Raw genomic sequence first — 57,671 nt, forward strand, 5'->3', positions numbered from 1 at the left:
ACTCAGCGCGGAGGGCACCCGCCCCAACTCATCAGCCGCTGCGGCAAAACTGCCCCGGCGGTCAATGGCGTCCATCACACGCAATGCTTCAAGCGTCAGCGCTCTCTCTTTAGCCATAACGTTCTCATTCAGGAAATTTGAACATACCGGGCAGAATATCTGGCTAACAATGCAGCGTCCAGCCCCTTAACATAAAAGGAAGTAAAGAGAGGTTAATAACGATGATTACGACCCGAACCGCCAAACAATGTGGACAGGCAGACTATGGATGGCTACAGGCCCGCTATACCTTCTCCTTTGGACACTATTTCGACCCTACACTGCTGGGCTACGCGTCGTTGCGCGTACTGAACCAGGAAGTGCTGGCGCCGGGCGCCTCTTTTCAGCCTCGAACTTACCCAAAGGTGGATATTTTAAACCTGATTCTGGACGGCGAAGCGGAATACCGCGACAGCGACGGCAACCATGTACAGGCTAAAGCGGGCGAAGCGTTACTGCTCGCCGCGCAGCCGGGCATTAGCTACAGCGAACATAATCTCAGCAAAGTTAAGCCGTTAACCCGAATGCAACTGTGGCTTGACGCCTGTCCTGAACGGGAAAACACGCTGGTACAAAAAATCCCACTCCTGGCGGCGCAACAACAGCTTCTTGCCTCGCCCGACGGTGAGCAAAACAGCTTACAACTGCGCCAACAGGTATGGGTACATCATATTACGCTGGAGAAAGGCGAATCGCTTAATTTCCAGCTTCACGGGCCGCGCGCCTATTTGCAGTCGATTCACGGTACGTTCCACGCGCTGACGCACAACGAAGAACGCGAGGCGTTAACCTGCGGAGATGGCGCATTTATTCGTGATGAACCTAACATTACGCTGGTTGCCGATACGCCGCTGCGCGCATTACTGGTAGATTTACCGGTGTAGTCAGCCAGAAAAGGAGTCACAAGATGAGCAAAAAATCGGCGAAGAAACGTCAGCCCGTGGTAAAACCTGCCGTACAGGAGACGATGAGCGCCACTGTGCCGCTGGGCTATGAAGAGATGCTAACCGAACTGGAGGCCATCGTGGCGGACGCCGAAGCCCGGCTGGCAGAAGAAGAGGCCGCAGCCTGAAATCATGCCGGATGGCGGCGCAAGCGCCCGCTCCGGCTGATAACAGGTAGACCCGATAAGCGCAGCGCCATCGGGCAACACGCTGCCCCGACGTCATGCCGGGGCGTTATTATTAATGCGCTTTACTGGCCATAATCTCGATGATCTGCTTGTCTGTCTGCTGCATTGAGCGACACGCCAGCGAACACAAATTCGCAATAGATTGTTCGACATTGTGCGCCACAATCCCTTCGTTTCCGGTCACCGCCGTATCATCCAACGCCATCAGTACGGCTTTCCACGCCGCCGACGCGCTGGTAGAGACTTTCATCGCGCAGCTATTCGACGCGCCATCGCAAATCATCCCGCTGACATCGCCAATCATACTGCTGATAGCCATTGCGATAGTGTCGTAACGACCATCTATCAGCCACGCCATACCCGCTGCCGCGCCCATCGCCGCCGTAGTTGCCGCGCACAGCGCCGACAAACGCGGAAGCTGATGGTGAATATAGATAGCGCTCAAATGCGATAACATTAGCGCGCGCGCCAGGCGTTCGTCATCGGCGCCGACATGTTCAGCAACCACCATGACTGGCACCGTGGCGGTAATCCCCTGGTTGCCGGAGCCGGAGTTGCTCATCGCGGGCAACGTGGCGCCGCCCATTCTGGCGTCTGACGCCGCGCTGGTACGGATCAAAATCGCCGTGGAGAGATCTTTCGCCAGCAGACCGCGATCGCACTGTTTGGCCAGCGTCGAACCGATATGCAGCCCCCAGGAACCACGCAGTCCCTCCTGCGACAACGCGCCGTTTAGCCTGGCCGCATCGAGAATAAAGCGAATAGCGTCAAAGGGCACCGCATTCACAAACGCCAGGATCTCTTCCAGCGAGGTATGAGACAGCACTCCCAGTGGCGAGGTTTTTTCTTCTTCCTGCGCATTATCGGCCTGGGTAAATACCACGCCCTTGTCGGTTTCTATCCGCACAATATTTGTATGATCGCCGACGATCGTGACACATGCCCAGCTATCGCCGCTATACACTTTCGCCCGTGAAAACAGGATATCGTTACATGGCTCCTGCAACATCACTGCAACATGTCCGGCGGCCAGCATCGCTTTTGCATCGGCAACGGCTTTAGCGGAAGCGTCTTTTAACACCTCCAACCCGGCTTTCGCATCACCGCCCAACGCGCCAAGCGCCGCGGCGATCGGTAGCCCTACCATTCCCGTTCCTGGAACGGTAACGCCCATACCATTTTTCATCAGATTAGGCGAAACCCACGCGTCAATGCGTTCAACTGTGCCGTCAAGTTCAGCCGCCGCCGCTGCTGCTGCCAGCGCCAGTGAAATTGGCTCAGTACACCCCAGCGCCGGTTTTACTTCTTCCTGTACGGCCAGGATAAAACTTTGCCACAATGGATTTATTTTAGATTCAAACATAACAACAACCTTAATCTCAGGTATATCAAGAGAATGCCAGGAACGGAGAAACGCATAGCAGCAGACCGGTAATAATAATCAGGTACAACGAAGCGCCTTTATATTTGTGCAATGCGGGAACCTTGTAGACCAACCATGCCGGAATTAAACAGCCCACCATACCGAAGATAGGGCTACAAATAGAGGTGAAGCTCAGTACCGGCGCATTGAGCACAATGGCGCTCCAGGCCAGCAAAATAGCGAAAATCATAATGCCGCGCTGTACCAGATTTTCCTTAATCTTCTCGGCGGGCATTTTGCGGCGCAGGATATTCATCACAATGCCTTGCGTCGCTTCGCGGAATCCTAAATAAACGCCAAAGAAGGCGGTCATGACGGCAAAGATGTTCAGAATTACGCTAACCACTTTGACCCAGCCAGCGCCATCGCCGCTAATAAATTGCGCGGCGATCGCCAGGGCGGAAATATTCTGCTCATAGGCTTTCACCGCTTCGTCATGCCCCATCGCCAGGGTGAAGGAAACCGCATAGAAAAATACGGTAACGAACAGGATGCCAAACGCGATATTCATGGCACGCAGCGCTTTATGGCGTGCGACCTCAATAGATTTTTCGCGTGAACGGTAAGAGATCACCATTGGGCTTAACGTCTGGATAAATAAAATCGAGGTCAGCGTAAATGGCAGGGTAATAATGGCGTTTTTAATCAGCAGGGCCATCGGCGGCAGCGCGCCAATGTTATACAGATGCCACATACCCACCATAGAGACGCCCAGCGCCGCCACTACCAGTAGCTTGGTCAGCACCATGCCGGTGGAGATTTTGAACAGTAATTTTTCACCGCGTGAGGAAATCGCTACCAGGATGCAGATCAGCACCAGACCATAAAACGGACTATCGGAAAGTAATCCTTCCGTTACGCCGAAAGTATGCAGATAAGAGGCGCTGTCGTTAGTAATCGCCGTAGAATAGACGAACATCCAGATGACGAGCATCACAAAGTACAGCGCACCTAATAAAATACCCCAGTTTTTGCCCAGATAGCCGCTGATCACGCTGGGGTAGTCTTTACATTCCGGGGATTCCGCCAGCGTATTAATAAACAGCCGCTGGAACAGGTACATGGCCGGATAACCAATAATAGAAGAGAGTAAAAAGACCCAAAGTCCCATCAGGCCAACCTGGACAGGAAGAAAAACGATCCCTGCGCCGATCGCCATCCCGATACTCATAATGACCCAGCCGGTGTCGGTACTATCAAATTTGATGGCTTCACGCCATTCGCTTTCTGTCATCCCTGCCCGACGCGCCGGGGCTGATGCGTCGAGGATTACGCTGGTATTACTAGCCGATTCCATAAAATTCTCGCTCAATGTGTAGGTAGAGGTTTTTTTATTTTTCGTGCCGCAGCAAGGCGATATGCAGAACGTGAGGTGCAGGTACTTTCTTGTAATAAGAAAATCATACGCGCACGATAAGAGAAAAACTTACCAATAAAACGCCTTCATTTCTTGTGGTTTAAGAATTATTTTCTATTTACTGTTAATCTAATATTGTTATTTTCTCTATTTGACGCGTATCACAACAAAAAAGAGCGCACTTTGGTGCGCCCTTTTCTCAGCTTCTGTCTTCTGCGTTATCCCATAACCTGCTCACACTGCGCCTGTCGGGCCTATCCACAAACGACTTTAATCGCCAGACCGCCGCGCGACGTCTCGCGATATTTGTCGTTCATGTCTTTACCCGTTTCGTACATGGTTTCGATCACTTTATCGAGCGAAACCCGCGGCTCAGAGGTACGGCGTAGCGCCATTCGCGCCGCATTTACCGCTTTAACGGCGTTAATCGCATTACGTTCAATACAAGGGATTTGTACCTGACCCGCCACCGGGTCACAGGTGAGGCCAAGGTTATGCTCCATCGCAATTTCCGCCGCAATACAGACCTGCGCCGGGCTGCCGCCCAGCAGTTCTGTCAGCCCCGCCGCCGCCATCGAACACGCGACGCCAACCTCGCCCTGACACCCCACTTCCGCGCCGGATATCGAGGCGTTCATCTTGTACAGCATGCCAATCGCCCCCGCCGACAACAGATAACGGGCGATAGAGTTGGCATTGACCGGACGACGGAATTTGTCGTAATAGGCCAGCACCGCAGGAATAATGCCGCACGCGCCGTTGGTCGGCGCGGTGACCACTCGCCCGCCCGCCGCGTTCTCTTCGCTCACGGCCAGGGCGAACATGTTAATCCAGTCGATGACGTTCATCGGATCGCGGGAGAGATTATCGCTGGAGACCAGCAGACGCCGTAACGCTACCGCGCGGCGTGGAACGTTCAGCGGCCCCGGCAGCACGCCCTCAGTATTCATGCCACGTTCAATTCCGGTCGCCATCACCTGCCAGATGCGGGCAAAGCCAGCGTCAATCTGCTCTTTGCTCCGCAACGCCAGTTCATTTTGCATCATCAGGCCGGAAACCGAGAGCCCCTGTCTTTCACACAGCGTCAGCAGTTCGCTGGCGGAATGAAAATCATACGGCACCGATTTTTCTACGTCGTGCGACTGACCAAAACGCTCCTCTTCGACAATAAAGCCGCCGCCAATAGAGTAATACGTTTTGTGTAAAAGCGGCGTTTGCCCGTGCCAGGCGGTAATTCGCATACCGTTTTCATGGCGCGCCAGGGTTTCAGCGTGAAAGAGAATACTGTCGGCGACGGGAAAATCCACCACATGCGCGCCACCCGCCACCGATAAACGGCTGCTGCGGGCAACCTCCTGGATAAACACCGGAATGCTATCAATATTGACATCCTGCGGCGTATTGCCCGCAAGACCCATAATGATGGCGGTATCGGTCGCGTGGCCTTTGCCCGTCAGCGATAGCGATCCGTAAAGATCAACCGTGATGCGCGTCGTTCGCGGCAGGTCGCCGCTGTCGATCAGCCGATCGATAAAACATTTTCCTGCATTCATTGGCCCTACGGTATGGGAGCTTGAAGGTCCAATGCCAATCTTAAAAATATCAAATGCGCTAATCATATCTCCCCCTAAGATTACCGTTCAGTGAAGATCCGTCGCGGGGCGATCCACACGATCGCCCCGTTCACATTACATCGCCTGAGTAAAGGTGCGCGAAATAACGTCCTGTTGCTGCTCACGAGTCAGCGCATTGAAGCGCACGGCATAGCCGGAAACGCGGATCGTCAGGTTCGGGTAGTTTTCCGGATGTTCAATCGCATCCAGCAACATTTCACGGTTCATTACATTGACGTTCAGATGCTGCCCGCCTTCTACCTGTGCTTCATGATGGAAATAGCCGTCCAGCAGGCCAACCAGATTGGTTTTCCGCACCGCATCTTCTTTCCCGAGCGCCGCAGGCACAATCGAGAAGGTGTACGAAATACCGTCTTTGGCGTAGGTAAACGGCAGTTTCGCCACCGACGTCAGCGAGGCTACCGCCCCTTTGCGGTCACGACCGTGCATCGGGTTCGCCCCCGGCGCGAACGGCGTTCCGGCGCGGCGTCCATCCGGCGTATTGCCGGTCTTCTGCCCGTACACGACGTTCGAGGTGATGGTCAAAATGGACTGCGTCGGCACCGCATTGCGATACGTCGGCAACACGCTAATTTTTTGCATAAAGCGTTTCACCAGGTCGCAGGCGATGCTGTCCACGCGCTCATCGTTGTTGCCGTACTGCGGATACTCGCCTTCAATAGCAAAGTCGATGGCAAGGCCGTTTTCGTCGCGGATCGGCTTCACCTGAGCGTACCTGATGGCGGACAGGGAATCCGCCGCCACCGACAGTCCGGCGATGCCGCACGCCATCGTCCGATACACATCACGGTCGTGCAGCGCCATCAGCGAAGCTTCATAGCTGTACTTATCGTGCATGTAGTGAATGATGTTCAGCGCGCTGATGTACTGCACCGCCAGCCAGTCCATAAAATGGTCGAGGCTCTCCATTACCGCGTCGTAATCCAGCACCTCATCCGTTAACGGCGCGGTTTTCGGCCCAACCTGGATTTTCAGTTTCTCGTCAACGCCGCCATTGATAGCGTACAGCAACGTTTTGGCAAGGTTGGCGCGCGCGCCGAAGAACTGCATCTGCTTACCGATGACCATCGGGCTGACACAACAAGCGATGGCGTAATCGTCGCTGTTAAAGTCGGTACGCATTAAATCGTCGTTTTCATACTGCAAAGATGAGGTCACGATGGAGACCTGCGCAGCATATTTTTTGAATGCCACCGGCAACGCTTCTGACCACAGTATGGTCAGGTTCGGCTCCGGCGCTGGCCCCATCGTGTGCAGGGTATGCAGATAACGGAAGGAGTTCTTCGTCACCAGCGTGCGGCCATCAAGCCCCATCCCGCCAATAACTTCGGTGGCCCAGATCGGATCGCCGGAAAAGAGCGAATCAAATTCCGGCGTGCGCAGGAAGCGCACCATGCGGATCTTCATGATGAAATGGTCGATCAGCTCCTGCGCCTGCTGCTCTGTCAGAAGGCCCGCGTTGAAATCGCGCTCAATATAGATATCAAGGAACGAGGCGGTTCTTCCCAGCGACATTGCACCGCCATTTTGTGATTTTACCGCCGCCAGATAAGCGAAGTAGAGCCACTGTACCGCTTCCTGCGCGTTTCGCGCCGGGCGGGAGATATCGTAGCCGTATTTCGCCGCCATCTCCTGCATTTGCAGCAGCGCGCGACGGTGCTCCGCCAACTCCTCACGCAGGCGAACCGTCGCCTCAAGATTCTGTCCCCGCTCCAGATTCGACTGCAGGTCGGCGAATTGCAGCTCGCGTTCGCGTACCAGATAACGGATGCCATACAGCGCGACGCGACGATAATCGCCAATAATGCGCCCGCGACCATAACCATCCGGCAAACCGGTTAATACGCCGGATTTACGGCAGCGCAGCATATCCGGCGAGTAAACATCGAATACGCCCTGATTATGGGTTTTCCGCAGGTCGGTAAAGGTATATTCAAAATCGGCGTCCATTTCGCGGCCATAGGCGTGGAATGAACTTTTGATCATGTTAACACCGCCAAACGGATGCAAAGCGCGTTTAAGCGGCTTATCTGTTTGTAAACCGACGATTTTTTCCAGCTCTTTTTCAATATATCCCGCATCGTGCGCGGTAATCGTCGTCGCGATGTTGGTATCGAAATCCACCGGCGCATGGGTCGCGTTCTCGATACGTATTCCCGCCATCACCTTTTCCCACAACGCCGTGGTCGCTGGCGTCGCGTCGGCGAGAAAAGATTCATCCCCCTCATAGGGCGTATAGTTATGCTGAATAAAATCACGGACATTAATTTCTTCTTTCCAGTCCGTACCTTTAAAATCACGCCATGCTTCGGCATACAGCATATCGCTGGTATCGATATTTACCTTCATGAAAAATAATCTCTCTACAGAACAGCCGTTAAGTTATGCAAATTCCACTGGTGCTTTCACGTTGCCTAAACGAATGGCATCAAGGGCAATCATTTTCTCTTCATTCGTGGGAATAACAGCGCAAATAACCTGAGAAGGGTTAGCGGAAATAATGCGCTCGCCGTGAGAATTCGGCTGCTTATTCATTTCAACGTCTAACGTAAGCCCCAGCACGCCCAAATGTTCAATTACCAACTGGCGAATTAATACTGAATTTTCACCAATACCGCCGGTAAAAATAATGCCATCCAACCGATGTAACGATGCCGCGTGTCCGGCAATATGACGGGCGATACGGTGGACAAATGTTTTTATCGCTAACCGGGCGCGCTCATGTCCTTCGTGCCAGGCTTTTTCCAGGACTCTAAGGTCGGATGACAAACCGGAGATGCCGAGCAAACCGGACTCTTTATTCACCACTCGCTCCAGATCGCTCAACGTCTGCCCGGTTTCTTTGGCTATCCACGCCATCGCGCCGAAATCAACGTCGCCGCTGCGAGTGCCCATCATCAGCCCCTCAAGCGGCGTCATCCCCATTGAGGTATCCACGCTCTGACCATTGCGTACCGCGCAGATAGACGCCCCATTGCCCAGATGCGCGACAATCAGACCCGAGTTTTTTTCATCGAGGTCAAGCAGTTCATACGCGCGCTGCGAAACATAGCGATGCGACGTACCGTGAAAGCCGTAGCGACGCACACCCAGACTGGAAAAATACTCCCACGGCAATCCGTACAAATAGGCTTCCGGTGCCAGCGTCTGGTGGAAACTGGTATCAAATACCGCCACCTGACGTACGGCCGGGAAAAGGTGCCGCGCCGCGTCAATGCCGCTTAAATTAGCGTAATTATGCAGCGGCGCTAAAGGCGATACCCGGCGAATATTATCGATAATCTCATCGGTAATAATGACGGACTGCGTAAATAGCTCTCCACCGTGTGCAATACGGTGACCAATTAATGCCACGCTATCCGTTAAATCACGTTTTTCCAGCTCAAAGGCAATGGCTTTTAACGCGTCCTCATAATTAGAGTGCGCGAGGTTTATCGGCTTATCGCCATTAATAGATAAAAAGGCGTTTTCAGTATTCATCCCATCTGCTATTCCCGCCATTAAAACATCACAGGTAGCGACATCCAGTACAGAGAATTTGATAGAAGATGATCCGCAATTAATGACCAGAACGACCGGAAATTCATTCATGTAGTGCCTCCGTCGATGTCAGCCTGCGTCCACGCCCTGGGGCGGAACGCAGGCTAAACGTGAGGATTAGAACAATTTGTAGACAATATTCAGGATGGTCAGCAGACCAATCAGGGTGACGAACACGTTATCCAGACGACCACGGTACTTCGCCAGCGACGGCGCTTTACGAATGGCGTACATCGGCAGCAGGCATAACAGCGAGGCGATAATCGGCGCGCCCATCGCTTCAATCAGGTCCAGAATGTTCGGGTTTGCGTAAGCTACGACCCAGGTAGACCCCATAATGAAGATCATGCTGATGGTGTTAAGCTTGCCCATAGAGACTTTGGTTTTATCGCCTTTATAACCGAATTTCAGCACCAGGCCGTTCAGCCCTTCCAGCGTCCCCAGGTAGTGACCGAAGAAAGATTTGAAAATAGCAACCAGCGCGATGATAGACGCGCCATACTCCAGCACCGTTGCAAAAGTGGATTTTGTCCCCGACAAAGAGGCGAAATGGTTGGCCAGGTAGGAAAGTACCGGAATGTTCTGCGCTTTCGCATCCGCCATGTTCTGTGGAGAGAGCGTAAACAGACAGCTAAAGGCGAAGAACATCACCACGGCGACCATCAGCATACTGGCGCGCGAGATGATCTGTGAACATTTACGCTCGGTAAATTCGCGGCCAAACTCTTTCTCATACTCTTCACGCTTAGAAACCACGAAGGAAGAGACGATGGGTGAAAAGTTAAAGGAGAACACCATGATAGAGATGCCCAGCCACACCGTAACCAGTATGCCATCGTGCCCGGTCAGCGCGATATTACTGAGATCAACCTGATCGATAACCGCCGAGTTCCAGTAAGGAATCAGCGATAATGAGATTAGCACCAGACTGGCGATAAACGGCCATACCAGGTAACTCATCACCTTAACCATCAGATCTTTACCAAACCAGATCACAAAGGCCATCAGCAGCAGCAAGAACAGCGCCACGAAACCGCGATTCAACGCTGGCATCTGCAACTGGTTTTCCCAAAACGTCATGAACGTGTTAGTAATGGTGACGCCATAAATCCACAGCAGCGGACAAATCGCAAAGAAGTAAAGGAACGTGATAACTACCCCGCCCGTTTTACCAAAGTGCTCTTCGACCGTTTCCGTAATATTGCCGGACGGATTAGATCCGGATAAACACAGACGCGCCAGCGCCCGGTGACAATAGAACGCAATGGGGTAAGCTAAAACCAGCATCAGCAGAATGGGGATAAGCCCGCCAAACCCGGCGCGGATAGGGAAAAACAGCACCCCGGCGCCAATGGCGGTACCAAATAAACCCAGCGTCCACGTCGTGTCCGATTTACGCCATGACGACTGTTTTGCCTGGCTGGATACAATGCTATCAGTAGTACTCATATCCTATCCTCACGAAAAGATTAAGCGTCAACTAAACCCGTAATTTGTGATACACGAGAAAGATCGATATTGCCGCCAGAAATAATACTGACCGTTTTTCTGTTCTGAATATGGCTATCTAATTTCCCGCTTAATAGTGCGGCGCAGGCCAGTGCGCCAGCGCCTTCAGTAATAACCTTATTGCGCTGAATTAAAGCGATCATGCTGTTACGAATTTCATCTTCGCTAACCAGAACAATGTCATCGACTAATTCACGAACAATTTCATAGGTTAAATTACCCGGGCGGGAGACATCACAACCATCCGCCAGGGTGCCGGTCGTTCGGTGCGTGGTTATTTCGCCAGCGTAATAAGACGCCGCCATACCGTGAACATTTTCGGCCTGTACGCCGATAACTTTAATGGTCGGGTTAATCGATTTAATCGCAATGGCAATACCTGCAATTAAACCACCGCCGCCAATAGGCACGATGACATTATCGACATCGTACAGATCTTCCATAATTTCCAGACCAATAGTGCCCTGCCCGGCAATGACTTTTGGATCGTCGTAAGGCGGAATAAAAATGCGGCCTTCGGTTTCGACAATTTCACTCACCTTAGCAATGGTGTCATTGAAGTTGTCACCGTGGAGCACCACTTCCGCCGAATAATCACAGGTGGCCGCCACTTTTGACTTTGGCGCGCCCTTCGGCATCACGACTTTGCCGTCAATACCCAGCATTGCGCAAGAAAGAGAAACGCCCTGTGCATGATTACCTGCGGAACAGGCCACGACGCCTTTACGTTTTTCCGCCTCCGTTAACGAGCTAAGTTTGTTAAAAGCGCCACGAATTTTAAATGAACCCGTACGCTGCATATTTTCAAACTTGAGAAATATTTCGCCTTTGCAACGTTCACTAAAATAGTTAGAGCGAGGCATTCCCGTTTTATATATCTTCCCCGCCAGTCTTTTTTTCGCTTCGAGGATATCTTCAATTGCAACCGGGAGATCGTATGTAATGTGCATTATAACCTCTTAACCTGGGTATTAAAAATAAGTTACCGTTGCCCACTGTTCAAAAGAAACAGGTGACGTCAATTTCGCTAAATATGTTTATTCCATATCATTCAATTTCTATTAACTGCCTGCGTCTGCATCCATTATATGATGAATATTGTTTAGCCAATTCTACTAATACTGAAGCGGCTTTTTTGATACGATAATTTTTAGACCATACCGCCGCATAACGTGCAACGGGTAATGTGTCTTTGATTGGTATCGTGATAAATTGATTAGAGCCAAAAGGCGTGGTCATATCGCAGGGAATAACAGTTAAGAAATCAGCATTGAGAACAAGATTATATATTGTGACGACGGAATCTGTTTTAACAATGTTTTCGATGCTGATGCCATTTCGTTGTAGAGTGGTGAGTAATTCGCTGTAGTAGCCCATATTCGTTTGCGGCAACACCCACTGTTCGTCTTTTAACGATTCCAGTGTGATGGTGCCGGTGCATGTTCGGGACTTGCTGGCTACCAGGACAAACTCTGATTCAAACAGCGGCTCGACATGCAGATCCTGTAGCTGCATTTCATTACTGAGCGTACCGATAGCAAAGTCCAGCCGCCCGTCGCGCAGGGCCGGCAGGAATGAAGAGAGCTGGGCTTCGTACATGGATACCTGCGCTTTTGGAAAGACCTCTTTGAACTTATGAATCATATCGGACATGAAGGTAAAGCCAATCAGCGAAGGAAAACCAAACGAGACGTCGACAACGGTATTGCACGTCATACTGTTCATCTCGTTGATCATGTTTTTCATTTCGCGGGTGATAGATTCAGACCAGGAAAGCAGTACCTGTCCCGCTTCGGTCAACGTAACGCCGGTATTTTTACGTACAATTAGCTCAACGCCAAAATAGGCCTCAACATCGCTAATGATTTTACTGACGGCGGGTTGGGTTAACCCTAACGATTTTGCGGCAGAACCGATAGAACCACTTCTAATGACTTCCTGAAAGACCACCAAATGCTGTGTTTTAGGGAGAACAAGAGTATTCATATCTACCGCTCTGAAATAACATTGTGAACGGCAGGAAGTGTAGCAAATTAAATCTTAAAGGTTATGTGCGACCACTCACAAATTAACTTACCGCAATTTTTACATGGTCTTTATTAAATAAATAAAACCTATTAATTCAATAATTTACAAAAATAAAAAAGCAACTTAGTCTGATTTCAATCAAAAAATAGGGTCGGGATAACGATATATTATGGCGATAACCAGTCTATTTTACCTCCTATTTTCGACATCCTATGAAGACGATATTTCAATCAATTACGGGACATTTTATCGACAATTCCAGCGTTAAATTTAAAGCGTAATTTCTCAAATTTAAGTATAAACCGAAGGTAAATGCGCTTAAAAACCGTTACGCGTCACATTTTTTTACCTTATTTGTTTGTAAAGAAACATTTAATAAAATTTTAACCAAAATATTTCATACATTTAATTTTCATTTACAACAAATAATTTACACCGCTTTCTTGCTGTTTTTCAGAATGTAATTTTGTAAAAGAAATCGATTGCTTTTCACTTCAACTAAAAAGAGCGCAATCCATAGCGTTTTGTGTTTCTCATCACAAAAACGAATAATATTATGTCACCACGGCTGTCAATTAATTGCCGGATGGTGACACTGGCGCCTTCTGCAACCTCTATACCCTTCACCGGCCTGATAAGCAAAAACCCGCCAGCTTACACTGACGGGTTTTATGAAGAAGTGAAACTGACCGATAAGCCGCTTTCTTTTGGGTATAGCGTCGTGGACAGTCATTCATCCTGCCGCCCTGTAAAAGCAAAAACCCGCCAGCTTACACTGACGGTTTTTTGCATGAAGAGGTGAAACTGACCGATAAGCCGGGTTCTGTCGTGGACAGTCATTCATCCTGCCGCCCTGTAAAAGCAAAAACCCGCCAGCTTACACTGACGGGTTTTATGAAGAGGTGAAACTGACCGATAAGCCGCTTTCTTTCGGGTATAGCGTCGTGGACAGTCATTCATCCTGCCGCCCTGTAAAAGCAAAAACCCGCCAGCTTACACTGACGGGTTTTATGAAGAGATGATACTGACCGATAAGCCGCTTTCTTTTGGGTATAGCGTCGTGGACAGTCATTCATCCTGTCGCCCGGTAAAAGCAAAAACCCGCCAGCTTACACTGACGGGTTTTATGAAGAGATGATACTGACCGATAAGCCGCTTTCTTTTGGACATAGCGTCGTGGACAGTCATTCATCCTGCCGCCCTGTAAAAGCAAAAACCCGCCGAAGCGGGTTTTATGAAGAGGTGAAACTGACCGATAAGCCGCTTTCTTTTGGATATAGCGTCGTGGACAGTCATTCATCCTGCCGCCCTGTAAAAGCAAAAACCCGCCGAAGCGGGTTTTATGAAGAAGTGAAACTGACCGATAAGCCGGGTTCTGTCGTGGACAGTCATTCATCTAGGCCAGCAATCGCTCACTGGCTCAAGCAGCCTACCCGGGTTCAGTACGGGCCGTACCTTATGAACCCCTATTTGGCCTTGCTCCGGGTGGAGTTTACCGTGCCACGGACTGTTACCAGCCGCGCGGTGCGCTCTTACCGCACCCTTTCACCCTTACCTGATCCCACTTACGTGGGCCATCGGCGGTTTGCTCTCTGTTGCACTGGTCGTGGGCTTCCCCCCCAGGCGTTACCTGGCACCCTGCCCTATGGAGCCCGGACTTTCCTCCCCTCCGCCCGTCTCCCCGAAAGGACGACGACGAAGCGGCGACTGTCTGGTCAGCTTCGGCGCGCAGTATAGAGGGTTCGCGCGACTTTGTCACCCTGCGCTGCGCATTCCTATCGCCAGAGCGGCAGCAACATTTCTGGATGCCCGATAAATATTGTCAAAAGCGCCCCGAAAAGCCTCCTCCAGCGTCACGATGCGCGTGAGTACGCTAAAGACAGCGTCGATGCCATAGTGATGCACTACCCCTACATCGTGCGTCAGGCTGCCGGCAATGCCAATCACTGGCTTATGATATTTTTTCGCCACATTCGCGACGCCAATCGGCACTTTACCGCGAATACTTTGGCTATCAATCCGCCCTTCTCCCGTCACCACCAGCGTACAGTCGTGGATATGCTCCTCCAGGTTCAGTGCCGCCGTGACAATTTCGATCCCGCTGCGTAATTCCGCACCGAGAAAAGCCATTAACGCCGCCCCCATACCGCCTGCCGCGCCTGCGCCGGGCGCCGCCTTTACGTCGACATTCAGCGATTTTTTTATGACGTCGGCATAGTGAGCAAGATTTCTGTCCAGCTCAACAATGTTCTCTTCGGTCGCGCCTTTCTGCGGCCCAAAAATTCGTGATGCGCCGTTGTCGCCGATCAGAGGATTAGAGACATCGCAAGCGACACGAATAGCGCAGAGTTTTAAACGGGGATCGAGCTCTGAAATATCAATGTCGCTTAGACAATGAAGGCTTCCGCCACCGTAACCGATATCCGCGCCGTTTGCATCGCGCAGTTTTGCGCCCAGCGCCTGCATCATCCCTGCGCCGCCGTCATTTGTCGCGCTGCCGCCAATGCCGATAATGATATTGCTTGCGCCGCTTTCCAGCGCCTGCAATATCAGCTCCCCCGTTCCCCGCGAGGTAGTAATCAAAGGGTTGCGTTTTTCTGGCGGAACCAGCGCCAGTCCGCTGGCCGCCGCCATTTCAATAAAGGCGGTGTGGCCGTCGCCGGACATTCCCCAGCAGGCTTTCACTTTTTCACCCAACGGCCCGGTCACCCATGCGGCGCGTTCAACGCCCTGCGTCGCGGCAATCATGGCTTCGACCGTTCCTTCGCCGCCATCGGCAACCGGAACAGACACATATTGCGCATCGGGGAAAATTTCCCGAAATCCTTTTTCTATCGCCTGTGCTACCTCGGCGGCAGAAAGGCTTTCTTTGTAGGAGTCGGGGGCAATTACGATTTTCATAGTGGTAGCCTGTTACTGCACAACGCCGGATGGCGTTTCACTTATCCAGCCTGAAATTCAGGCCCGGATCGCTACACGCCATCCGGGCACAACGTCGTTAGCGAGTGACTTCCACTTTCGCCAGTTTTTCGTAGTAACACGCCAGCGCGCTATGGTCGTCATTACCGTGTCCATCCGCGCGTAACGCCTGCATCATTTCCATAACGGCGGCGGTCAGCGGGAGCTGCGCGCCAACGCCGTGGGAGGTATCCAGCGCGTTCGCCAGATCTTTAATGTGCAGATCGATACGGAAACCTGGTTTAAAGTTTCGGTCCATGACCATCGGCGCTTTCGCATCCAGTACCGTGCTGCCAGCCAGACCGCCGCGAATCGCCTGATAGACCAGATCCGGGTTGACGCCCGCTTTAGTCGCCAGCGTCAGCGCTTCAGACATAGCGGCGATATTCAACGCCACGATCACCTGGTTCGCCAGTTTTGTGACGTTGCCTGCGCCGATATCGCCGGTATGCACCACGGAACCCGCCATCGCTTTCATCAGGTCGTAGTACTTGTCGAAAATGGCTTTATCGCCCCCTACCATCACCGACAGCGTGCCATCAATCGCCTTCGGCTCGCCGCCGCTGACCGGCGCATCCAACATCTCAACGCCCTTCGCCTTCAGCGCATCGCTGATTTCACGGCTTGCCAGCGGTGCGATAGAACTCATATCAATCAATACGGTTCCCGGCTTCGCGCCTTCGATGATACCGTTCTCGCCCAGCGCAACCTCTTTCACATGCGGAGAGTTAGGCAGCATCGTGATGATGACGTCACACTGTTCAGCGATCGCCTTCGCCGTAGAGGCCGTTTCCGCGCCTGCGGCAATGACGTCGGCAATCGCTTCAGGATTACGATCGGACACCACCAGCGAATACCCTGCTTTCAGTAAGTTTTTGCTCATGGGCTTACCCATGATGCCTAAGCCAATAAAGCCAACTTTCATCGTCATAGCGTTCTCTCTTTCCATACCAGGATTATTTTTTAAAGGTGTCGGCAAGCTTCTGCGTGCTGGCGCGGAATGCGCCTAAATCGCTGCCAACGGCGACAAAGGTCGCGCCCCATTCCAGATAACGGCGGGCATCCGCCTCTACCGGCGCCAGAATGCCGCACGGTTTACCGTGCGCTTTAGCGCGGGCGAAAATATGTTGAATCGTCTGCTGCACATCAGGGTGAGAAGCATTGCCGAGATGACCCAGCGCGGCGGCCAGATCGCTTGGGCCGACAAAAATGCCATCAACGCCTTCCGTTGCGGCGATGGCATCAACATTGTCGACACCCAACTGGCTTTCGATTTGAACAATAATGGTGATGTTTTTGTTCGACTGCGCAAAGTAATCAGGCACCGTGCCGAACATATTCGCGCGGTGAGAAACGGAGACGCCGCGAATGCCTTCCGGCGGGTAACGCGTCGAGGCGACGGCGCGAGCTGCTTCCTCTTGCGTTTCAACAAAGGGGATCAGGAAGTTATAAAACCCGATATCCAGCATCCGTTTGATAATGACCGGTTCATTGGTTGGCACACGTACCACAGGCGCGCTGGCGCTGCCTTTCAATGCCATTAACTGCGGAATTAAGGTGGTCACATCGTTCGGCGCATGTTCGCCATCCAGCACCAGCCAGTCAAATCCCGCCAGACCGAGAACTTCGGTGGTTATTGGGCTTGCCAGTGCAGACCAGCAGCCAATCTGCACCTGTTGCGCCGCCAGCGCCGCTTTAAACTTATTCGGGAAAATAGCGTTATTCATCGCTTATACCTTCGCTTATTTCTTTAATTCTCTACATGTGATGCCGCCACCATGACTTATAGCAACGACAATAAAAATGCTTATCTGAGATCAGAATGGGTCTCCGCATTCTATTTCTAATGTGGTACACATCCTGTAGCACAATATACCGTTCTGATATCTTTATCGTCTTTTATTATTATCATGGTATTTTCAAATAACTCGTCAGATACACTGAATTCGCCATTCAGTATAAACAGCCTATGGCGGATAATCATTGTGCAAACGCTCATTAAAAAGGGATTATTTAACGCTTATTTTTGAGCATACGCCCATGATACTGGGCGCTAATGCACACATTTACGCTTTACCCGGCCTGCATAAAAAATTTCATAATTTGCGGTGATCTGGATCACATTCTTATATTTATACTCCTGTCATTCTTATTTCATTATGCATGAACTTTATTTCTTATATTGAGATTTAACGATTTAACCATAACCAAAATAGATAATCCTATTTCTATCATCCAGGCTGGAGAATGTTGAACAATGGCCAATATCGAAATTCGCCAGGAATCGCCATCGGCGTTTTATATAAAAGTACATGAAACCGATAATGTCGCAATTATTGTTAATGACCACGGTCTTAAAGCCGGAACACGTTTTCCGGATGGCCTGGAACTGACTGAACATATTCCGCAAGGCCATAAAGTCGCTCTGACGGACATCCCCGCTCACGGCGAAATCATCCGTTATGGCGAAGTCATCGGTTATGCGGTACGCGACATCCCGCGCGGAAGCTGGATCGACGAGTCGCTGGTTGAACTGCCAAAAGCGCCGCCGCTGAATACGCTACCGCTGGCGACCAAAGTACCGGAACCGCTGCCGCCGCTGGAAGGCTATACGTTTGAGGGCTATCGTAACGCCGATGGCAGCGTCGGCACCAAAAATCTGCTTGGCATTACCACCAGCGTGCACTGTGTGGCGGGCGTGGTCGATTATGTGGTGAAAGTGATTGAGCGCGATCTGCTGCCCAAATACCCGAATGTCGATGGCGTTGTAGGGCTAAACCATCTGTACGGCTGCGGCGTGGCAATCAACGCGCCGGCGGCGGTCGTGCCGATTCGCACGATTCATAATATCGCGCTCAACCCCAATTTTGGCGGCGAAGTGATGGTGATTGGCCTCGGTTGCGAAAAACTGCAGCCGGAACGGCTGCTGGAAGGCACCGAGGATGTTCCCGCCATCGCCGTTGAAAGCGCCAGTATTGTGCGTTTACAGGACGAGCAGCATGTCGGCTTTAAATCAATGGTCGACGATATTTTGCAGGTCGCCGAACGCCATCTGACGAAACTGAACCAGCGCCAGCGCGAAACCTGTCCGGCCTCCGAGCTGGTCGTCGGGATGCAGTGCGGCGGCAGCGATGCGTTTTCCGGCGTCACGGCAAACCCGGCGGTAGGTTACGCTTCCGATCTGCTGGTACGCTGCGGCGCGACCGTCATGTTCTCTGAGGTCACCGAAGTGCGCGATGCCATTCATCTTCTGACACCGCGCGCCATCAACGAAGCCGTGGGTAAACGCCTACTGGATGAGATGGCCTGGTACGATAACTACCTTGATATGGGGAAAACCGATCGCAGCGCTAACCCGTCCCCTGGCAACAAAAAAGGCGGCCTGGCGAATGTGGTGGAAAAAGCGTTGGGCTCTATCGCTAAATCGGGTAAGAGCGCCATTGTCGAAGTATTGTCGCCGGGCCAGCGCCCCACCAAACGCGGCCTGATTTACGCCGCGACGCCCGCCAGTGATTTCGTCTGCGGCACGCAGCAGGTCGCTTCCGGCATTACCGTACAGGTCTTTACCACCGGCCGCGGCACGCCGTACGGGCTGATGGCGGTGCCGGTAATTAAAATGGCGACGCGTACCGAGCTGGCGAACCGTTGGTATGACTTAATGGATATCAATGCAGGCACCATCGCCACGGGTGAAGAGACAATCGAAGATGTGGGCTGGAAGCTGTTTCACTTTATTCTCGATGTCGCCAGCGGCCGGAAGAAGACTTTCTCGGACCAGTGGGGCCTACATAACCAACTGGCGATATTTAACCCGGCCCCAGTGACCTGATCTATTCTGGAAAGCGCCTCGCAAAACATGGCTTAAGGGCCATGTTTTCATATGTTTGATAAACTGCGCCATGTTCATACCGGATATGGCAAAAACACCTATTCCACCATAAAACCATTCAAATTCAATAAATTGAAATTCTCTGCCAGGCGCAGCCTTACGTTTCTCACTAATTTGAGTCGCAGCATATGCAATTTGAGTTATGTCGAATATAACGACAGCCTATTAATCACCTTTACTTAATTCTGCTGCCTCATCAATTCTTTAATTTGTGCCAGCGTGGACGTGCCTTCCATCGGCCCACGCGCAGAGATAGCCAGCGATCCTGCGGCATTAGCATGGGCTAAAGCATCGGGTACGGAATATCCCGCAAGAAACAGGCTAACAAAGGTTGCGCCAAAGCAATCGCCAGCGCCTGTAGGATCAACCACCTTCACCGGATACCCAGCCACATGATGTTGTTCGTCTTTTGAATAGTAACTGGCTCCACGGGCGCCACGTTTAATGATGACGTGGGCAATTCCACGCTTGTGAAGCCTTGCGACAATTTTCTCTTCATCGCGGGATTTACTCAGGCCGAAATAATCCAGTTCGCCATCGCTTGGCAGGAAGAAATCCGTGTAATCAAGAATATATTCAAAGGCCTGCGACATTTCGCGGATCTTTAGCATCTCTTTACGGATATTAGGATCGAAAGAAATTGTGCCACCATTTTCTTTTACAATGCTAATCGCCTTGCGTACGGCATCGATCAAACGAAAGGAAAATAATGACGATCCCATAATATGAAAGTGGCGATATTGCCTGAGTAATGTTTCATCAAGGTGATCGGCACTTAGCAAACCGCACGCACTGTCCGGCATGTTGAAAATAAAATCGCGCTGGGCCTGGCTTCGGTAGCTAACAAAAGCACTGCCTGTTGTGGCGTTCGGCAGTACGGAAATTCCCTGTACATTTACGCCATCGCGCGACAAGCGGGTAATATTCATAACGCCAAAGGCATCGTTGCCAACACAGCTAAACAACAATGAACGAAAACCAAGTTTAGCAACCTGATCGGCAAATATGGCGGGTGCCCCACTGGGATACGGCCCCCAAAATTCCCCCGGTGAGGAAAATCCCTGATTCTCTTTTTTTGCCAGAAACTCGACGAGCAATTCACCCAATGTTGCGATTGTTATGTTCATGCGTTGTCCTTCATCTTGCCTGATGCAGGGCCGGGTTTATCCAGGTCAGACATTCGTTATTGGTATAGCTGTTGGTTAAGCCGTCGGCCAGAAACCGTGAGTGGTACTCAGCGGCGACAATCTGTGGCGTAATAATCGCGCTCAGCGTATTCAGTTTTCCTACCGGATAACGCGCCACATCATGAATCGGACGCTGCGCCACCACGGCAATACTCTGTCCACTAAGGCGCAGGCATTCACTTAGCAAAGCAGCCGCACTTTCGTTTTTCACGTTGAGCGTGCCATCCTCGCTGATATGGTCCACCATCACCAGACAACATGACGGTTGAAATTGTTGCAAAGATTGGATGGCGATTTCGCCCCCCAGCGCCTGGCCACTACGCCCCAGTACACCGCCCAACAACACAATTTCACCATCGATATAATCACGGGCCGGCGCAACATGGCTAAGATCGTTGATGATAAGGCACAGATCCCGATAATCGCCCAGGAAAGGAAGCGCTTTACGCAACACCTCTCCGGCCCCCAGAAACACGGTATCGTCGTCGCAGACCAGACGGGCAACCTGCTTAGCCAGTTCCAGCTCTACGCTATGCTCTAACGCCTGCGACTGCACCACTTCATGGCTTACCGCTGCTCTGACGGGTTGGGCCGTGTAAATCGCTCCGCCAAAGGAGCGTTTCAGATAGCCTTGTTGCTCCAGGTAATTGAGATCATTACGGATCGTTACCCCTGAAACCGATAACATTTCAGCCAAATCGTCTACTTTTATTTCGCCGTTTTTACGGACGATTTCGGCAATGTCCAGACGCCTTTTCAACAGGCTGGTAGATGGTTTTGCCACAACATACCCTTTTTTTCCGCTTCGTCGGGAAGTTATCCCGTGCTTTAACTTTCATTTTTAAACTTCTGACAGGGGATGTCAATTTTGCACCACGCCATCGAATGCTAAATGGAAAACATAACAATAAAATCAATTAATTATAGAATTTTCATATCTCCCATTCACTTACAAAACAAAACTTAAATCCACATTTTTGCTTTCATTTAAGAAAAATTATTCTGCTTTTGTGTCGATGATCACAATCATGTGTGGCAATGATCGTTACATTACTTTCAAAACGAAGGTTATTTTTATTTTAAAGTTTAATTTCGAAAATTATAAACGGAGACCACTATGTTCATTATTTCCAGTAAAAATATGCTCCAGAAGGCCCAGCATGCAGGCTATGCCGTGCCAGCCTTTAACATCCATAACCTGGAAACCTTGCAGGTGGTGGTAGAAACCGCCGCAGAAATGCGCTCACCGCTGATCGTTGCCGGAACACCAGGCACGTTTAGCTATGCCGGAATGGGTAACATTGTGGCGATCGCGGGCGATCTGGCTCGTGAATACAATCTGCCACTGGCCATTCATCTGGATCATCATGAATCGTTAGCCGATATCGAAAGCAAAGTTATGGCAGGGATCCGTTCAGTCATGATCGATGGTTCCCACTTTCCCTTTGAAGAGAATGTGGCGCTGGTGAAAAGCGTGGTCGATTTTTGCCATCGCTACGACACCAGCGTGGAGGCAGAACTGGGCCGCCTTGGTGGGATCGAAGATGATTTAGTGGTAGACAGTAAAGATGCCCTTTACACCAATCCACAGCAAGCACGTGAGTTTGTGGCGCGCACCGGCATTGATTCGCTGGCGGTTGCTATCGGCACGGCACACGGCATGTATGCCGCTGAACCTAAACTTGATTTTGAGCGACTGGCAGAAATACGCGCTCTGGTGGATATCCCTCTGGTATTGCATGGGGCATCTGGTTTGCCGGAAAGCGATATTCGCCAGGCCATCAGCCTTGGGGTATGCAAAGTCAATGTTGCCACCGAACTGAAAATCGCCTTCTCCGACGCCTTAAAAGAGTATTTCCTGCAAAACCCGAAAGCCAATGATCCCCGCCACTATATGCAACCAGCAAAACAGGCGATGAAAGAGGTGGTACGCAAAGTAATTCATGTTTGCGGCTGTGAAGGGCAACTGTGAGGAATCGCCTGTGATCTACACGCTAACACTTAATAGCGCGATTGATATGAATATATTTAGCGATCCTTTACAGCCCAATATTGTCAATCGCACTCACCACACCGAGTTTTGCCCAAATGGTAAAGGGGTAAATGTTGCGCTGGTCCTGGATCACTTTCAAATACCTGCGCATATATTAGGCATTTTTGGAGGTTTCACCGGGAATTATATTGTAGAAAGCCTGCGTACCCGAAAAATGCCAGTCACTCCAGCATGGGTAGAAGAACCCACGCGGATTAATATTTTCATTCATGACGGACAGCAGGAATATAAACTGGTCAACCCTGGCTCATATATTCCAGATGAATGTAAACAACAGATCATCACGATTATTTCGCAACTGCCCGATGCAGAATATCTGGTGATAAGCGGCAGCCTGCCACAAGGTATTGAAAGCCGCTTTTACGCAGAAATTATGCATATTTGTCAGCAAAAAGATATCGGCGTAATTTTAGATATTAGTCATCCGTCATTGCGTCAATTACTGGAGTTCAAACCGTTATTAATTAAACCAAATGATGAAGAGGTTAAAGCAATATTCGGTTTAACTGTCTCTGACGACAATGATGCGAAAAATACTCTTACCACTTTACATGCACTTGGTGCACAAAATGTTCTGCTAACCCTTGGCGCTAAAGGAATGTATTTCTCCAATGGGATTGATTACTGGTTTTGTAACGCGCCAACGGTTGATTTGGTGAGCTCCGCCTGTGCAGGCGATGCTGCACTGGCCGCCTTTCTCAGCCAGTGGTTATCTACAGGAGAAGTGGAATATGCCTTATCTCTTGCCAGTGCAACAGGAGCTGATGTCGCAAGTTCTGCCGGATTAGGCCAACTTGCGGCAATAGAAACCTTACTTTCGCAAATCCACGTCAGAAAGCTGTAGGTTAAATTACAATTTAAGGTCTGCTTATGAAAAAGATCATTGCAGTGACCGGCTGCCCTACCGGTATTGCGCATACATTTATGGCTGAAGAAGCCTTAAAAAATGCCGCGAAAAAATTATCTGTTGAAATAAAAGTTGAAACCAATGGTGCCAGCGGTGTTGAAAATGCTATTCAACCTGCTGATCTGGTAGATATTTCCGGAGTCATTATTGCGGCGGATAAAGATGTCTTACCTGATCGGTTTAATGGTTTACCGGTTATTGAAGTACCGGTAAAAGAAGCAATCCATCATCCTGCGGAGCTGATTAACAAAGTTATTAATGGTGAAGCCCCAATACGTAAAGGCGAATCAATCACCAGCACGGAAATTATCGAAAAAGAATCACTGGGGCGACAAATTTATAAGCACCTGATGAGTGGTGTTTCAAATATGCTGCCTTTTGTAGTTGCCGGAGGCATATTAATTGCGGTGTCGTTTTTATGGGGGATTTATTCCGCTGATCCTAATTCAGCTCAATACAATGCAACCGCCGCTATGCTAATGAAAATCGGTCAGCAAGCCTTTTCGATTATGGTTCCGGTCTTTACCGCTTATATTGCATTCTCTATTTCTGGCAGACCAGGGATGGTGGCTGGGTTTGTCGGCGGCTTACTGGCAAATGCTACCGGCGCAGGATTTCTCGGTGGGATAATTGCCGGATTCGCCGCCGGTTACCTGATGTTATGGGTAAAGAATCGACTCGAAGGCTTACCGCGTCAGTATGAAGGCCTGAAATCGATTTTTATTATGCCGCTCATTGGCGTACTGGTTATTGGCGTGTTGATGTCGCTGCTTGGGCAACCTGTCGCAGCTATCAATAATAGCATGATGAACTGGCTGGCATCTCTACAGGAAGCGAATCCAATATTGCTGGGTATTGTGGTGGGTGCAATGTGCTCCTTTGATTTTGGCGGCCCGGTAAACAAAGCCGCTTATGTCACCGGCACGCTTTTACTGGGCCAGGGCAACTTCTACTTTATGGCTGGTGTGTCTGCCGCATGTATTACTCCACCACTGGTAATTGCTCTGGCGACCACCTTCTTTCCAAAAGGTTTTAGCGAGGAAGAACGTGCCGCAGGCATGGTTAACTATATCCTCGGTTGTACACACATCACTGAAGGCGCGATTCCTTTCGCAGCGAAAGATCCTTTGCGTGTCATCCCGATGATGATGATTGCTTCCAGCATTTCCGCGGTACTTAGCTACAGCTTGCGTATTCAGGTTCCGGCTCCTCATGGCGGCTTCTTAATTTTACCTTTGGTGAGTCAGCCGCTGGCCTGGGTGTTATGTATCCTTGCAGGCTCTGCATGTGGTGCGGTGATGCTTGGCCTATGGAGATTGTGGGCTGTGCGCAAAAATTCAGTCAACACAACTCCTGTAGTAAAGGCTGGAGGTCAGAATGCAGCTCTGTGAACACGATATTTTTATCAGCGATGAGCGCCTCGATAAAGTCACCGCTCTGCACCGTGTGGTGGAAAAGTTATCTGCGGCTGGCAATACCACGCCTGACTATTTACGCGGCATGTTGGATCGCGAAGCACAGATTTCCACTTATCTGGGCAATGGAATCGCGATCCCACACGGTACGCCAGAGTCTCGCGATGCGGTATTACAAACCGGTGTAAAGGTAATCGTTTTTCGCCACGGCGTTGACTGGGGTGACAGCAACACCGCGTATCTGGTCACCGGAATTGCCGCGCGCTCCAATGAACATCTTGAGATTTTGCGCCAACTGACTCGCGTGCTCAGCGATGACGCTATTCTGCAAGCACTGGCTAAAGCCGAATCCCCCAGTCAGGTTTTAGCGCTACTGACTGGATCGACGACCAATACGCCAGCAGCCGTGGAGTTGCAGGAGGGTGAGCAGGCAACGTTTGTCATCCATAATCCGCATGGTTTACATGCCAGACCCAGTGCGGTACTAGTGAAGTTTATCAAACAGTTTCAAAGCCACATTACGGTAGAAAATCTGGATAACGCCTCCGGCCCGGTGGACGGGAAAAACCTGATGCGTGTGGTGTCGCTCGGCGCGAAAAAGGGGCATCGCTTGTTGTTCCGGGCGCAGGGCGAAGATGCACAGCAGGCACTACGTGAAATCGAGGAGCTTATCGCCTCTGGTGCAGGCGAGATGATCACCGTTCCTGTTACCCCACCACCAGAAGCCATGAAGCCAAAGCGCAGTTGGCTATCTCGATTGTTTAATTAGCCTTCGTTTGTTCCTCCGTGCCCGCTCCGGCGGGTACGGTTTTTCATGACAAAGTGAAATTACAGACATTACACATCCTTTCGTAACCTTACATTTTCTTTCGCAACTTTCATTTATCAGATCAAAATCACAAAACAACATTACGAAAGCCTATAAATTCTTTCGAAGATAACAAACGAAAGAATTCGGAGATAAAAATGAAAGGAATAATTGCTCGTCATAAAGCAGGAGAACATCTGGGCATCTGTTCAGTTTGTTCTGCTCATCCCCTGGTTATCGAATCAGCTCTGCTTTTCGATCTCAATACTGACAACAAAGTATTGATTGAAGCGACCTCTAACCAGGTTAATCAGTTTGGCGGTTATACCGGCATGAAACCGGCTGACTTTCGTGATTTTGTCTATGGCATCGCCCAGGAAGTGGGATTTCCACGCGAACGGCTTATTTTAGGCGGCGATCACCTGGGACCTAACTGCTGGCAAAACGAACCGGCAGCGGCGGCAATGGAAAAGTCGGTTGAGTTAATAAAAGCGTATGTCGCCGCTGGTTTTAGCAAAATTCACCTGGACGCGTCGATGTCCTGCGCAGATGACCCGACACCGTTGGATCCGATGGTCGTTGCACGCCGTGCCGCCGTGCTTTGTAAAGCAGCAGAAGAGACCGCAAACGAAGAACAAAAATGCCATCTGACTTATGTCATCGGCACGGAAGTGCCCGTTCCTGGCGGTGAAGCCAGTACCATCGGCAGCGTTCATGTCACCCGCGAAGTCGATGCTGCCCGTACGCTGGAAACTCACCAAATCGCGTTTCGTGAATCAGGTCTGGAAGAAGCACTGTCACGCGTGATCGCCATTGTGGTGCAACCGGGCGTTGAATTTGATCATACCCAGATTATCCACTATCAACCGCAGGCCGCTAAAGCGCTTTCCGACTGGATCAAAGAGACGCCGATGGTCTATGAAGCACATTCGACTGATTACCAAACTCGCCAGGCCTACCGTGCGCTGGTACGCGATCATTACGCCATTCTGAAGGTCGGCCCGGCGCTCACTTTCGCGCTGCGCGAAGCCATTTTTGCACTTGCGCAAATGGAAAACGAGCTGATCTCCCCGGAACAACGTAGCCGCGTGATGGAAGTTATCGATGAAGTGATGCTCAACGAGCCAGGCTACTGGAAAAAATACTACCGCCCCACCTGGAGCCAGGCGATGGTCGACATCCACTTTAGTTTGTCTGACCGTATTCGCTATTACTGGCCGCACCCGCGTATTCGTCAAAGCGTAGAGAAGTTAATCGCCAATCTGAATAACGTCACATTGCCGCTGGGATTAATTAGCCAGTTTATGCCCGTACAGTTTGAACGCCTGTCTGAGGGCGTGCTCACCCCCACGCCGCATAACCTGATTATTGACAAAATTCAGGATGTTCTGCGCGCTTATCGCTTCGGTTGCACGCCGGATGTCGCCTGAATAATGGAGAATTTATGAGCCAACTATTTGTCCGAACCGGAATCACATTCGACTCGAGCCAACAGGCGCTGGCGCACATTGGCAAAGAGATGCTGGCGAAAGGCGTGGTACATGATAGTTATCCGCAGGCGCTGGTGGAACGTGAAGCGTCTTTTCCTACCGGCATTGCGCTGGAGCGTCACGCCGTCGCTATCCCTCATTGCGAGGCGGTTCATGCGAAATCACCCGCTATCTATCTGATTCGTCCAGATAAGCCGGTCATGTTTCAACAGGCGGATGATGACGAAGAGATTGCCGTTTCGTTAATCATCGCCTTAATCGTTGAAAACCCGGCGGCACAGCTAAAACTTCTGCGCCGCCTGTTTAGTGAGCTACAGAACCCAAGCACCCTCGATGCCCTGTTAAGCGCGCCGGATGCCGAACTGGCGATACGCTTTCAGGAAACCATCCTTGAGCCTGAGCAGTGCGTCCAGGTTTGATAATAAATTGATAATAATGAGGAATACCCTATGAAACGTAAAGTAATTGTGGCCTGTGGCGGTGCGGTTGCAACCTCAACGATGGCTGCGGAAGAAATTAAAGAGCTGTGTGATGCCAACCATATTGAGCTCGACTTAGTGCAATGCCGGGTCACCGAAATCGAAACCTATATGGACGGCGCCGATCTTATCTGTACCACTGCCAGGGTCGATCGCGCCTTTGGTGATATTCCCGTCGTTCACGGTATGCCTTTTGTTTCCGGCGTGGGTATTGAAGCATTACAGCAAAAAATTCTGTCCATTCTCATGGGGTAACGTATGTTTAGCGAAATAATGCGTTATATCCTCGACTTAGGCCCAACGGTGATGTTGCCTCTGGTGATCATCGTGTTCTCTAAACTGCTGGGAATGAAGCTTGGGGATTGTTTTAAATCGGGTTTGCATATTGGTATCGGCTTCGTGGGTATTGGTCTGGTCATCGGCCTGATGCTGGATTCTATCGGCCCCGCGGCGAAAGCCATGGCGGAACATTTCCAAATCAATCTCCACGTTATTGACGTCGGCTGGCCGGGTTCATCGCCCATGACCTGGGCGTCACAAATCGCGCTGGTCGCGATCCCTGTCGCCATCGGGGTTAACGTCCTGATGCTGGTGACCCGCATGACCCGCGTGGTGAATGTCGATATCTGGAATATCTGGCACATGACCTTCACGGGCGCCATGCTGCATCTGGCGACCGGTTCATACTGGCTGGGGATTCTGGGCGTTGTGGTTCATGCCGCCTTTGTCTACAAACTGGGGGACTGGTTTGCCAAAGATACCCGCGACTATTTTGGCCTCGAGGGGATTGCTATCCCACACGGTTCATCCGCGTACCTGGGCCCCGTGGCGGTGCTCGTTGATACCATCATCGAGAAAATTCCGGGTCTCAATCGTATTCACTTTAGCGCAGATGATGTCCAGAAACGCTTCGGACCGTTTGGCGAGCCGGTGACTGTCGGCTTCGTGATGGGGCTGGTGATTGGTGTACTGGCAGGCTACGACGCCAAAGCCGTTCTGCAACTGGCGGTCAAAACCGCAGCGGTGATGCTGCTTATGCCACGCGTCATTAAACCTATTATGGATGGCCTAACGCCTATCGCGAAACATGCGCGTAAACGTCTACAGGCCAAATTTGGCGGGCAGGAGTTCCTGATAGGCCTTGATCCAGCGCTACTGCTCGGTCATACCTCTGTTGTCTCCGCGAGCCTGATATTCATTCCGCTGACCATCCTGATTGCCGTCTTAGTACCGGGGAACCAGGTGCTGCCGTTCGGCGATCTCGCCACCATCGGTTTCTTTGTTGCGATGGCGGTCGCGGTACACCAGGGCAACCTGTTCCGCACGCTGATTTCAGGTGTCATTATCATGGGTATCACCCTGTGGATAGCCACCCAGACGATTGGCCTGCATACCCAACTGGCTGCCAATGCCGGAGCGCTAAAAGCTGGCGGACAAGTCGCCTCGCTGGATCAGGGCGGTTCCCCCATCACCTGGCTGCTGATTCAACTTTTTACCTGGCAGAATATCGTCGGCTTCGCCGTCATTGCCATTATCTATCTGGCCGGCGTACTGCTGACCTGGCGTCGCGCCCGACAGTTTGTCGCGGCTGAGAAAGCCACGGCGCTACAGCAAAATCAAATCGCCTCTTAATTTTAGGGGAGCAATCGCTCCCCTCACCTTCCTGGAGAATGTTATGAAATCAGTGGTTATTCACGCTGAGGGAGACGTGCGCGTTGAAGAACGTCCCTTACCACAACTGCAAGCTGAAGACGATGTGTTGGTCAAGGTCGTTAGCTCGGGGCTTTGCGGGTCGGATATCCCGCGTATTTTCGCGCAGGGCGCCCATTATTATCCTATTACGTTAGGTCATGAATTCAGCGGCTACGTTGAATCCTACGGCACAGGCGTAACGGATATGCAGCCTGGCGATGCCGTCGCTTGTGTCCCGCTTCTTCCCTGCTTTCACTGCCCGCAATGCGAACGCGGTTACTTTTCTTTATGCAAACAGTATCAGTTTGTAGGATCGCGCAGTGAAGGCGGTAATGCGGAATATGTGGTGGTCAAACGGGCCAATCTTTTCCGCTTGCCGTCTGATATGCCGATTGAAGATGGCGCGTTTATCGAACCGATTACCGTGGGCTTACACGCCTTTCATCTGGCGCAGGGCTGCGAGGGGAAAAACGTAATTATCGTCGGTGCCGGGACAATTGGCCTGCTGGCCTTACAGTGCGCGCGGGAACTGGGCGCGCGAAGCGTAACGGCGATTGATATCAATCCGCAGAAACTGGAACTTGCGAAAGCGCTCGGCGCAACGCATACCTGTAATAGCCGGGAAATGACCGCCGACGACATCCAGACCGCGTTGTCCGACATTCAGTTTGATCAACTGGTTCTCGAAACGGCAGGAACTCCCCAGACCGTCTCGCTGGCTATCGATATCGCCGGGCCGCGCGCGCAACTGGCGCTGGTGGGCACGTTACATCACGATCTCACCCTGACAACGCGTACATTCGGGTTAATTTTGCGTAAAGAGCTCACGCTCCTCGGCAGTTGGATGAACTACTCCGCGCCATGGCCAGGAGAAGAATGGGAAACCGCAGCGCGCCTGTTGGCTGAAAAACGTCTTCAACTGACCCCTCTCATTGCCCATCGCGGCGATGCGGAAAGCTTTGCAGAAGCAGTCAAAGCGCTTAATGGCGCGCCCATGCAGGGTAAAATCTTACTTCAACTTTCCTGATGGTACGAGCCAGCAACCTGCGCTGGCTCACATTTCCTTTCGAAATTTAGCGTTCACCTTTCGCAATCCTTCGATTAAACTAGTTACAGTTAATTATCAGGCAAATCAATATGAACTCATTTGAGCGAAGAAATAAAATTGTCGACCTGATTAATACGCAAGGCAGCGTACTGGTGATGGACCTTTCAAATACCTTTGGTATTTCTGAAGTGACTATCCGTGCTGACCTGCGTCTGCTGGAAGAGAAAGGCCTTGTCACCCGTTTTCATGGCGGCGCGGCAAAACCGGGAAGTCATCTGGCGGAAGGCGACAATCAGGAAGTCATTCTGGAAGATCGGTATCAACTCGCCAGCGATCCGAAAAAGCGGATTGCCCAGGCGGCTGCGGCAATGGTTGAAGAAGGAATGACCATCATTCTGGATAGCGGGAGCACAACATTACTGATTGCGGAAGCGCTCGCGCGAAAAAGCAATATTACGGTGATCACTAACAGCTTGCCTGCCGCTTTTACGCTATCAGAAAATAAAGATCTCACGCTGGTGGTTTGCGGCGGTACGGTACGGCATAAAACCCACTCAATGCACGGCACGATTGCGGAACGATCGCTACACGGCATCAGCGCCGATGTCATGTTTGTCGGGGCGGATGGCATTGATGCGACAAACGGTATTACCACGTTTAACGAAGGTTATTCCATTAGCGGCGTCATGGCGGCGGCGGCACACAAAGTTATCGCGGTACTGGACGCGACCAAATTTAACCGTCGCGGCTTTAACCAGGTATTGCCGATGGACAAGATCGACTGTGTGATAACCGATGACACTATCAGCAAACAGGATAAAGCGGCATTAGCGAAAACAGGCGTGGAATTAATGATCGTCTAAAAAGGAGTCGGTTATGCGTTGCTGATCGCGAGAGTAAGTCCGAAGGAAAGGTCCGGCCCGCTATCACCGCCCAATGCCCCCATCACTTTACCCACATCAATCACCTGATTGAGTATTAACGCGATGGCGATAAAAGGCGGTTCCCGGGCGCTCGCTTTTACTCTTCCTGCTGCCCCAGCGCATACTTATACAGCGCATTTTTCTTCACGCCGTGAATTTCTGCTGCCAGCGCCGCCGCTTTTTTCAGCGGCAGTTCTGCCTGTAGCAGCGCCAGCGTGCGCAGCGCGTCGGCGGGCAGGTCGTCTTCTTGCGCTTTATGCCCTTCGACAATCAGCACCATTTCGCCTTTGCGACGGTTTTCATCTTCTTTGACCCACGCCAGCAGCTCGCCGACCGGCGCGCCGTGAATGGTTTCCCAGGTTTTGGTCAGCTCACGCGCCAGCACCACGTAGCGGGATTCGCCCCACACGGCCACCATATCTTCCAGGCTATCCAGCAGACGATGGGTGGACTCATAAAAAATCAGCGTTCGCGGCTCCGCTTCAACCGCCTTCAGCGCATCACGGCGGCCTTTGGATTTCGCCGGTAAAAAGCCTTCATAGCAGAAACGGTCGGATGGCAGGCCAGCGGCGCTCAGGGCGGCAATCGCCGCACACGGCCCCGGTAGCGGCACCACGCGAATCCCCGCTTCACGGCAGGTACGTACCAGGTGATAGCCGGGGTCATTAATTAGCGGCGTACCGGCGTCGGAAACCAGCGCAATGTTCTGCCCTTCTTTTAGCTTCGCGACCAGCGTTTCCGCTTTTTGTTGTTCGTTATGGTCGTGCAGCGCAAACAACCGGGCATTAATCCCAAAATGTTGCAGTAATAAACCGGTATGACGAGTGTCTTCAGCGGCAATTAAATCAACGGCTTGTAAAACTTCCAGCGCGCGTTGAGTAATATCAGCCAAATTCCCGATAGGAGTAGGTACAATAAAGAGTTGGCCCTGAGAATTATCCGCCGATTCGTTTTGTTTCATTGTGTCGTCCGTATTGCCGATTTAATATTGAGCATTGCGTAAAAAAATATCACTGGATACAGTATGGTACCCTCAACATTTTCTCGTTTGAACGCCGCGCGCGCGCTGCCTGTCGTCCTGGCTGCGCTACTTTTCGCCGGGTGCGGCACCCAGGCGCCAGATCAAAGCGCAGCCTATATGCAGGGTTCAGCGCAAGCTGACTCCGCCTTTTACCTGCATCAGATGCAGCAAAGCGCAGATGATAGCAAGACCAACTGGCAATTACTCGCCATTCATGCACTGCTGAAAGAAGGAAAAAGCCAGCAGGCCGTCGACCTGTTCAACCAACTCCCGCAAAATCTGAACGATGCCCAGCGTCGCGAACAGTCTTTATTAGCGGTAGAAATCAAACTGGCGCAAAAAGATGTCGCAGGCGCGCAGGCCTTGCTGGATAAACTAAAACCCGCCGACTTTGCGCCACATCAGCAAGCACGTTACTGGCAGGCGCAGATCATTGCCAGCCAGGGACGCCCGTCGCTTACCCTGTTGCGGGCGTTAATCGCCCAGGAACCGCTACTGGCGGCGAAAGATAAACAAAAAAATATCGACGCAACCTGGCAGGCGCTCTCCGCCATGACGCAAGATCAGGCCAGGACGCTGGTTATCAACGCCGATGAAAATGTGCTTCAGGGATGGCTGGATCTGCAACGCGTCTGGTTTGACAACCGCAACGATCCGGACATGCTGAAAGCCGGGATCGCCGACTGGCAAAAACGCTACCCGCAAAATCCGGGGGCAAAAATGCTGCCGACGCAGCTCGTCAATGTACAACGTTTCAAACCAGCCTCCACCAGCAAAATCGCTCTGCTGCTGCCGCTGAACGGTCAGGCTGCCGTGTTTGGCCGTACCATCCAGCAAGGTTTCGAAGCCGCGAAAAACCTCGGCACCCAGGCGGTGGAAATGCAGCCTGCCGCCGCGCCTGACGCGCCGGTCGAACCTGGCGTGGAGGAGACGCAACCACAAATGACCGACGGCGTCGCCAGTCCGTCGCAGGCCTCGGTGAGCGATCTGACTGATGACGCTCCATCCCAGTCCGCTACGCCAGTCAGCGCGCCACAAACTCCCCCTGCTACAGCAAGCGCGCCGGCGGATCCCTCCGCTGAATTAAAAATCTACGATACCTCTTCCCAGCCGTTGGATCAGGTGCTTGCTCAGGTTCAGCAAGATGGCGCCAGTATCGTGGTCGGGCCGCTGTTGAAAAACAATGTGGAAGCGCTGATGAAAAGCAACACGCCGCTCAACGTGCTGGCGCTCAACCAGCCGGAAACGGTACGTAGCTTCCCTAATATCTGCTATTTCGCGCTCTCTCCAGAAGATGAAGCCCGTGACGCGGCGCATCATATTTATGACCAGGGCAAGCAGTCGCCGCTGCTGTTGATTCCACGCAGCGCGCTTGGCGATCGCGTGGCGAACGCCTTCACCCAGGAGTGGCAAAAACTGGGCGGCGGCATCGTGTTACAGCAAAAATTCGGCTCCGTAGCCGAGCTGAAAATGGGCGTGAACGGCGGCGCGGGTATCGCGTTGACGGGCAGTCCGGTCGCCGCCAGCGTGCCTGCGCAGCCGGGCGTCACCATTGGCGGTCTGACTATCCCTGCGCCGCCGACCGACGCGCAAATCACCGGCGGCGGACGCGTAGACGCGGTCTATATTCTGGCTACGCCGGAAGAGATTGGCTTTATCAAACCGATGATCGCCATGCGTAACGGCACCCAGAGCGGCGCGACGCTGTATGCCAGCTCTCGCAGCGCGCAAGGCACCTCCGGCCCTGACTTCCGTCTGGAGATGGAAGGTTTGCAATACAGTGAAATTCCTATGCTGGCAGGCGGCAATATGCCGTTGATGCAGCAGGCGCTGAGCGCTGTACATAACGACTATTCTCTGGCGCGGATGTACGCCATGGGCGTGGATGCCTGGACGCTGGCGAACCACTTTTCGCAGATGCGTCAGGTGCAGGGGTTTGAGATCAATGGCAATACCGGCGCATTAACCGCCAGCCCGGATTGTGTGATTAACAGGAAGTTATCATGGCTCAAATACCAGCAAGGGGAGATTGTTCCCGCCAGCTAACGCGTAAACAGGCTGGCGACGCGTGGGAAGCTGCCGCGCGTCGCTGGCTGGAAAGCCAAGGACTGCGGTTTATCGCCGCCAACGTGCGCGAGCGCGGCGGCGAAATCGATCTGATCATGCGCGACGGAAAAACGACGGTTTTTGTTGAGGTCCGCTATCGGCGCTCCGGGCTTTATGGCGGCGCGGCGGCCAGTGTGACCCGCAGCAAGCAACACAAATTATTACATACTGCCCGCTTGTGGCTCGCCCGCCAGAATGGGAGTTTTGATACTGTGGATTGTCGGTTCGATGTGTTAGCCTTCACCGGAAATGAGATTGAGTGGTTTCGGGATGCGTTTAACGACCACTCATAATTGAAGATTTTAAGGATTAGCGTGCTCGAAAGAATCAAAGTTTGCTTTACAGAAAGCATTCAAACTCAAATTGCTGCGGCGGAAGCGCTTCCGGATGCCATTTCCCGCGCCGCCATGACGCTGGTTCATTCCCTGCTTAACGGCAATAAAATCCTCTGTTGTGGGAACGGGACGTCCGCGGCCAACGCACAGCATTTTGCTGCCAGCATGATTAACCGCTTTGAAACGGAGCGACCCAGTTTACCCGCCATTGCACTAAATACCGATAATGTGGTCTTAACTGCGATCGCTAACGATCGCCTGCACGATGAAGTTTATGCAAAACAAGTCCGGGCGCTGGGACATGCAGGCGATGTTTTATTGGCGATCTCTACGCGTGGTAATAGTCGCGATATCGTAAAAGCCGTTGAAGCAGCCGTCACGCGTGACATGACCATTGTGGCGCTAACCGGGTATGACGGGGGCGAGCTGGCCGGACTATTAGGGCCGCAGGATGTCGAAATTCGTATCCCTTCACACCACAGCGCGCGCATTCAGGAAATGCATATGCTGACGGTAAACTGCCTGTGCGATTTGATCGATAACACGCTTTTTCCTCACCAGGATGATTAAGGAGTACACATGAAGGCATTTTCGCCGCTCGCAGTCCTTATTTCTGCGTTGCTATTGCAAGGTTGCGTCGCCGCCGCGGTAGTGGGTACGGCAGCCGTCGGCACCAAAGCCGCAACCGACCCGCGTAGCGTGGGCACCCAGGTGGATGACGGAACGCTGGAACTGCGTGTCAGTAGCGCGCTGTCGAAAGATGAGCAAATCAAAAAAGAGACGCGCATCAATGTCACGGCTTATCAGGGCAAAGTTTTGTTAGTGGGCCAGTCGCCAAACAGCGAACTCTCCGCACGCGCGAAACAGATAGCGATGGGCGTTGAAGGCACCACCGAGGTCTATAACGAGATTCGCCAGGGTGAGCCTATCGGCCTGGGGACCGCCTCTAACGATACCTGGATCACCACGAAAGTTCGCTCACAGCTACTGACCAGCGATCAGGTAAAATCGTCAAATGTGAAAGTCACCACCGAAAATGGCGAAGTGTTCCTGCTGGGCCTGGTGACTGAACGTGAAGGTAAAGCGGCAGCGGACATCGCCAGCCGGGTGAGCGGCGTGAAACGCGTGACCACCGCCTTTACGTATATTAAGTAACCGGTGTGCCGGGTGGCGATAAGAATGTGTAAACCGCGTCGCCATCCGGTAAATCATCCGGCTTCGCTACCCCGCTTTTTCCCGCAGTTGCGATGAGGTCAGAATCGTCACGCCTTCTTGTGCTGGCGCCAGCGCTTCCGCCAGCATGGCCCGCGCCACATCCCGCGCATCAATCGATTTCCAGTTTCCTGGCAACAGCCGAAATAGCGGAGCGAAAAGCGTTTCATTCACCCGCCGCGTTGTTCTGTCGCCGAGCAGCATAGAAGGCCGGGCAATCGTCAAACGAGGCCATTTTTGCGCGATTAACGCCTCCTCCATTTCTCCTTTCACCCGATTGTAGAAAAACGGAGAGTGCGCGTTTGCTCCCATTGCGCTGACCACCACCATGTGCTGCGCGCCCAGTCGACGCCCGGTCAGCGCGGTATCAACCACCAGCGTATAATCCGCATGAATAAACGCCGCTTTACTTCCCGCTTCACGCCGGGTCGTGCCCAGGCAGCAAAAAACAATATCTACCGGGTCGGTCACCTGAGCTAACGCGTCGGTAAGCTGCGGATCGTGAGGGTTATAAACGCCGACAATATCCGTCAGCGGGCGACGCGTCGGCGCGGCGATAGCGCTCACCTGCGGCGTGTTGATTAACATTCTCAGCAGATGTCCGCCGACCAGTCCGGTCGCGCCGGTAATCAGTACCTGACTCATCCTCGCTCCTTTACAGATTTGTCCACCTTGCACTCTCGGCCCTATCGACCAGGCTTAATAGTCTACGAGGTAAGTATCCATCATTGTGGAAAATTTGCCTTACCCGACGCCACCACTGCGGAGGAAACGCATGAGTAAGAAAATTGCCGTTTTGATTACCGATGAATTTGAAGATTCAGAATTTACCTCGCCGGCAGCAGAATTCCGTCAGGCCGGCCATGAGGTCATCACCATCAAAAAAGAGGCGGGTAAAACGGTGAAAGGAAAAAAAGGCGAGGCCAGCGTCACCATTGATAAGGCTATTGATGACGTTCGTCCCGACGAGTTCGACGCCTTGCTATTGCCGGGAGGCCATTCGCCGGACTACCTACGCGGCGACAGCCGTTTCGTGGATTTTACCCGCGATTTCGTTAACAGCGGTAAACCGGTTTTTGCCATTTGCCACGGCCCACAGTTGTTGATCAGCGCCGATGTCATTCGTGGCCGCAAACTCACGGCGGTGAAACCGATTATTATCGATGTGAAGAATGCGGGCGCGGAATTTTACGATCAGGAAGTCGTCGTCGATAAAGATCAGCTGGTGACCAGCCGCACGCCTGACGACCTGCCGGCATTTAACCGCGAGGCGCTACGCCTGCTGGGCGCGTGAGTCGCGTAACCAGTGCAGTTTTTTACCAAACCCCAGCGTGTTGTCGGTGAATTTAATTTCATCCAGCCGGATTTCCCATACCGGCGCTGGCAGCACCCTGGCGACCGGGAAGCGACGAAGGTAAGCTTTACGCGCGGCGTCGCTCTCCTGCCCCTCCAGACGGCGAATTTCCCCTTTAAACTGTACGCCGCGAATGCGCGCCACCGTTTTCGGCTGACCATTGACCGTTCCCGCAACTGGCGCGCACGCGCCGGACATTTGCGCATGGCGGGTTTTATCATCCGTTAACAGATACAGCGCGACGTTTTGCGCATCAAACAAATAAAACGCATTGGCGCACCACAGCTCTCCCTCATGGTGTACGCACCAGGTCACCACGTGTTGTTTCGCCAGCCAACGGCCAATAGCGGTAAGTGTGTCCATCTTTATTCTCGCTTATACTGGGAACCTGAAAATTATCATGCTGATGGCGACAATGACACCCTGGTATCTGTATCTGATTCGAACCGCAGACAATGCGCTTTACACCGGAATCACCACCGATGTAGCGCGTCGTTACAGGCAGCATCAAACGGGAAAAGGCGCAAAAGCATTACGGGGAAAAGGCGAGTTAACGCTGGCGTTTGCGGCGCAGGTCGGCGATCGCTCGCTGGCCCTGCGCATAGAGTATCGCATCAAACAGCTCACAAAGCGCCAGAAGGAGCGCCTTGTGACGGAACGCGAAGCGTTTGAGGCGCTGCTGTCCAGCCTGCAAACGCCGGTGCTTAAAAACGATTGAAGTGGTCGTGATACTCCACCAGCCCCGTCACGCCTTCCAGCGCATCCTCAGCCAAACGGTGTACCTGGAAAGCGCTTTCCGTACCGGGCCAACGGCAGTGAAGATCGTAATGTGCGGCCAGTTCAAAACCGAAGCGGCTATATAACGCCGGGTCGCCCAACGTCACGACCGCCGCGTAGCCGAACTCGTTGAGCGAATCCAGCCCTTCATACACTAACTGGCGCGCCAGCCCTTGCCCGCGATACTTTTCATCGACCGCCAGCGGCGCCATGCCGACCCACTGTAAATCTTCGCCCTGCACATCAACCGGGCTAAAGGCGACATAGCCCACCACCTGGCCTTCATCATCCGTGGCCACCAGTCCAAGCGTCAGAAAACCATCTTCACGCAAATCGTGAACCAGCTTCGCTTCCGCATCGCTTTCGAATGAACGGCGTAACAGCGCATCGATACCAGGCGCATCAATGGGAATTTCTACTCGAATTAGCATGGTTCACCTACCGAGGTCTGTTTGGTTTCCGGCGAGTTTTTCATTCCCGCCTCAACAAAATCCGCCAGTTGCAGCAGCATAACGCGTAACGCTTTCGGCATCTGCTCCAGTTCGATGGCGTCCATCAGATTCTTCACATACAACCCTAACTCAGTATCGCCTTCAATGACCAGTCGACGCTGGAAAAAGAGCGTATCCGGATCCTGTTTACGGGCGGCGATCATTAGCAGATCGCTGGCGTCGGCGCTAAAACTGACGTCGGCATCTGCCTGCTGGCTAACGATCAGTTTTTCATTTTCAACCGTGGTATACCATTTTAAGTCGATGTCACGAACATGAATGCTTAACCAACGACCTTCGAGGAATTCCAGCTCTCCATCGGCCAGCGCCTGACGAAACTGCCAGCTCAGAACCTGTTCCAGAACCTGGCGCTTTAGCGCAAAGGGCGTCAGTTTAACCGGTACACTCATCAGAGACGGGCCAGCATGGACTAAGCGTGAACGCAGTTTATCTAACACGAGCTTTACTCCCTGTTTCAATAGTCCTGTTATTTTGCCATATCCAATAAATCACATGGCGGCGTAAATCAACAATTGGGTCTGATTTTCTACCCCATTATTGGTGTTACCAATACGCCTTTAACTGCCTTAAATCAAAAATTGTCGCAGCAAGGTTAACTAAAATCCCTGTTCGTTAACAATTTTGCGTCTCAGACGTAACCCTCAGGATAAATTATGGAGCTGCTCTGCCCTGCCGGAAATCTCCCGGCGCTGAAGGCGGCCATCGAAAACGGCGCTGACGCCGTTTATATCGGGTTAAAAGACGACACCAATGCCCGTCATTTTGCCGGCCTTAACTTTACCGAAAAAAAATTGCAGGAAGCGGTGAGTTTTGTTCACCAGCATCGCCGCAAATTACACATCGCCATTAATACTTTTGCACATCCGGACGGCTATGCCCGCTGGCAGCGCGCCGTGGATATGGCGGCGCAGCTTGGCGCCGACGCGTTGATTCTCGCCGACCTCGCTATGCTGGAATATGCCGCAGAGCGTTACCCGCATATTGAGCGCCATGTTTCCGTTCAGGCTTCGGCAACCAACGAAGAGGCGATTCGCTTTTATCACCGCAACTTTGATGTCCACCGTGTAGTACTGCCGCGTGTACTGTCGATTCACCAGGTAAAACAACTGGCCCGCGTCACGCCGGTGCCGCTGGAGGTATTCGCGTTTGGCAGCCTGTGCATTATGGCGGAAGGTCGCTGCTATCTTTCTTCTTATCTGACGGGGGAGTCGCCCAATACCGTCGGCGCCTGCTCGCCCGCCCGCTTTGTCCGTTGGCAGCAAACGCCGCAGGGGCTGGAATCGCGCCTGAATGATGTCCTGATTGACCGTTACCAGGATGGCGAAAACGCGGGCTACCCAACGCTGTGTAAAGGCCGCTATTTAGTGGACGGCGAGCGCTATCACGCGCTGGAGGAGCCAACCAGCCTGAACACGCTGGAACTACTGCCGGAGCTCATGGCGGCGAACATCGCTTCGGTGAAGATCGAAGGTCGCCAGCGCAGCCCGGCCTATGTCAGCCAGGTGGCGAAAGTGTGGCGCCAGGCGATAGATCGCTGCAAAGCCGCCCCGCAAAACTTCGTTCCACAGCGCGACTGGATGGAGACGCTCGGCGCGATGTCCGAAGGCACCCAAACCACGCTTGGCGCATATCACCGTAAATGGCAGTGAGAGGAGCTATGAAATATTCCTTAGGACCGGTGCTTTATTACTGGCCGAAAGAGACGCTGGAAGATTTTTATCAGCAGGCCGCAAAAAGCAGCGCTGATGTCATTTATCTGGGTGAAGCGGTGTGCAGCAAGCGTCGCGCGACCAAAGTCGGCGACTGGCTGGAAATGGCGAAATCCCTCGCCGCCAGCGGTAAGCAGGTGGCGCTCTCCACCCTGGCGCTGGTACAGGCGTCATCTGAATTAAGCGAGCTGAAACGCTATGTGGACAACGGCGATTTTCTGCTGGAAGCCAGCGATCTTGGCGTGGTGAATCTGTGCGCCGAGCGCAAACTGCCGTTTGTCGCCGGCCATGCGCTGAACTGCTACAACGCGGTCACGCTGCGCCGGTTGCTGAAAGAAGGCATGGTACGCTGGTGTATGCCAGTGGAGCTGTCCCGCGACTGGCTGGTGAATTTGCTTAATCAGTGCGATGAACTGGGCATCCGCAATCAGTTTGAAGTGGAAGTGTTGAGCTACGGCCATCTGCCGCTGGCCTACTCCGCTCGCTGCTTTACCGCCCGTTCGGAAGACCGCCCGAAAGATGAGTGCGAAACCTGCTGTATCAAGTATCCAAACGGTCGTGACGTGTTCTCGCAAGAGAATCAGCAGGTGTTTGTGCTTAACGGTATTCAGACCATGAGCGGCTATGTCTATAACCTTGGCAACGAACTGACGTCGATGCAGGGATTGGTCGATATCGTGCGGCTGTCGCCGTTGGGTACGGAGACATTTGCCATGCTTGATGCCTTCCGCGCTAACGAAAACGGCGGCGCGCCATTACCGCTTGCCGCCCATAGCGACTGTAACGGCTACTGGAAGCGGCTGGCCGGGCTGGAGCTACAGGCCTAGCCGGATGGCGGCATCAATACCTTAATCCGGCCTACAAATAGCGCTCCCGTAGGCCCGATAAGCGCAGCGCCATCGGGCATTGTTTTTGCCGTCAGCCTCATAAAGCTCACTTTGTTAACAACATTCGCTAATCTTTAATGCAGTATTAAAAGATTAACCGGTAACAAAGTGAGCCGTTATGACTGACAAAACTATTCCGTTCTCAGTGCTGGATCTGGCGCCGATCCCTGAAGGAGCTTCGGCAAAAGAAGCCTTCTCCCATTCGCTCGATCTGGCACAACTCGCTGAAAAGCGCGGCTATCACCGCTACTGGCTGGCAGAACATCACAACATGACCGGTATCGCCAGCGCGGCGACCTCGGTATTGATTGGTTATCTGGCGGCCAATACCACAACATTACATCTTGGCTCCGGCGGCGTGATGCTGCCTAACCATTCACCGCTGGTAATTGCCGAGCAGTTCGGTACGCTGAATACGCTCTACCCGGGACGTATCGACTTAGGGTTGGGACGTGCGCCGGGTAGCGATCAGCCGACGATGCGCGCGCTACGTCGCCATATGAGCGGCGATATTGATAACTTTCCACGCGATGTCGCAGAGCTGGTGGACTGGTTCGACGCCCGCGATCCCAGCCCGCTGGTGCGCCCGGTGCCCGGCTACGGCGAGAAGATCCCGGTCTGGCTGCTGGGCTCCAGCCTGTATAGCGCGCAACTGGCGGCCCAGCTTGGGCTGCCGTTTGCCTTCGCGTCGCATTTCGCGCCGGATATGTTGTTGCAGGCGCTGCATCTGTACCGTACCCAGTTCAAACCTTCAGCACGGCTGGAAAAACCGTACGCGATGGTGTGTATCAATATTATCGCCGCCGACAGCAACCGCGACGCGGAATTCCTGTTTACCTCCATGCAGCAGGCTTTTGTGAAGCTACGCCGTGGGGAAACCGGCCAACTGCCGCCGCCGGTTGAGAATATGGAGACCTTCTGGTCGCCATCCGAGCAGTATGGCGTGCAGCAGGCGCTGAGTATGTCGCTGGTCGGCGATAAAGCGAAAGTCCGTCACGGGCTGGAATCCATCCTGCGGGAAACCCAGGCGGATGAAATTATGGTAAACGGGCAAATTTTCGATCATCAGGCGCGGCTGCATTCGTTTGATTTGGCGATGGATGTGAAGCAGGAATTGTTGGGGTAGCGCGTTGTTTTGCCCGGTGGCGCTTCGCTTACCGGGCCTACAGCATCAAGTAGGCCGGATAAGGTGCAACCGCCATCCGGCACAATAACGTTACTGGTACACCGGCAGCAGGTTAACGCTCGACAGGATATGGATAACCGCGTTGCCGACACCAAACACCAGAATCAGCGCAATCATCGGCTTACCACCCCAGACGCGGAATTTAGGGCTACCGAAGCGCTTGCGGGATTGACGCGCCAGCAGCGCCGGTACAATGGCCGCCCAGATAGTTGCCGCTAAACCTGCATAACCAATGGCGTACAGGAAGCCATTCGGCCACAGCAGGCCGCCGACAATTGGCGGCACAAACGTCAGCAGTGCGGTTTTAAAACGCCCCATTGCCGAGTCATCAAAACCAAACAGATCCGCCAGATAGTCAAACAGCCCCAGCGTCACGCCCAGGAAGGAACTGGCGACCGCAAAGTTAGAGAACACCACCAGCAGCAGATCCAGGCTGCGGCTGTTCAGCACGCCGCTCAATGCCTGTACCAGCACATCAATATTGCCGCCTTTCTGCGCAATGCCGATAAATTCCGGACGCGGGATGTTGCCCATCGTCCCCAGCAGCCAGACGGAATAGAGCGCCAGCGCCAGTAACGTCCCATAAATCAGGCATTTGACGATGGTGCGCGGATCTTTGCCGTAATATTTCATCAGGCTCGGTACGTTACCGTGATAGCCAAAAGAGGCCAGACAAAATGGCAGCGTCATCAGCAGATACGGCGTGTATGACGCGTGGCTTTCAGCCACGTTAAACAATGTGGTCGGCGTGACGTGCCCCAGCAGGCTGCCGAAGGTCAGGAAGAAAGTAATCACTTTCGCGCCCAACACAATCGCCGTCATACGGCTAACCGCTTTGGTGCTTAACCACACCACAAACGCCACCAGCAGCGCAAAACCAAGACCTGCCGCGCGCGCCGGAACGTTCAGCGACATCTCAGCAAAGGTATGATGCAGAATTGAGCCGCTCGCCGAGATATAGGCATAAGTCAGGATGTAGAGCACAAAGGCAATAGAAATGCCGTTGACAACGTTCCAGCCTTTGCCCAGCAGGTCTTTAGTGATGGTGTCAAAACTCGAACCAATGCGGTAGTTAAGGTTGGCTTCGAGGATCATCAGCCCGGAGTGCAGCATACAAAACCAAGTAAAGACCAGCGCCGCCATCGACCAGAAGAACCACGCCCCGGACATGACCACCGGCAGGGAGAACATCCCCGCGCCAATGATGGTGCCGCCGATAATCACCACGCCGCCAAGCAGCGAAGGTGACGTTTGGGTGGTGGTAAGTGTTGCCATGCAGCCCTCTCTCCAGTCATTTATAGTGTGACTATCTCTCAATACGCTGCACTGTACCAGTACACGAGTACAAAGGAAATAAAAAAAGCCCCGATTGTGACGATCGGGGCTGTATATTTTACTTTACGCTAATTACGTGTGGCGCTTACGCATCACCACCGCCGAAACGACGGCGACCGGTAGAGTCATCACGACGCGGACCACGGCTTTCACGACGCTCGCCGCTGAAGCGACGACCATCACCACGACCGCCTTCACGACGTTCGCCGCCGAAACCACGGCCTTCGCCACGGCCGCCTTCACGGCGCTCGCCGCTAAAACGACCGCCGCCGCGACGTTCACCGCCCGCGTGCGGAACCGCATCACCCAGCAACTGCATATTCATCGGCTTGTTCAGAATGCGGGTACGCGTGAAGTGCTGCAACACTTCGCCCGGCATACCTTTCGGCAGCTCGATGGTGGAGTGAGACGCGAACAGCTTAATGTTACCAATGTAACGGCTGCTGATGTCGCCTTCGTTAGCGATAGCGCCCACGATATGACGAACTTCAACACCATCATCGCGGCCCACTTCAATGCGGTATAACTGCATATCGCCAACGTCACGACGTTCACGACGCGGACGTTCTTCACGGTCGCCACGCGGGCCACGGTCATTACGATCGCGCGGACCACGGTCATCACGGTCACGGAATTCACGCTTAGGACGCATCGGCGCATCCGGCGGCAGAATCAGCGGACGCTCGCCCTGCGCCATTTTCAGCAGTGCGGCAGCCAGCGTTTCGAGATCCAGCTCTTCGCCTTCAGCAGACGGCTGGATTTTCGCCAGCAGCGCACGGTACTGATCCAGATCGCTGCTTTCCAGTTGCTGCTGAACTTTCGCGGCGAATTTTTCCAGACGGCGTTTACCCAGCAGTTCTGCGTTCGGCAGTTCCACTTCCGGAATGGTCAGCTTCATGGTGCGTTCGATGTTGCGCAGCAGACGACGCTCGCGGTTCTCAACGAACAGCAGCGCGCGACCGGCGCGACCCGCACGGCCGGTACGACCGATACGGTGAACGTAGGACTCGGAATCCATCGGAATATCGTAGTTCACCACCAGGCTGATACGTTCAACGTCCAGACCACGGGCCGCGACGTCGGTGGCGATCAGGATGTCCAGACGACCATCTTTCAGGCGTTCCAGAGTCTGCTCACGCAGCGCCTGGTTCATATCGCCATTCAACGCGGCGCTGTTGTAGCCGCTACGTTCCAGCGCTTCTGCTACTTCCAGGGTCGCGTTTTTGGTACGCACGAAGATAATCGCCGCATCAAAGTCTTCCGCTTCCAGGAAACGCACCAGCGCTTCATTTTTACGCATACCCCACACCGTCCAGTAGCTCTGGCTGATGTCAGGACGGGTAGTCACGCTGGACTGAATGCGCACTTCCTGCGGCTCTTTCATAAAGCGGCGGGTAATGCGACGAATCGCTTCCGGCATGGTGGCGGAGAACAGAGCGGTCTGATGACCTTCCGGGATCTGCGCCATAATAGTTTCAACGTCTTCGATGAAGCCCATACGCAGCATTTCGTCGGCTTCATCCAGCACCAGACCACTCAGTTTAGAGAGGTCGAGGGTGCCGCGTTTTAAGTGATCAAGCAGACGTCCCGGCGTACCGACAACGATCTGCGGCCCCTGACGCAGGGCGCGTAACTGCACGTCATAACGCTGACCGCCGTACAGGGCAACCACGTTTACGCCGCGCATGTGTTTAGAGAAATCCGTCATGGCTTCGGCAACCTGTACCGCCAGTTCGCGGGTTGGCGCCAGCACCAGAATCTGAGGTGCCTTCAGCTCAGGATCAAGATTGTTGAGCAGCGGTAAAGAGAACGCTGCGGTTTTGCCGCTACCGGTCTGGGCCATGCCCAGCACGTCGCGACCGCCCAGCAGATGCGGAATGCACTCTGCCTGGATTGGAGATGGTTTTTCGTAACCCAGATCGGTAAGGGCTTCAAGGATAGGAGCCTTCAGCCCCAGATCTGCAAAAGTGGTTTCGAATTCAGCCATGTAGTACGTGTGCCTCAAAATTAATGGCGGCCAGTCTACATAACTCATCATGAAATTGATCTGCAATTTTCATTGAAAAGTGTGAACCGGCTCAAAGTAGGTGTATTAACGAACAACAACGCCCTCACCCGCGAAGGTGATGGCAATCAAAAAGATTACGGGCTGATATGTTCGTCAGCTATTGCTGGTCCGATTCTGCCAGGTCATCTTGGTCCTGGCCCAGGAGCGATAATTCCAACAATGCGTATCGGTGCTCAACAAAGTTATGAACGTTGTTGGCCACCGCCAGTTTGAACAGAGCCGTGGCGCTGTCCAAATCCCCCAGACTTAGGTAATACTTACCTAAATAGAAGTTGGTTTCACTGAGATGCTCAGCGAGCGAGGTGTTATCCGTTGCGTCCGCCTTGAGCCTTTCCATCAGCGTTGCTTCGCTAATGTCGCCCAGGTAGAACTCGACAATGTTCCATCCCCATTGCTCTTTATCCGATTTTTCGAAGCGTGCTTTTAACGCTTCTTTCGCCTGCTTCTCATTAAGCTTCTGCTCAACAAGATACAGCCACAGGCTGCGGTAAGGATCATTGGGATCGTCTTGATAAAACGCCAGCAGATCATCTTGCGCTAACTTATCACGGCCGCCGTAATACAATGCGATACCGCGGTTTAAGTGCGCGTAGTTGTAAGTTGGATCAAGCTCTAGTACAGAATCAAACGCTTCATAGGCAGCATCAAAATTGCCTGCCTGCGTTAAATAAATGCCTAAGTAATTGAATACTTCAGGCATATCCGGTCTGATTGCCAGCGCTTGTGAAAAATCATTTCGCGCTAATGCCCTCAAACCAAGACTATCATACAACACTCCGCGCTCATATAAAAGCTGTGCGCGTTCGTCATCGGTTAAAGCCCGACTGGCAAGAATCTGTTCCATACGCGCCAGAATCACTTCCTGCTGTAAAGTCGGTTGCAATGGTACTGCGAGGACTTCACTTTTACGCCAGGCGGAATTACTGCATCCTGCAAGCGTAAGTGCTGTCGCAACGAAACACCAGCGCAAAAAAGGCTTCATTTCCCACTCCCGAAGACAACGATTGAATGAACGTCCTGTTCCCCGGTGGCTCAACAAGGCGTCCAGCCAGGTCTAAAGCCCTCCGCAGTGCGGAGGGCAAAAGGCTACCTTACTCGGCCTGTTCGCTCGCCGGAGCTTCCGGCGCAGCCGCAGGTTGAGACTGCTCGGTTGCTTCTTTAATGCTCAGACGTACACGGCCCTGGCGGTCAACTTCCAGAACCTTAACCGGGACTTCCTGACCCATCTGCAGATAGTCGGTCACTTTCTCTACACGCTTATCCGCGATTTGAGAGATGTGAACCAGACCTTCTTTACCGCCGCCGATGGCAACAAACGCGCCAAAGTCAACGATACGGGTCACTTTACCATTGTAGATACGGCCGACTTCGATCTCTGCGGTAATCTCTTCGATACGACGGATAGCGTATTTCGCTTTTTCACCGTCGGTCGCCGCGATCTTCACAGTACCGTCATCTTCGATTTCGATGGTGGTGCCGGTCTCTTCAGTCAGCGCGCGGATCACAGAACCGCCTTTACCGATCACGTCTTTGATCTTGTCCGTGCTGATCTTGATGGTATGGATACGCGGCGCAAATTCAGAGATATCGCCACGCGGCGCGTTGATCGCCTGTTCCATCACGCCCAGGATGTGCAGACGCGCGCCTTTAGCCTGGTTCAACGCAACCTGCATGATCTCTTTGGTGATACCTTCAATTTTGATATCCATCTGCAGCGCAGAGATACCGTCGCGGGAACCCGCCACTTTGAAGTCCATATCGCCCAGGTGATCTTCATCGCCCAGAATGTCAGACAGTACAACGTAGTTGTCGCCTTCTTTCACCAGACCCATGGCGATACCTGCTACGGCGGCTTTAATTGGCACGCCAGCGTCCATCAGCGCCAGAGAAGCGCCGCACACGGAAGCCATAGAGGAAGAACCGTTGGATTCGGTGATTTCAGACACCACGCGAACGGTGTACGGGAATTTATCCATGTCCGGCATCACTGCCAACACGCCGCGCTTCGCCAGACGACCGTGACCAATTTCACGACGCTTCGGAGAACCGACCATGCCGGTTTCGCCTACGGAGTACGGAGGGAAGTTGTAGTGGAACAGGAAGCTGTCAGTGCGCTCGCCCATCAGTTCATCAAGCACCTGCGCGTCACGGGCAGTACCCAGAGTCGCGGTAACCAGCGCCTGCGTTTCACCACGGGTAAACAGAGCGGAACCGTGAGTACGCGGCAGTACGCCAGTGCGCACGTCCAGACCACGGATCATGTCTTTTTCACGGCCATCAATACGCGGCTCGCCTGCCAGTACGCGGCTACGTACCACGTTTTTCTCGATGGCGTGCAGGATTTCACCCAGCTCGTTAGCATCCAGAGTTTCATCTTCTGCAATAAGCTGATCGATGGTTTCGGATTTGATTACGTCAACCTGAGCATAGCGCTCTTGTTTATCGGTAATGCGGTACGCGTCGCTCAGACGAGATTCAGCAAGCGCAGCAACACGCGCGTTCAACGCGTCGTTGACGGCTTCCGGCTGCCAGTCCCAACGCGGTTTACCGGCTTCTTTCACCAGATCGTTGATCGCCTGGATAACAACCTGCTGCTGCTCGTGACCGAATACCACCGCGCCCAGCATAGTGTCTTCGCTCAGCAGTTCAGCTTCGGATTCCACCATCAGCACAGCCGCTTCGGTACCGGCAACCACCAGGTCCAGCTTGCTTTCTTTCAGCTCGTCCTGGGTCGGGTTCAGCACGTACTGGTCATTGATGTAACCTACGCGCGCCGCGCCGATTGGGCCGTTGAACGGAATGCCGGACAGCGACAGCGCAGCAGATGCGCCGATCATCGCCACGATATCCGGGTTAACCTGCGGGTTAACGGAAACGACGGTCGCGATAACCTGCACTTCGTTAACGAAGCCTTCCGGGAACAGCGGACGAACCGGGCGGTCAATCAGACGCGCGATCAGGGTTTCGCCTTCGCTTGGACGGCCTTCACGACGGAAGAAGCTGCCCGGGATACGACCAGCAGCGTAGGTACGCTCCTGATAGTTAACGGTCAGTGGGAAGAAGTCCTGGCCTGGCTTGGCTTTTTTCTGGCCGACAACGGTAACGAATACGGCGGTGTCATCCATGCTTACCATAACAGCGGCAGTGGCCTGACGCGCCATCATGCCAGTTTCCAGCGTAACGGTATGCTGACCGTACTGGAATTTACGAACGATCGGATTAAGCAAAATAATATCCTTTCCAATTTTTGACGGCACAATACGCGCCGTCGTTAATACCCGATCTTCTGCGCATCCTCGCGACTAATGACAACCCTAACCCTGATATGGGTAAAGCCTCTCATTAGCCGCGCGAACCTCTGCAACGGAAGATCATTCATAGCAACAATACATTAGTTTCCAGCGAATTGCTGCCATCTGCTGGAAAAAAGGGGCCATGAAGGCCCCCTCTTTCTGAAACTCGAAAGAATTAGCGACGCAGACCCAGACGCTCAATCAGCGCGGTGTAGCGTGCAACATCTTTACGTTTCAGGTAGTCGAGCAGTTTACGACGCTGAGAAACCATACGCAGCAGACCACGACGGCTGTGGTGATCTTTTTTATGCTCTGCAAAGTGACCCTGCAGGTGGTTAATCTGTGCAGTCAACAGAGCAACCTGAACATCGGTAGAACCGGTGTCGTTTGCGTCACGACCGAACTCAGAAACGATTTTAGCTGTAGCTTCAGTACTTAGAGACATTTTAAAACTCCAAAGTATTTAAGAATGAGAGGACGCCGATCTCTAATTCAGCGATCCCAGTGTACGCCGCGTAAACTGTTAAATAATTTACGCGACGTTAAGCGGCGGTATTCTACTCGCAGCGCTCTCTTATCGCAAGACGAAGCGACATTACGCTGGGTACTCTACTACCAGCCGACGAGGCGCGACACGGCCTTCGTCGTCAATTTCGCCCATACCGATAAATTTATCGTCGTCACCTTCCGTCACACGAACCAGTCCCTTCAACGGCGCGCCCGTGGTACGAACCGGGTTGCCATTCTTGAAGTATACCGAAGATGTTAACGGCAGATTAACAACAGGATAGTCCGAAGCTGGACTGTCCATTGGCATCAATAATGGATCGAGCAACTGCGCCGCCGGAACGCCCTGCTGTTCCGCCTGTGCTACCAGCGTCTGCAAATGCTCCAGCGTCACCATACGATCCACCGGATACTTGCTGACCGTCAGACGACGCAGATACGTTACGTGCGCGCCACAGCCCAGTTTCTCACCTAAATCATCAATAATGGTACGAATATAGGTGCCTTTGGAGCAATGAACTTCCAGCTCCAGCTCGTTACCTTCATGGCGAATAAACAGCAGCTCATAGACGGTAATCGGGCGGGCTTCGCGCGGCACTTCGATACCCTGGCGGGCATATTCGTACAGCTTCTTGCCCTGATACTTCAGCGCCGAATACATCGAGGGAATCTGTTCGATATCCCCACGAAAGGTCTCCAGCGCGCTCGCAAGCTGCCCAGCGCTGAAAGTCACCGGACGCTCCTGCACGATTTGACCATCGGCGTCAGAGGTATCCGTGCGCTGCCCCAGACGGGCAATAACACGATAGCGTTTGTCAGAATCCAGCAGGTACTGCGAAAATTTTGTCGCTTCGCCGAGGCAAATCGGCAACATGCCGGTCGCCAGCGGGTCCAGCGCGCCGGTATGCCCGGCGCGGTTGGCATTGTAGATGCGCTTAACCTTCTGCAGCACGTCATTGCTGGACATACCCTGCGGCTTATCCAGCAGCAGAACGCCGTGAATGTCGCGGCCACGACGACGAGGACGACTCATCAGTCCTCCTTGCTGTCGTCCGGGTTCACACGACGTTCTTCGTCATGTTTCACCACGTTAGTCACCAGGTTGGACATACGCATCCCTTCCACCAGCGAGTTGTCGTAGAAGAAGGTCAGTTCCGGTACGATGCGCAGACGCATCGCTTTACCCAGCAAGCTGCGGATGAAACCAGACGCTTCCTGCAGGGCCTTAATGCCGTTTTTCACAGCCGCTTCGTCCTGATCGTTGAGGAACGTCACGAATACTTTGGCGTATGCCAGATCGCGGGACATTTCAACACCCGATACGGTGGTCATCATACCTACACGTGGATCTTTGATTTCGCGTTGCAGGATGAGCGCGATCTCTTTCTGCATCTCTTGCGCTACGCGCTGAGGGCGACCAAATTCTTTCGCCATAATAAATTCTCCAGAATAAAGACAAAAAAGGGGCCATAAGCCCCTTTTTAAATTTCTTGCCGGGTGGCGCTTCGCTTACCCGGCCTACGCCTAATCATCTTCTAAGGATTTTGGATTGCAACAAGGCGGCAAGCTCGTAAATCCCCGGGAGCATAGATAACTATGTGACCGGGGTGAGCGAGCGCAGCCAACGCCGTTGCGGCCCAAAAGACGACGAAGATTAAGCGATAGTACGTTGGATCTCGATAATCTCGAATACTTCGATCATATCGCCAACGCGAACGTCGTTGTAGTTCTTCACGCCGATACCACATTCCATGCCGTTACGGACTTCGTTAACGTCATCTTTGAAGCGGCGCAGGGATTCCAGCTCGCCTTCATAGATAACCACGTTGTCGCGCAGAACGCGGATTGGGTTATGGCGTTTAATCGTACCTTCGGTAACCATACAGCCCGCGATCGCGCCGAATTTCGGCGATTTGAACACATCGCGCACTTCAGCCAGACCGATGATCTGCTGTTTCAGTTCCGGAGACAGCATACCGCTCATCGCCGCTTTCACTTCGTCGATCAGGTTATAGATGACGGAGTAGTAACGCAGATCCAGGCTTTCAGATTCGATCACTTTACGCGCAGAGGCATCGGCACGAACGTTGAAGCCAACCAGAATGGCGTTGGACGCCGCAGCCAGGGTCGCGTCGGTTTCGGTGATACCACCTACGCCAGAACCGATGATCTTCACTTTCACTTCGTCGGTAGACAGTTTCAGCAAGGAGTCGGAGATCGCTTCCACAGAACCCTGTACGTCGGCCTTCAGCACGATGTTCACTTCGTGAACTTCGCCTTCGGTCATGTTGGCGAACATGTTCTCGAGTTTAGATTTCTGCTGACGCGCCAGTTTAACTTCACGGAATTTACCCTGACGATACAGAGCAACTTCACGCGCTTTCTTCTCGTCGCGAACGACGGTCACTTCGTCACCCGCAGCCGGAACGCCGGACAGGCCGAGGATTTCCACCGGAATGGACGGACCCGCTTCCAGCACTTCCTGACCCAGTTCGTTACGCATCGCACGCACGCGGCCGTATTCGAAGCCACACAGCACGATATCGCCCTTATGCAGCGTACCTTCACGAACCAGCACGGTAGCCACCGGACCACGACCTTTATCCAGGAAGGATTCGATAACCGCACCGCTCGCCATACCTTTGCGTACCGCTTTCAGTTCCAGAACTTCGGCCTGCAGCAGGATAGCGTCCAGCAGTTCGTCGATACCGGTGCCCGCTTTTGCAGACACGTGAACGAACTGGCTCTCGCCGCCCCACTCTTCCGGCAGAATGCCGTACTGGGACAGTTCGTTCTTAACGCGATCCGGATCGGCTTCCGGCTTATCGATTTTGTTCACCGCAACCACGACCGGCACACCTGCCGCTTTCGCGTGCTGGATAGCTTCGATAGTCTGCGGCATCACGCCGTCGTCTGCCGCTACCACCAGAACCACGATATCCGTTGCCTGGGCGCCGCGAGCACGCATAGAAGTAAATGCGGCGTGGCCCGGGGTGTCCAGGAAGGTGATCATCCCGTTGTCAGTTTCAACGTGGTACGCACCGATGTGCTGGGTAATGCCGCCCGCTTCGCCAGAGGCTACTTTCGTGGAACGAATGTAGTCCAGCAGAGAGGTTTTACCGTGGTCAACGTGGCCCATGATGGTCACAACCGGTGCGCGCGGTTCAGCCGCAGCGCCGGTATCACGGTCGCTCATTACCGCTTCTTCCAGTTCGTTTTCACGACGCAGGATAACTTTGTGGCCCATCTCTTCGGCAACCAGCTGTGCGGTTTCCTGGTCGATGACCTGGTTGATGGTGGCCATGGCGCCCAGCTTCATCATCGCTTTGATGACCTGAGAGCCTTTCACCGCCATCTTGTTCGCCAGATCGCCAACGGTGATGGTTTCACCGATCACCACGTCACGGTTAACGGCCTGAGCGGGCTTCTGGAAGCCTTGCTGTAAAGAAGACCCTTTACGCTTGCCGCCTTTACCGCCGCGAACCGCAGCACGCGCTTCTTCGCGATCGGCTTTGGATTCGGCATGTTTGCCTTTTTTCGCCGGACGTGCCGCTTTTGCATTACGGCCACGACCACGACCGCCTTCTACTTCACGATCGTTTTCGTCTTCGGCCTGGCGCGCGTGCTGAGAAGTGGTGACATGATAGTCACTGGTGTCTTCTACTGGCTCAGGCGTTGCGGTCCATTTGTTTTCTTCCGCCATGCGGCGAGCTTCTTCTGCTACACGACGCGCTTCTTCTTCGAGTTTGCGACGTGCTTCTTCTTCCGCTTTACGCTTCAGCTCTGCAGCTTCATTCTCACGGCGGGCTTTTTCGGCCTGGGCGGTTTTGGTCATATCGTCAGTCTGTTGATTGCTCACTTTGTCTTTTTCCGCAGCTTCACGTTTCGCTTTTTCAGCGGCTTCACGCTTAGCTTGTTCTGCGGCCTCGCGTTCAGCTTTTTGTTGCGCCTCGCGTTTGGCCTGTTCTTCTGCCTCACGACGGGCTTGCTCTTCCGCTTCACGCTGCGCCTGCTCTTCCGCGGCCAGGCGTTCAGCCTCTTGCGGATCGCGTTTCACAAAGGTGCGCTTCTTGCGGACTTCGATTTGTACCGATTTACTTTTTCCACCGGTACCTGGAATATTCAGGGTGCTGCGCGTCTTACGCTGCAGCGTCAGTTTATCGGGACCAGAAACCGCTTCGCGGTTCAGGTGCGCCAGTAAAGTCTGTTTTTCTTGTGCGGACACAGAGTCGTCAGCAGATTTCCGGATACCTGCATCAGCAAACTGCTGTACCAGGCGATCCACGGAAACCTGTCTCTCTGCGGCCAGCGCTTTTAGGGTTACATCTGTCATGCTGTTCCTTCCTGCTACAGTTTATTACGCTTCGTCGCCGAACCAGCAAATATTACGGGCAGCCATAATCAGCTCACCGGCTTTTTCGTCGGTCAACCCTTCGATATCAGCCAGATCATCAATGCCCTGGTCGGCGAGATCTTCCAGCGTACAAACACCACGAGCCGCCAGTTTGAAAGCCATATCGCGATCTAATCCTTCCAGATTCAGCAGATCGTCAGCCGGTTTGTTATCACCGAGGCTTGCTTCCTGGTCCTGCGCCAGAGTGGCCAGTGCGTTTTTAGCACGCTCGCGCAGTGCTTCAACGGTCGGCTCATCAAGGCCGTCAATTTCCAGCAGTTCTTTCATTGGCACATAGGCCAGTTCTTCGAGCGTGGAGAAACCTTCTTCTACCAGAACGGTCGCGAACTCTTCATCAATATCAAGATATTTAGTAAAGATCTCGATAGCGGCATGTGCTTCAGCCTGATGTTTAGCCTGCAAGTCATCAACGGTCATTACGTTGAGTTCCCAGCCGCTCAATTGCGAAGCCAGGCGGACGTTCTGACCATTACGTCCGATCGCCTGCGCCAGATTACCGGCTTCAACGGCGATATCCATGGTATGTTTATCTTCGTCCACCACGATAGATGCGACGTCTGCCGGCGCCATCGCATTAATGACGAACTGCGCCGGGTTATCATCCCACAGCACGATATCGATACGCTCACCGCCCAGTTCGGTAGAGACCGCCTGAACGCGCGCGCCGCGCATCCCCACGCAAGCGCCGACCGGATCGATACGTTTATCGTTGGTTTTCACTGCGATTTTCGCACGAGAACCCGGATCGCGAGCCGCCGCTTTAATTTCAATCACTTCTTCGCCGATTTCCGGCACTTCGATGCGGAACAGTTCGATCAGCATTTCCGGCTTAGAACGGGTGACGAACAGCTGTGCGCCACGCGCTTCCGGGCGAACAGCATACAGCACGCCGCGAATACGGTCGCCAGGGCGGAAGTTTTCGCGCGGCAGCATATCTTCACGCAGAATCACCGCTTCAGCGCTACCGGCCATCCCTTCGGATTTAATTTCCAGAGAGATATTGTCGCGGTTCACTTTCTTCACCACGCCAGTGACGATTTCGCCTTCCTGGTCGCGGAACTGATCGACAACCATCGCGCGTTCAGCTTCACGGACCTTCTGTACGATAACCTGTTTCGCAGTCTGCGTGGTGATACGGTCAAAGGTGACAGACTCAATCTGATCTTCAACATAGTCGCCGACATTCAGGCTTTCGTCTTCAAAGCGCGCCGCTTCCAGCGTAATTTCCTTCGTCGGCATGGTCACTTCTTCAACGATCAACCAACGGCGGAAAGTATCAAAATCACCGCTTTTACGATCGATTTCTACACGAACATCGATCTCCTGCTCATATTTTTTCTTTGTTGCTGTCGCCAGCGCACTTTCCAGCGCTTCAAAAATTTTTTCGCGTGGCAGCGCTTTTTCGTTGGAAACGGCTTCAACAACAGCCAAAATTTCTTTGTTCATCGCGGGCTTTTCACCTCATCCAGACTGTTAAAAGTGGGGAACCAGGTTCGCCTTCTGGATATTACTCAGCGCGAACACTTCATCTTTGCCTTCGACTGTGACGGTAATCATTTCACCGTCCACCGCTTTGATAATGCCCTGCCACTTGCGACGGTTCTGTACCGCCATGCGAAGAACCAGCGCGACTTCTTCACCCTGGAAACGCGCATAATGATCGGCAGTGAACATAGGACGGTCGAGACCCGGTGACGAGACTTCAAGGTTGTAAGCCACGGAGATAGGATCTTCAACGTCCAGCACCGCGCTTACCTGGTGGCTCACATCAGCACAATCATCAACATTGATGCCATCTTCACTATCAATATAGATGCGCAGTGTGGATGTGCGACCGCGAATAAATTCGATGCCGACCAGCTCGTAGCCTAAGGCTTCAACTGGCGCTGTAATCATCTCTGTTAATTTTTGCTCTAATGTGGACAAGCCCACCCCCAAGACATAAAAAAAGGGCCTAAAGCCCAGTTATTCTGTAGTCAGATAACAAAAAACCCCGATAAATCGGGGCTTTAGATAACTGAACCCTATAACCGCAACGGCGGTCTGGTGTACCTTCCGAAAGAATTTTTTTCAAATCCAGCTACGAAGGACATAATCTTCACAGTATATTTGAAAAAGAACTCTAAGGGAAAGTGGTTGCGGGGGCCGGATTTGAACCGACGACCTTCGGGTTATGAGCCCGACGAGCTACCAGGCTGCTCCACCCCGCGCCTGAAACGTGGCAAATTTTACTCGTTTTGGGCAAAATTTGCAAATACTGCTGGGATTTGGTACCGAGGACGGGACGTAAAATCTGCGCACAGTATAGTGACCAGGCATGAGTTATGTCAACCCTATTCCCAATATGCAGATGAATGAATATCACTCTTCGTTATACTCATCCCATCTCTCCGGCTTAGACACGCATTTCACAACGTTATTTCAGTAAACCTTCACTAAACGCTTCCTGTCTCTGCTAAAAGATGATTAAATGAAAACTCATTTATTTTGCATAAAAATGCACTAAAGCAGAAACCGATCTCATTATCAGTCAATCAAGCAGGGTTCTATTCTATGACGACGATTCTTAAGCATCTTCCAGCAGGTCAACGTATTGGTATCGCTTTTTCCGGCGGTCTGGACACCAGCGCCGCGCTGCTGTGGATGCGACAAAAAGGAGCTGTCCCATATGCCTATACTGCGAATCTGGGACAACCGGATGAGGATGACTATGACGCCATTCCTCGTCGCGCAATGGAGTATGGCGCAGAGAATGCTCGCCTGATTGATTGCCGCAAGCAGTTGGTTGCAGAAGGGATCGCAGCGATTCAGTGCGGCGCTTTCCATAATACGACTGGCGGACTGACCTATTTCAATACCACGCCGCTGGGCCGTGCCGTGACCGGCACGATGCTGGTCGCCGCGATGAAAGAAGACGGCGTGAATATCTGGGGCGACGGCAGCACCTATAAAGGCAACGATATTGAACGTTTCTATCGTTACGGCTTGCTGACGAATGCTGAATTACAGATTTACAAACCGTGGCTGGATACCCACTTTATCGATGAGCTGGGTGGTCGCCATGAGATGTCTGAATTTATGATTGCCTGCGGCTTCGACTACAAAATGTCCGTTGAAAAAGCCTACTCCACCGATTCCAACATGCTCGGCGCCACGCATGAAGCGAAAGATCTGGAGTTTCTTAACTCCAGCGTCAAAATCGTTAACCCGATTATGGGCGTGAAGTTCTGGGACGAAAGCGTGAAGATCCCGGCAGAAGAAGTCACCATCCGTTTTGAACAGGGTCACCCTGTTGCTCTGAATGGCAAAACCTTCAGCAATGATGTTGAGATGATGCTGGAAGCGAATCGCATCGGTGGCCGCCACGGCCTGGGCATGAGCGACCAAATTGAAAACCGCATCATTGAAGCAAAAAGCCGCGGTATTTATGAAGCCCCCGGAATG

General features: G+C 52.7%; 53 protein-coding genes, 1 tRNA gene and 1 other RNA gene (2 of these 55 cut by a window edge). 23 read left to right on the forward strand and 32 right to left on the reverse strand.

Annotated features, from left to right (window positions below):
• Positions 1-117, reverse strand: partial view of a DNA-binding transcriptional regulator YhaJ gene (gene yhaJ / locus ACLD11_RS00565; RefSeq protein WP_001041026.1) — the beginning only. Its footprint begins 780 nt before the window's first position; the window shows 117 of its 897 coding nt (coding positions 1-117); the start codon lies at positions 115-117; the stop codon falls past the left edge of the window.
• A 104-nt stretch (positions 118-221) separates the two neighbouring features.
• On the opposite strand from yhaJ, the gene ACLD11_RS00570 reads away from it, so the two are divergent.
• Positions 222-923, forward strand: coding sequence for a pirin family protein (locus ACLD11_RS00570; protein WP_080250839.1), 702 nt, complete (start codon positions 222-224; stop codon positions 921-923).
• A 23-nt stretch (positions 924-946) separates the two neighbouring features.
• Positions 947-1,111: a hypothetical protein gene (locus tag ACLD11_RS00575; protein WP_000039327.1), complete on the forward strand. Its 165-nt coding sequence runs from the start codon at positions 947-949 to the stop codon at positions 1,109-1,111.
• Between the two features lie 112 nt (positions 1,112-1,223).
• On the opposite strand, the gene ACLD11_RS00580 is transcribed toward ACLD11_RS00575, so the two are convergent.
• The 12 genes from ACLD11_RS00580 to garL all read right to left on the reverse strand — a co-directional run bounded on the left by ACLD11_RS00580 (position 1,224) and on the right by garL (position 17,347).
• A complete protein-coding gene (locus tag ACLD11_RS00580; protein WP_000463070.1) occupies positions 1,224-2,534 on the reverse strand; it encodes a serine dehydratase subunit alpha family protein in 1,311 nt (436 codons plus the stop codon).
• 25 nt (positions 2,535-2,559) lie between these two features.
• A complete protein-coding gene (locus ACLD11_RS00585; RefSeq protein WP_000443187.1) occupies positions 2,560-3,891 on the reverse strand; it encodes an amino acid permease in 1,332 nt (443 codons plus the stop codon).
• Positions 3,892-4,205: 314 nt separating this feature from the next.
• A complete protein-coding gene (tdcG, locus tag ACLD11_RS00590) occupies positions 4,206-5,570 on the reverse strand; it encodes an L-serine ammonia-lyase (protein ID WP_411014399.1) in 1,365 nt (454 codons plus the stop codon).
• A 69-nt stretch (positions 5,571-5,639) separates the two neighbouring features.
• Entirely contained in the window at positions 5,640-7,934 is a 2,295-nt protein-coding gene (gene pflB / locus ACLD11_RS00595; RefSeq protein WP_183059385.1) for a formate C-acetyltransferase, read from the reverse strand.
• A 33-nt stretch (positions 7,935-7,967) separates the two neighbouring features.
• Positions 7,968-9,176: a propionate kinase gene (gene tdcD / locus ACLD11_RS00600; RefSeq protein WP_411014400.1), complete on the reverse strand. Its 1,209-nt coding sequence runs from the start codon at positions 9,174-9,176 to the stop codon at positions 7,968-7,970.
• Between the two features lie 66 nt (positions 9,177-9,242).
• A complete protein-coding gene (gene tdcC / locus ACLD11_RS00605; RefSeq protein WP_000108129.1) occupies positions 9,243-10,574 on the reverse strand; it encodes a threonine/serine transporter TdcC in 1,332 nt (443 codons plus the stop codon).
• Between the two features lie 20 nt (positions 10,575-10,594).
• The gene (tdcB, locus tag ACLD11_RS00610; RefSeq protein WP_000548368.1) at positions 10,595-11,584 is read right to left on the reverse strand and encodes a bifunctional threonine ammonia-lyase/L-serine ammonia-lyase TdcB; all 990 of its coding nucleotides are present in this window, start codon (positions 11,582-11,584) and stop codon (positions 10,595-10,597) included.
• Between the two features lie 97 nt (positions 11,585-11,681).
• Positions 11,682-12,620 (reverse strand): transcriptional regulator TdcA, encoded by a 939-nt coding sequence (tdcA, locus tag ACLD11_RS00615; RefSeq protein WP_001094907.1) that lies wholly within the window; start codon positions 12,618-12,620, stop codon positions 11,682-11,684.
• Positions 12,621-14,010: 1,390 nt separating this feature from the next.
• An RNA gene (rnpB, locus tag ACLD11_RS00620) (RNase P RNA component class A) lies at positions 14,011-14,385 on the reverse strand.
• A gap of 32 nt (positions 14,386-14,417) precedes the next feature.
• Positions 14,418-15,563 carry a glycerate 2-kinase gene (gene garK / locus ACLD11_RS00625; RefSeq protein WP_411014401.1) on the reverse strand — a complete coding sequence of 382 codons (1,146 nt, stop codon included), beginning with the start codon at positions 15,561-15,563 and terminating at the stop codon, positions 14,418-14,420.
• 97 nt (positions 15,564-15,660) lie between these two features.
• Positions 15,661-16,551 (reverse strand): 2-hydroxy-3-oxopropionate reductase, encoded by an 891-nt coding sequence (garR, locus tag ACLD11_RS00630; RefSeq protein ID WP_000178106.1) that lies wholly within the window; start codon positions 16,549-16,551, stop codon positions 15,661-15,663.
• Between the two features lie 25 nt (positions 16,552-16,576).
• Positions 16,577-17,347 (reverse strand): 2-dehydro-3-deoxyglucarate aldolase, encoded by a 771-nt coding sequence (garL, locus tag ACLD11_RS00635; RefSeq protein WP_001057715.1) that lies wholly within the window; start codon positions 17,345-17,347, stop codon positions 16,577-16,579.
• 530 nt (positions 17,348-17,877) lie between these two features.
• Between garL and garD the strand changes: the two genes are divergently transcribed.
• Positions 17,878-19,449 (forward strand): galactarate dehydratase, encoded by a 1,572-nt coding sequence (gene garD, locus ACLD11_RS00640; protein WP_001273720.1) that lies wholly within the window; start codon positions 17,878-17,880, stop codon positions 19,447-19,449.
• Between the two features lie 239 nt (positions 19,450-19,688).
• Here garD and ACLD11_RS00645 read toward each other — a convergent pair whose 3' ends face one another.
• Positions 19,689-20,636, reverse strand: coding sequence for a sugar kinase (locus ACLD11_RS00645; RefSeq protein ID WP_001027807.1), 948 nt, complete (start codon positions 20,634-20,636; stop codon positions 19,689-19,691).
• Between the two features lie 10 nt (positions 20,637-20,646).
• The gene (locus ACLD11_RS00650; RefSeq protein ID WP_183059382.1) at positions 20,647-21,480 is read right to left on the reverse strand and encodes a DeoR/GlpR family DNA-binding transcription regulator; all 834 of its coding nucleotides are present in this window, start codon (positions 21,478-21,480) and stop codon (positions 20,647-20,649) included.
• Positions 21,481-21,813: 333 nt separating this feature from the next.
• Between ACLD11_RS00650 and ACLD11_RS00655 the strand changes: the two genes are divergently transcribed.
• The 10 genes from ACLD11_RS00655 (at position 21,814) to ACLD11_RS00700 (ending at position 31,451) form a co-directional block, all read left to right on the forward strand.
• Positions 21,814-22,668 (forward strand): tagatose bisphosphate family class II aldolase, encoded by an 855-nt coding sequence (locus ACLD11_RS00655; protein WP_000469985.1) that lies wholly within the window; start codon positions 21,814-21,816, stop codon positions 22,666-22,668.
• Between the two features lie 10 nt (positions 22,669-22,678).
• Positions 22,679-23,593 carry a 1-phosphofructokinase gene (gene pfkB / locus ACLD11_RS00660; RefSeq protein WP_411014402.1) on the forward strand — a complete coding sequence of 305 codons (915 nt, stop codon included), beginning with the start codon at positions 22,679-22,681 and terminating at the stop codon, positions 23,591-23,593.
• 26 nt (positions 23,594-23,619) lie between these two features.
• On the forward strand, positions 23,620-25,047 hold the full coding sequence (locus ACLD11_RS00665; RefSeq protein WP_411014403.1) for a PTS fructose transporter subunit IIC: 1,428 nt from the start codon (positions 23,620-23,622) through the stop codon (positions 25,045-25,047).
• The gene (locus ACLD11_RS00670; RefSeq protein ID WP_411014404.1) at positions 25,034-25,840 is read left to right on the forward strand and encodes an HPr family phosphocarrier protein; all 807 of its coding nucleotides are present in this window, start codon (positions 25,034-25,036) and stop codon (positions 25,838-25,840) included. The genes ACLD11_RS00665 and ACLD11_RS00670 overlap by 14 nt, the downstream gene beginning before the upstream one ends.
• Before the next feature lie 197 nt (positions 25,841-26,037).
• Positions 26,038-27,309 carry a tagatose-bisphosphate aldolase subunit GatZ gene (gene gatZ, locus ACLD11_RS00675; protein WP_411014405.1) on the forward strand — a complete coding sequence of 424 codons (1,272 nt, stop codon included), beginning with the start codon at positions 26,038-26,040 and terminating at the stop codon, positions 27,307-27,309.
• A gap of 14 nt (positions 27,310-27,323) precedes the next feature.
• Positions 27,324-27,788: a PTS galactitol transporter subunit IIA gene (gene gatA, locus ACLD11_RS00680; protein ID WP_000080445.1), complete on the forward strand. Its 465-nt coding sequence runs from the start codon at positions 27,324-27,326 to the stop codon at positions 27,786-27,788.
• 30 nt (positions 27,789-27,818) lie between these two features.
• Positions 27,819-28,103 (forward strand): PTS galactitol transporter subunit IIB, encoded by a 285-nt coding sequence (gene gatB, locus ACLD11_RS00685; protein WP_000824293.1) that lies wholly within the window; start codon positions 27,819-27,821, stop codon positions 28,101-28,103.
• A 3-nt stretch (positions 28,104-28,106) separates the two neighbouring features.
• Positions 28,107-29,480 (forward strand): galactitol-specific PTS transporter subunit IIC, encoded by a 1,374-nt coding sequence (locus tag ACLD11_RS00690; RefSeq protein ID WP_411014406.1) that lies wholly within the window; start codon positions 28,107-28,109, stop codon positions 29,478-29,480.
• Between the two features lie 43 nt (positions 29,481-29,523).
• Positions 29,524-30,567, forward strand: a complete 1,044-nt coding sequence (gatD, locus tag ACLD11_RS00695; protein WP_000844174.1) for a galactitol-1-phosphate 5-dehydrogenase — start codon at positions 29,524-29,526, stop codon at positions 30,565-30,567.
• 110 nt (positions 30,568-30,677) lie between these two features.
• Positions 30,678-31,451, forward strand: a complete 774-nt coding sequence (locus ACLD11_RS00700; RefSeq protein WP_001083899.1) for a DeoR/GlpR family DNA-binding transcription regulator — start codon at positions 30,678-30,680, stop codon at positions 31,449-31,451.
• Positions 31,452-31,608: 157 nt separating this feature from the next.
• Here ACLD11_RS00700 and rsmI read toward each other — a convergent pair whose 3' ends face one another.
• On the reverse strand, positions 31,609-32,472 hold the full coding sequence (gene rsmI / locus ACLD11_RS00705) for a 16S rRNA (cytidine(1402)-2'-O)-methyltransferase (RefSeq protein WP_411014407.1): 864 nt from the start codon (positions 32,470-32,472) through the stop codon (positions 31,609-31,611).
• A 63-nt stretch (positions 32,473-32,535) separates the two neighbouring features.
• Between rsmI and ACLD11_RS00710 the strand changes: the two genes are divergently transcribed.
• Genes ACLD11_RS00710 through dolP form a run of 4 tightly spaced genes read left to right on the forward strand, consistent with a single transcriptional unit; the run spans position 32,536 to position 36,128 of the window.
• On the forward strand, positions 32,536-34,578 hold the full coding sequence (locus ACLD11_RS00710; protein WP_411011348.1) for a penicillin-binding protein activator: 2,043 nt from the start codon (positions 32,536-32,538) through the stop codon (positions 34,576-34,578).
• The gene (locus ACLD11_RS00715; RefSeq protein ID WP_411011349.1) at positions 34,536-34,931 is read left to right on the forward strand and encodes a YraN family protein; all 396 of its coding nucleotides are present in this window, start codon (positions 34,536-34,538) and stop codon (positions 34,929-34,931) included. Before ACLD11_RS00710 ends, ACLD11_RS00715 begins: the two co-directional genes overlap by 43 nt.
• A 21-nt stretch (positions 34,932-34,952) precedes the next feature.
• On the forward strand, positions 34,953-35,543 hold the full coding sequence (gene diaA / locus ACLD11_RS00720; protein ID WP_000893481.1) for a DnaA initiator-associating protein DiaA: 591 nt from the start codon (positions 34,953-34,955) through the stop codon (positions 35,541-35,543).
• Between the two features lie 9 nt (positions 35,544-35,552).
• A complete protein-coding gene (gene dolP / locus ACLD11_RS00725) occupies positions 35,553-36,128 on the forward strand; it encodes a division/outer membrane stress-associated lipid-binding lipoprotein (RefSeq protein WP_001650801.1) in 576 nt (191 codons plus the stop codon).
• 66 nt (positions 36,129-36,194) lie between these two features.
• Here dolP and ACLD11_RS00730 read toward each other — a convergent pair whose 3' ends face one another.
• Complete coding sequence (locus tag ACLD11_RS00730) at positions 36,195-36,830, reverse strand: NAD(P)H-binding protein (protein ID WP_094963816.1); 636 nt, start codon at positions 36,828-36,830, stop codon at positions 36,195-36,197.
• Between the two features lie 130 nt (positions 36,831-36,960).
• On the opposite strand from ACLD11_RS00730, the gene yhbO reads away from it, so the two are divergent.
• Positions 36,961-37,479: a protein/nucleic acid deglycase gene (gene yhbO, locus ACLD11_RS00735; protein WP_411014408.1), complete on the forward strand. Its 519-nt coding sequence runs from the start codon at positions 36,961-36,963 to the stop codon at positions 37,477-37,479.
• Here the strand turns inward: yhbO and ACLD11_RS00740 are convergent.
• Positions 37,459-37,902: a YhbP family protein gene (locus tag ACLD11_RS00740; protein WP_000380404.1), complete on the reverse strand. Its 444-nt coding sequence runs from the start codon at positions 37,900-37,902 to the stop codon at positions 37,459-37,461. The two genes, yhbO and ACLD11_RS00740, sit on opposite strands and share 21 nt — an antisense overlap.
• 37 nt (positions 37,903-37,939) lie before the next feature.
• On the opposite strand from ACLD11_RS00740, the gene ACLD11_RS00745 reads away from it, so the two are divergent.
• Positions 37,940-38,257: a GIY-YIG nuclease family protein gene (locus ACLD11_RS00745; RefSeq protein WP_000928379.1), complete on the forward strand. Its 318-nt coding sequence runs from the start codon at positions 37,940-37,942 to the stop codon at positions 38,255-38,257.
• Here the strand turns inward: ACLD11_RS00745 and ACLD11_RS00750 are convergent.
• Both ACLD11_RS00750 and ACLD11_RS00755 read right to left on the reverse strand, forming a co-directional pair.
• On the reverse strand, positions 38,244-38,747 hold the full coding sequence (locus tag ACLD11_RS00750; protein WP_000908562.1) for a GNAT family N-acetyltransferase: 504 nt from the start codon (positions 38,745-38,747) through the stop codon (positions 38,244-38,246). The genes ACLD11_RS00745 and ACLD11_RS00750 overlap by 14 nt on opposite strands.
• Positions 38,741-39,265 carry an SCP2 domain-containing protein gene (locus ACLD11_RS00755; RefSeq protein ID WP_000884721.1) on the reverse strand — a complete coding sequence of 175 codons (525 nt, stop codon included), beginning with the start codon at positions 39,263-39,265 and terminating at the stop codon, positions 38,741-38,743. Before ACLD11_RS00755 ends, ACLD11_RS00750 begins: the two co-directional genes overlap by 7 nt.
• Positions 39,266-39,481: 216 nt before the next feature.
• On the opposite strand from ACLD11_RS00755, the gene ACLD11_RS00760 reads away from it, so the two are divergent.
• The 3 genes from ACLD11_RS00760 to ACLD11_RS00770 all read left to right on the forward strand — a co-directional run bounded on the left by ACLD11_RS00760 (position 39,482) and on the right by ACLD11_RS00770 (position 42,550).
• Positions 39,482-40,477, forward strand: a complete 996-nt coding sequence (locus ACLD11_RS00760; RefSeq protein ID WP_000421309.1) for a peptidase U32 family protein — start codon at positions 39,482-39,484, stop codon at positions 40,475-40,477.
• Positions 40,468-41,364: a U32 family peptidase gene (locus ACLD11_RS00765; protein ID WP_077905270.1), complete on the forward strand. Its 897-nt coding sequence runs from the start codon at positions 40,468-40,470 to the stop codon at positions 41,362-41,364. Before ACLD11_RS00760 ends, ACLD11_RS00765 begins: the two co-directional genes overlap by 10 nt.
• Positions 41,365-41,542: 178 nt before the next feature.
• Positions 41,543-42,550 (forward strand): luciferase-like monooxygenase, encoded by a 1,008-nt coding sequence (locus ACLD11_RS00770; protein ID WP_411014409.1) that lies wholly within the window; start codon positions 41,543-41,545, stop codon positions 42,548-42,550.
• 90 nt (positions 42,551-42,640) lie between these two features.
• On the opposite strand, the gene mtr is transcribed toward ACLD11_RS00770, so the two are convergent.
• The 12 genes from mtr to ACLD11_RS00830 form a co-directional block, all read right to left on the reverse strand.
• Positions 42,641-43,885, reverse strand: coding sequence for a tryptophan permease (mtr, locus tag ACLD11_RS00775; protein WP_411014410.1), 1,245 nt, complete (start codon positions 43,883-43,885; stop codon positions 42,641-42,643).
• A gap of 145 nt (positions 43,886-44,030) precedes the next feature.
• Positions 44,031-45,932 carry an ATP-dependent RNA helicase DeaD gene (gene deaD / locus ACLD11_RS00780; RefSeq protein WP_411011353.1) on the reverse strand — a complete coding sequence of 634 codons (1,902 nt, stop codon included), beginning with the start codon at positions 45,930-45,932 and terminating at the stop codon, positions 44,031-44,033.
• Positions 45,925-46,005: a protein YrbN gene (gene yrbN, locus ACLD11_RS00785; RefSeq protein WP_010723222.1), complete on the reverse strand. Its 81-nt coding sequence runs from the start codon at positions 46,003-46,005 to the stop codon at positions 45,925-45,927. Before yrbN ends, deaD begins: the two co-directional genes overlap by 8 nt.
• 105 nt (positions 46,006-46,110) lie before the next feature.
• Positions 46,111-46,995, reverse strand: a complete 885-nt coding sequence (gene nlpI / locus ACLD11_RS00790; protein WP_000802069.1) for a lipoprotein NlpI — start codon at positions 46,993-46,995, stop codon at positions 46,111-46,113.
• A gap of 109 nt (positions 46,996-47,104) precedes the next feature.
• On the reverse strand, positions 47,105-49,240 hold the full coding sequence (gene pnp, locus ACLD11_RS00795; RefSeq protein ID WP_023187335.1) for a polyribonucleotide nucleotidyltransferase: 2,136 nt from the start codon (positions 49,238-49,240) through the stop codon (positions 47,105-47,107).
• Between the two features lie 241 nt (positions 49,241-49,481).
• The gene (rpsO, locus tag ACLD11_RS00800) at positions 49,482-49,751 is read right to left on the reverse strand and encodes a 30S ribosomal protein S15 (protein ID WP_000059465.1); all 270 of its coding nucleotides are present in this window, start codon (positions 49,749-49,751) and stop codon (positions 49,482-49,484) included.
• Positions 49,752-49,901: 150 nt separating this feature from the next.
• Entirely contained in the window at positions 49,902-50,846 is a 945-nt protein-coding gene (gene truB / locus ACLD11_RS00805; RefSeq protein WP_411014411.1) for a tRNA pseudouridine(55) synthase TruB, read from the reverse strand.
• On the reverse strand, positions 50,846-51,247 hold the full coding sequence (rbfA, locus tag ACLD11_RS00810) for a 30S ribosome-binding factor RbfA (protein ID WP_001040208.1): 402 nt from the start codon (positions 51,245-51,247) through the stop codon (positions 50,846-50,848). The genes truB and rbfA overlap by 1 nt, the downstream gene beginning before the upstream one ends.
• 220 nt (positions 51,248-51,467) lie before the next feature.
• A complete protein-coding gene (gene infB / locus ACLD11_RS00815; protein WP_411011355.1) occupies positions 51,468-54,146 on the reverse strand; it encodes a translation initiation factor IF-2 in 2,679 nt (892 codons plus the stop codon).
• Between the two features lie 24 nt (positions 54,147-54,170).
• The gene (gene nusA / locus ACLD11_RS00820) at positions 54,171-55,673 is read right to left on the reverse strand and encodes a transcription termination factor NusA (RefSeq protein WP_411011356.1); all 1,503 of its coding nucleotides are present in this window, start codon (positions 55,671-55,673) and stop codon (positions 54,171-54,173) included.
• A gap of 27 nt (positions 55,674-55,700) precedes the next feature.
• Positions 55,701-56,153 (reverse strand): ribosome maturation factor RimP, encoded by a 453-nt coding sequence (gene rimP / locus ACLD11_RS00825; RefSeq protein WP_000105461.1) that lies wholly within the window; start codon positions 56,151-56,153, stop codon positions 55,701-55,703.
• A 207-nt stretch (positions 56,154-56,360) separates the two neighbouring features.
• Positions 56,361-56,437 (reverse strand) — tRNA-Met (locus ACLD11_RS00830).
• A gap of 343 nt (positions 56,438-56,780) precedes the next feature.
• Here ACLD11_RS00830 and argG point away from each other — a divergent pair.
• A protein-coding gene (argG, locus tag ACLD11_RS00835) for an argininosuccinate synthase (protein WP_183059371.1) crosses the window boundary here: on the forward strand, positions 56,781-57,671 show its 5' portion. The gene runs 453 nt beyond the window's last position; only the first 891 of its 1,344 coding nucleotides appear in the window; it begins with the start codon at positions 56,781-56,783; its stop codon lies off the right edge, out of view.

The organism is Salmonella sp. 741265116_PST, assembly GCF_046567715.1.
Taxonomy (GTDB): Bacteria; Pseudomonadota; Gammaproteobacteria; order Enterobacterales; family Enterobacteriaceae; genus Salmonella; species Salmonella enterica.

Excerpts from the sequence above, each read along its gene's own strand:
- ACLD11_RS00575 (WP_000039327.1), top strand. The coding sequence starts at position 947 with ATGAGCAAAAAATCGGCGAAGAAACGTCAGCCCGTGGTAAAACCTGCC.
- rpsO (WP_000059465.1), bottom strand. The coding sequence starts at position 49,751 with ATGTCTCTAAGTACTGAAGCTACAGCTAAAATCGTTTCTGAGTTCGGT.
- rbfA (WP_001040208.1), bottom strand. The coding sequence starts at position 51,247 with ATGGCGAAAGAATTTGGTCGCCCTCAGCGCGTAGCGCAAGAGATGCAG.
- tdcB (WP_000548368.1), bottom strand. The coding sequence starts at position 11,584 with ATGCACATTACATACGATCTCCCGGTTGCAATTGAAGATATCCTCGAA.
- garD (WP_001273720.1), top strand. The coding sequence starts at position 17,878 with ATGGCCAATATCGAAATTCGCCAGGAATCGCCATCGGCGTTTTATATA.
- nlpI (WP_000802069.1), bottom strand. The coding sequence starts at position 46,995 with ATGAAGCCTTTTTTGCGCTGGTGTTTCGTTGCGACAGCACTTACGCTT.
- ACLD11_RS00580 (WP_000463070.1), bottom strand. The coding sequence starts at position 2,534 with ATGTTTGAATCTAAAATAAATCCATTGTGGCAAAGTTTTATCCTGGCC.
- ACLD11_RS00740 (WP_000380404.1), bottom strand. The coding sequence starts at position 37,902 with ATGGACACACTTACCGCTATTGGCCGTTGGCTGGCGAAACAACACGTG.
- tdcC (WP_000108129.1), bottom strand. The coding sequence starts at position 10,574 with ATGAGTACTACTGATAGCATTGTATCCAGCCAGGCAAAACAGTCGTCA.
- garR (WP_000178106.1), bottom strand. The coding sequence starts at position 16,551 with ATGACGATGAAAGTTGGCTTTATTGGCTTAGGCATCATGGGTAAGCCC.
- ACLD11_RS00585 (WP_000443187.1), bottom strand. The coding sequence starts at position 3,891 with ATGGAATCGGCTAGTAATACCAGCGTAATCCTCGACGCATCAGCCCCG.
- ACLD11_RS00730 (WP_094963816.1), bottom strand. The coding sequence starts at position 36,830 with ATGAGTCAGGTACTGATTACCGGCGCGACCGGACTGGTCGGCGGACAT.
- ACLD11_RS00750 (WP_000908562.1), bottom strand. The coding sequence starts at position 38,747 with ATGCTAATTCGAGTAGAAATTCCCATTGATGCGCCTGGTATCGATGCG.
- ACLD11_RS00745 (WP_000928379.1), top strand. The coding sequence starts at position 37,940 with ATGCTGATGGCGACAATGACACCCTGGTATCTGTATCTGATTCGAACC.
- gatA (WP_000080445.1), top strand. The coding sequence starts at position 27,324 with ATGAGCCAACTATTTGTCCGAACCGGAATCACATTCGACTCGAGCCAA.
- ACLD11_RS00760 (WP_000421309.1), top strand. The coding sequence starts at position 39,482 with ATGGAGCTGCTCTGCCCTGCCGGAAATCTCCCGGCGCTGAAGGCGGCC.
- pflB (WP_183059385.1), bottom strand. The coding sequence starts at position 7,934 with ATGAAGGTAAATATCGATACCAGCGATATGCTGTATGCCGAAGCATGG.
- tdcD (WP_411014400.1), bottom strand. The coding sequence starts at position 9,176 with ATGAATGAATTTCCGGTCGTTCTGGTCATTAATTGCGGATCATCTTCT.
- dolP (WP_001650801.1), top strand. The coding sequence starts at position 35,553 with ATGAAGGCATTTTCGCCGCTCGCAGTCCTTATTTCTGCGTTGCTATTG.
- ACLD11_RS00645 (WP_001027807.1), bottom strand. The coding sequence starts at position 20,636 with ATGAACATAACAATCGCAACATTGGGTGAATTGCTCGTCGAGTTTCTG.
- ACLD11_RS00665 (WP_411014403.1), top strand. The coding sequence starts at position 23,620 with ATGAAAAAGATCATTGCAGTGACCGGCTGCCCTACCGGTATTGCGCAT.
- yhbO (WP_411014408.1), top strand. The coding sequence starts at position 36,961 with ATGAGTAAGAAAATTGCCGTTTTGATTACCGATGAATTTGAAGATTCA.
- nusA (WP_411011356.1), bottom strand. The coding sequence starts at position 55,673 with ATGAACAAAGAAATTTTGGCTGTTGTTGAAGCCGTTTCCAACGAAAAA.
- yrbN (WP_010723222.1), bottom strand. The coding sequence starts at position 46,005 with ATGAAAATTGCAGATCAATTTCATGATGAGTTATGTAGACTGGCCGCC.
- ACLD11_RS00690 (WP_411014406.1), top strand. The coding sequence starts at position 28,107 with ATGTTTAGCGAAATAATGCGTTATATCCTCGACTTAGGCCCAACGGTG.
- infB (WP_411011355.1), bottom strand. The coding sequence starts at position 54,146 with ATGACAGATGTAACCCTAAAAGCGCTGGCCGCAGAGAGACAGGTTTCC.
- tdcG (WP_411014399.1), bottom strand. The coding sequence starts at position 5,570 with ATGATTAGCGCATTTGATATTTTTAAGATTGGCATTGGACCTTCAAGC.
- truB (WP_411014411.1), bottom strand. The coding sequence starts at position 50,846 with ATGAGTCGTCCTCGTCGTCGTGGCCGCGACATTCACGGCGTTCTGCTG.
- ACLD11_RS00770 (WP_411014409.1), top strand. The coding sequence starts at position 41,543 with ATGACTGACAAAACTATTCCGTTCTCAGTGCTGGATCTGGCGCCGATC.
- ACLD11_RS00715 (WP_411011349.1), top strand. The coding sequence starts at position 34,536 with ATGGCTCAAATACCAGCAAGGGGAGATTGTTCCCGCCAGCTAACGCGT.
- mtr (WP_411014410.1), bottom strand. The coding sequence starts at position 43,885 with ATGGCAACACTTACCACCACCCAAACGTCACCTTCGCTGCTTGGCGGC.
- ACLD11_RS00655 (WP_000469985.1), top strand. The coding sequence starts at position 21,814 with ATGTTCATTATTTCCAGTAAAAATATGCTCCAGAAGGCCCAGCATGCA.
- ACLD11_RS00765 (WP_077905270.1), top strand. The coding sequence starts at position 40,468 with ATGGCAGTGAGAGGAGCTATGAAATATTCCTTAGGACCGGTGCTTTAT.
- ACLD11_RS00670 (WP_411014404.1), top strand. The coding sequence starts at position 25,034 with ATGCAGCTCTGTGAACACGATATTTTTATCAGCGATGAGCGCCTCGAT.
- rsmI (WP_411014407.1), bottom strand. The coding sequence starts at position 32,472 with ATGAAACAAAACGAATCGGCGGATAATTCTCAGGGCCAACTCTTTATT.
- ACLD11_RS00570 (WP_080250839.1), top strand. The coding sequence starts at position 222 with ATGATTACGACCCGAACCGCCAAACAATGTGGACAGGCAGACTATGGA.
- ACLD11_RS00700 (WP_001083899.1), top strand. The coding sequence starts at position 30,678 with ATGAACTCATTTGAGCGAAGAAATAAAATTGTCGACCTGATTAATACG.
- tdcA (WP_001094907.1), bottom strand. The coding sequence starts at position 12,620 with ATGAATACTCTTGTTCTCCCTAAAACACAGCATTTGGTGGTCTTTCAG.
- deaD (WP_411011353.1), bottom strand. The coding sequence starts at position 45,932 with ATGGCTGAATTCGAAACCACTTTTGCAGATCTGGGGCTGAAGGCTCCT.
- gatD (WP_000844174.1), top strand. The coding sequence starts at position 29,524 with ATGAAATCAGTGGTTATTCACGCTGAGGGAGACGTGCGCGTTGAAGAA.
- garK (WP_411014401.1), bottom strand. The coding sequence starts at position 15,563 with ATGAAAATCGTAATTGCCCCCGACTCCTACAAAGAAAGCCTTTCTGCC.
- garL (WP_001057715.1), bottom strand. The coding sequence starts at position 17,347 with ATGAATAACGCTATTTTCCCGAATAAGTTTAAAGCGGCGCTGGCGGCG.
- gatB (WP_000824293.1), top strand. The coding sequence starts at position 27,819 with ATGAAACGTAAAGTAATTGTGGCCTGTGGCGGTGCGGTTGCAACCTCA.
- ACLD11_RS00710 (WP_411011348.1), top strand. The coding sequence starts at position 32,536 with ATGGTACCCTCAACATTTTCTCGTTTGAACGCCGCGCGCGCGCTGCCT.
- gatZ (WP_411014405.1), top strand. The coding sequence starts at position 26,038 with ATGAAAGGAATAATTGCTCGTCATAAAGCAGGAGAACATCTGGGCATC.